A 55,453-nucleotide genomic window follows, 5' to 3' on the forward strand; every position below is an offset into this window, starting at 1 on the left:
ACCTCGCCGAACCGGCTCGACGTGCCGCCACCGACCGCGCCCGACCTGCGCCTGCCGCTGGCCCTGGCCGGCCTGCTGCTGGCTGCGCTGCTCGTGCTCGCCCGCCGCTGGTGGCCGACCGGCTACGCCCTGCTCGGTACTGTCTACCTGCTGGCAGCCGGTCTGGTCGGCCTGCTGTTGCTGACGCTGTGGACGCTGACCACCCACCACTCGGCCTGGGCCAACGCGAACCTGTTGCTGTTCAACCCGCTGGCCTTCGCGCTGCTGCCGACGCTATGGCGCTCGCGCCGCGGCCTCGCCGCCTCGCGCTTCATTGACGGTGTGATCGCGCTGCAGCTGCTCGCCTGCATGGCTGCCGTGCTGCTGCACCTGCTGCCCGGCACCGTGCAGCAGAACCAGCCGTGGCTGCTGTTCGCCCTGCCGTGCTGGCTGGTGCTGGCGTGGAGCCTGCGCCGCCACCGCCGGTAATCCAATTGCCCCGCCATCGGGCGCGGGGCATGATGCGGGCATGAATCCGATCACGCCGCCGAATGCACCGTCGACCAGCAGCCAGCCCATGGTGGTCAACTGCATCGCCTACCGCAAGGACGGCAGCCGCATCGGCGACGTTACCCTCGACGCAATCAGCGACGTGCTGGCCGAACCGGATACCTTCGTCTGGGTCGGCCTGTACGAGCCGGACGAGGCGCTGCTGGAAAAGATCCAGGACGAATTCGGCCTGCACGACCTGGCGATCGAGGACGCGCACGCCGCGCACCAGCGCACCAAGCTGGAAACCTACGGCGACTCGCTGTTCCTGGTGGTGCAGACCGCGCAGCTGATCAACGGCGAACTGGCGTTCGGCGAAACGCACATCTTCTTCGGCCCGCGCTACCTGGTCACCGTGCGCCACGGCGCCTCGCAGTCCTACGCGCCGGCACGGCGCACCTGCGAACACGCGCCGGAACTGCTGGCGAACGGCCCCAGTTACGGGCTGTACGGCGTGCTCGACTTCATCGTCGACAACCTGCTGCCGATCGTGCGCGACTTCCGCGAGGAAGTGCAGCAGCTCGAGCACGACATCTTCGGCGAGACGTTCAAGAGCAGCACGATACGCCGCCTGTACGACATGCAGCGCGACCTGATGACGCTGCGCCTGGCGGTGGCGCCGCTGCAGGACATCATCAACCAGCTGATCCGGCTGCACCCGAACCTGATCCCCGAGGTGCTGCACGCGTACTTCCGCGACGTCTACGACCACGCCTTCCGCGTCAATGAGGCGATCGGCGCGATGCGCGAGATGCTCACCGCCGCGATCAACGTCAACCTGTCGCTGGTCAGCCTGCGCCAGAACGAGGTGATGAAAAAGCTCGCCGGCTGGGCCGCCATGCTCGCCGCGCCGACCCTGCTGACCAGCTGGTACGGCATGAACTTCACCCACATGCCCGAGCTCAGCCGCCCCTGGGCCTACCCCGCCATCATTGTGGTGGTGGCCGGCGTGGTCAGCGGCATCTACCTGGGGCTCAAGCGCGCAAAGTGGCTGTAGCGCGCCGGACGGTTGTCGCTGCACCATGGACCGTTCAAGATGCCGACTGACCCTGGCTCCGCACGCGATGACCCATGAACGACTCCACCAGCCACATCCCCGCCGATGCCGACGCTCCGGTGGAAACCCTGCATGAAGGCCGCTGGCTGAGCCTGCGCAAGCGCGGTCGCTGGGAGTACGCCGAGCGCAACAACCCCGGCGGCGCGGTGATCATCCTGGCGGTGACGCCCGCGGACAAGGTGCTGTTCGTCGAGCAGTACCGCGTGTCGATCCTGCAGAACACCATCGAGATGCCGGCCGGCCTGGTCGGCGACCTGGCCGGCCAGGCCGACGAAACCGCCCAGCTGGCGGCCCGGCGCGAACTGGAGGAAGAAACCGGCTGGCGCTGCCAGCGGGTGGAGTTCATCCATCGCGGACCGTCCTCATCCGGCATGAGCACCGAGATGATCACCTTCGTACGCGCATGGGATCTGCAAAAGGTCGGCCCCGGCGGCGGCGACGACACCGAGAACATCGTGGTGCACGAGGTGCCGCGCCGCGAAGCAGGCGCCTGGCTGTTCGCGCGCGCCGCCGAAGGCTACTCGATCGACCCGAAACTGTTCGCCGGGCTGTGGTTCATCGAACACGCCGGCGGCTGAGCGCGCGGCAGGGTTCCGGGCCCAGCCTGCCGTACCGCGGCAGCGGGCTGCTCACCAAGTGCGCACGTCGACCACGCTGACCGTGTAGCTGTCTATTTCCGACTGGTAGCGGAACATGCGGCCCAGGTCGAAGTGCACGGTATCGCCCGGAGCGATGTTGGCGGTACCAGCCGGCCAGCCCTGCTTGCTCTGCAGCACCTTGCCGCCGGCGTCCTTCACCTCGATGCGGATCTGTGCCGCCGAGGCCGCCGCGCAGTTGTTGACCAGCTCGCCACGCAGGCTCATGCGGGCGACCGTTCCCGTGTTGTTGATTGCGGGCTTGAAATCCTTGATGGCGAAGTCCTTCGGATTGCAGTCGGCCTGGGCGGCCAGCGGGGCGAACAGGAGTACGGCGGAAATGATCAGCGTCTTCATGAGGTTTGGGCCATCCCGAGGCATGCCTTCGATGCGGGCATGGAAAATCATCGGCATGCCTGTGGAATTCTTTAGTCGGTCGCACCCGGCGCGACGGCCGCAGAGAGCCAGCCACCCGTAGTTAAAGTTCTTCGCACTGGCGTCGATAGAGGGTGGTCCCGTCCCCCGCATTGCGGTCCCCCACTGTTCGATGGAGTTTCCCCATGAAGGCTCTCGTTGTTTCCGCCGTGTTGCTGTTCGCTCCGCTGGCCGCCCAGGCTGCCTGCGCGCCTGGCGATTTCGCGGTCAAGGATTTCAAGCCCGGCGTCGCGGCGTCGCGCCTCAGCCTGCGCGGCGAGCTGGTCAACAACTGCGCGGCGGCCTCGGCCGCGCAGGTCCGCATCGAGGTGAAGGACGCCGCCGGCAAGGTGCTGCAGAGCAAGCAGGGCTGGCCGGCTGGCACCGCCAACATCGCTCCGGGCGACACCGTGCACTTCGACCTGGGCCGCATGTTCCGCTACCAGTCGGAAATAGACAGCTACACGGTCAGCGTGGTCGACGTGCGCACCTGGTGAGGCATCCGGCAGCGTGATACGACGAAGGCTCCGCAAGGAGCCTTCGTCGTATCTGGCGCCACGGCTCGCATGTCCGCGCCGGCAGGCAGTCAGTGCAGCACGAACAGCTTGTCGAAACCGGCCACGCGCAACGTACCGCGCAGCTCGCCGGAGGCATTGACGATACGGATGTCGGAGCGGTCGGTGCCGGCGTGCTCACGCAGCAGCAGCAGCATGCCGAGCGCCGAGCTGTCCATCCCGGTGACCTCGCCCAGGTCGATCACGTAGCTGCGCGCAGGCTTGCCGCTGCCCAGGCAGGCATCGTGGAAATCGCGGTGGATGCTGAAGTCGAAGCGTTCGCCCAGTTGCAGGGTGAGGCAATCCAGTTCGCTGTCGTGGTGGACGATCATGGGGCAATCCTCAGAAAAGTTCGATTTCGCCGGCGTCCATCGAGCTCTGCAGCGCCGGGCCGCGCGACCGCAGGCGTGCCTTCTCGCGCTGGATCGCCAGCCGGCTGCGCACCCGCTGGGCGTGCGCCGCCAGCGTGTCGGCGTCGACCGGGCCACAGGCCAGCTCCTCGATGTCGCGCGTGCATTCGCCCACGACCTCCTGCAGCTCGACCAGCCGGGTACGGGTCTGCCGTAGCAGCTGGCCGAGAATGTCCTCGAACTGCAGCGAACGGATGGTGGTGGAGACGTCGCTGCCGAGGCCGCGATTGATCTCGACCGCCTGGTCGGCCACCACGCTGGTGCGCGCATCGGTCTCGGTGACGTGGGCCGTCATCGCGTCGATGCCGCCCTTGGCCGACAGCGCCACGTTGAGATCCTGCGAGGCCATCGCGCCGATCAGTCCGCGCAGCTGCTCCATCGCGGCGCGAGCACGCTCGACGTGGCCCCCGATCTGCTCGTTGAGCTGGTTGGAGTTGCTGGCCAGGTTGCGGATCTCACCGGCCACCACCGCGAAGCCGCGGCCGGACTCGCCCGCGCGCGCCGCCTCGATCGCGGCGTTCAGCGCCAGCAGGTTGGTTTCCTCGGCGATGGTGTTGACGTTCCTGAGCAGGCCGAACACCGCGTCCATTTCCTTCGCCATGCCGTCGATGCGGTAGACGATGCGCAGGCTCTCGCGCGACATCTGCACGATCATGCCGACAAAGTGCTCCAGCAGGTCGCCGGTGCGCGCGGCGAAATCCTGCACCGACACGCCACCGTCCTGCACCTCGATGATCTGCTTGAGCAGCGACTGCTGCAGCGCGGTCTTGCTGGACAGGCCGTCAAAGCCGCCGCCCAGCTCGGACACCGCGTCGCGCAGCAGGTCCAGGCCCTGGTGCAGCTCGCGGGTGGCATGGCCGAGCTCGTCGACCAGCGCGCCGCGCACATCCTCCAGCGCCTCGCGCACCGGTTCGGCGCGGGCGCCGGCAAGGGCCTGCGCGGCTGGCGTCGCGGCGGGTCGTTCCAGCATGGCCCAGGTCGCGGTCAGGGCAACCACCAGCAGTGGCGCCAGCCAGGCCGGGTGCCAGGCCAGCGCCAGCAGCAGGGCGACGGCACTGGCGACCCAGCCGGCCGGTTGGCGTCGGAACCACAGAGCGGGAGTGAATGACATGATCCTGTATCCGCGAGTCAGGCGCTGGCAGCGCCGGTATGGGGGTGACGGGCCAGCGCCAGCAGGCGCGCCGCCATGTGTTCGATCGACTGCATTTCGCCCGCGGCGTCGAGCTTCCAGGCGGCGCCGGGCATGCCCCACACCACCGAACTGGCCTCGTCCTGTACCACCGTGGCAGCGCCAGCCTGGCGCAGTTCAAGCAGGCCGCGCGCGCCATCGCCGCCCATGCCGGTAAGCAGCGTGGCGATGGTGGCGGCGCCGGCGCTGGCCGCCAGCGAGCGGAACAGCACGTCGACGCTGGGGCGGTGCCGGTTCACCGGCGGACCGTCGTGCAGGCGGCACACGTATTTGGCGCCATCCCACATCACCAGCAGGTGGTGGCTGCCGGGCGCGATGTAGGCATGGCCGGACTGGATCGGCTGGCCGTCCTGCGCCTCGCACACGCGCATCGCCGAGCAGCGATCCATACGCGCGGCGAACGGGCCGCTGAAGGCGGCAGGAATGTGCTGGGTCACCAGGATCGGTGGCGCGTCCGGCGGCATTGCCTCCAGTACCACGCGCACCGCCTCGGTGCCGCCGGTGGAGGCGCCGATCGCGATGATCGGGCTGCCGCCGCGCGTACCTGCGGTCTGCGCGCGCGGCAGCACCGCATCGGCCGACAGCCGCGGCGCCACGTCCAGTTTGCGCACCGTGGTGCGCGCGCGCGGCTTCGCCAGCGCCGCCTGCTTGACCTTGGCGCAGATCTCCAGCGTGTGTTCGCCGAAACTGCTGGCCAAGTCGCTGCTCGGCTTGGCCAGGAAATCCACCGCGCCCAGTTCCAGCGCGCGCAGCGTCACTTCGGCACCCTGGGTGGTCAGCGACGACACCATCACCACCGGCATCGGCCGCAGCCGCATCAGGTTTTCCAGGAAGGTCAGCCCGTCCATGCGCGGCATCTCGACGTCCAGGGTCAGCACGTCGGGGTTGAGCTGCTTGATCTTCTCGCGGGCGATCAGCGGGTCCGCCGCCGTGCCGACGACCTCGATGTCCGGATCGCAGGCAAGCATGGTCGACATCAGCTTGCGCACCAATGCGGAATCGTCGACTACCAGAACACGCACTCTATCCATTGCCCACCTTGCCATGCAGCCACGGCCCCGTCGCCCGCGACGGTGGCCCGATCGATTGCCACGCCGGAACCACGGCGCTAGAACAGCTCGACCTCACCCTTTATCGGATCGTTTGCCAAACGCTTGAGGTAGCCGCGCTCGTCGGCCACCAGCGCCACGTCGTCGCTGCGGCGTAGCTGGCGCACGCGGACCCGGCCGCTGTGCGGAAAGAACTGCACCTGGCGCGGGTAGACGTCGCCCAGGTCCTCGGCCGCCAACTGCAATCGCTCGGCCTCGATGTAGCGATGCACGAAGTCGATGTTGCGTTGGCCCACGTCGCTCAGCTGGGCCAGCACGCGGCCACCGCCGAATACCTTGACGCGCAGGTTCGCGCGCTGGCCGCCGGCCTTCAGGATCGCGTTGATCAGCTGCTCCATCGCGTCGCTGCCGTAGCGCGCGGCGCGCCCGATGGCCGGCGACCAGCTGTCGCGCTCGCCCATCGGCTCGGGCAGCATGAAGTGGTTCATGCCGCCAACGCCGCGTTCGGCGTCGTGGATGCAGGCCGACACGCACGAACCGAGCACGGTGCTGACCAGCTCGTCGCTGCCGCTCACGTAGAACTCGCCCGGCAGCACCCGCACCACCATGCGACCCTGGGCCGGGTCCCAGAACCGGCGCAGGTGCTCGAAGCCGGGCATGGCCTCGGGCAGCGTGGTGCTGCGACGCTCGGCCGTCACTACCGGCATCATCCGAGCTTCCGGTAGACGGTGCGGCCGATCAGCTCGAAATCGTCGTTGATGCCGTGCAGCGACTCGGAGTGGCCGAGGAACAGGTGGCCGCCGGCCGGCAGCAGCGCGGCGTAGCGGCGGAACAGCCGCTGCTTGGTCGGCTGGTCGAAGTAGATCACCACGTTGCGGCAGAAGATCGCGTCGAACGGACCGCGCATGGGCCACTCGTGCAGCAGGTTCAGCGGCTGCACGGTCACCAGCTCGCGCAGGCGCGGATGCACGCAGGCGTAGCCCGCGTACTCGCCGTCGCCGCGCAACAGCCAGCGGCGCCGGCGTTCCTCGCTGATGCCCTCAAGCTTGTCCAGCGGATACACACCGTTGCGCGCGGTTTCCAGCGCCTGCGGCGACAGGTCGGTGGCGAGGATCTTCGCGTCGATGCCGGTGGCGCCGTGCTTCTCCAGCGCCTCGGCCAGCACCATCGCCAGCGCGTACGGCTCCTCGCCGGTGGAACAGCCGGCCGACCAGATCCGCAGACGGTCGCCGCCGCGGCGCTTCTGCTGCAGCCACTGCGGCAGCAGCTCGTCGACCAGCAGGTCGTAATGGTGCGACTCGCGGAAGAACGAAGTGACGTTGGTGCTGATCGCGCTGGCGAGGTTGTCCAGCTCGCTCTGCGGGTCGCGCCGCAACAGCTCGCAGTAGGCGCCGAAGTGGCGCAGGCGCAGCGCGCGCAGCCGTCGCGCCAGGCGCCCCTGCACCAGCTGGCGCTTGTGTTCGCCCAGCGCGATGCCGCAATGCTCGTAAACGAAGTCGCGCAGGAAGCGGAACTCGGCATCGCCAAGAGTGGCCCCGCCACCGTCCGCCGGCACGGCATCGCCTTGAACCATGCCGGCCGCGGTGCTCACGCTCAGAACTCCTTCCAGGCACCGGCATCCGCTGCCTCGACGGCGGCGGCGCGCGGCGGCGCCTTGCGCACCGCGGCGAACACCGCCTCGGTGGCACGGACCACATCCTTCGCGCGCTCCGGCGGTGCCGCCTGGGATACCGCGTCGTCGTCGGCCAGGCGGAAGAAGCCCACCTGGCTGGACAGGTCGCCAGCCTGCTCCTGCATGGCGCGGGCGGCGGCCGAGGCCTCTTCCACCAGCGCGGCATTCTGCTGGGTCATCTCGTCCATCTGCATCACGGCGTTGTTGACCTGGTCGATGCCGGCGGACTGCTCCTGGCTGGCCGCGGCGATCTCGGCCACGATGTCGGTGACCTTCTTCACGCTCTCGACGATCTCGGCCAGCGCCTTGCCGGACTGGTTGACCAGTTCCGAGCCGCAGCGCACCTTCTCCTCGCTCTCGGCGATCAGGCCCTTGATCTCCTTCGCCGCGCCGGCGCTGCGCTGCGCCAGGCTGCGCACCTCGCTGGCCACCACCGCGAAACCACGGCCCTGTTCGCCGGCGCGCGCCGCTTCCACCGCCGCGTTCAGCGCCAGCAGGTTGGTCTGGAACGCGATCTCCTGGATCAGCCCCACGATGTCGCCGATCTTGCGGCTGGAGGCGTCGATCTCGCCCATCGCGACAATCGCCTTGCCCGCCACTTCGCCGCCGCGCTCGGCCTGCTCGCGGGCGCCGCGGGCCAGCTGGTTGGCGTGGCTGGCGTTCTCCGCGTTCTGCTTCACGGTGGAGGTCATCTCCTCCATCGACGAGGCGGTTTCCTCCAGGCTGGAAGCCTGTTCCTGCGTGCGCTGGCTCAAGTCGTCGTTGCCGCGCGCGATCTGCTGCGCCGCGCTCGACACCGCATCGGAGCCCTGACGCACCTCGCCCACGATCGCGCCGAGGCGCTCGTCCATGCTGCGGAAGGCGTCCAGCAGCCGGCCCAGCTCGTCGTGCCGCTTGACCTTGATGTCGTGGCCCAGCCGGCCCTCGGCGATGGCATGCGCCACCTTCACCAGATGCGCCAGCGTGCCGCTGATCGAGCGCACCAGCAGGGTCGACACCAGCAGCGCGAACAGCAGGCCGCCAAGCAACGCAAACAGCACCAGGTTGCGCACCAGCTTGTAGCGGCTGACCTGCGCCTGATAGATCTGCCTCACCTCGTCGCTCTGCGCCTGCATCAGCTTGTTGATGGTGTCCACGCGCAGCATCAGCTCCGGACGCACCTGCATTTCCAGCAGGTCACCGGTGCCTCCGTCGTTTTGCGCCAGCGCGTCGTAGATGTCCTTGAGGTCGCCCTGGTATTCCTCGTCGGTGGCGCGATAGGCCTTGTACTTCGCGGTGATGTCCGCGCTCATCGGCATCGCCGACAGCGTCTTGTTGGCCTCGGCGATTTCCTTCTGCAGGCGCTCGGACTCGGCGACCTTCTGCTTCACCTGGTCGGGCTTGCCGATCGCCCCGGCCGCTTCGCCGAGCACGATGAAGTTGGTCAGCGACTTGGCGCGCAGGCTGCCGATCAGCTGCGCCGGCACCATCGCCTCCTCGTAGCTGCGCCGCATTCCCTCGTTCTGCCAGGACATCATGCCAAGGCCGACCGCCGCACCGGCCGCCAGCATCAGCCCGAGCAGCGTGAACACGCCGATCAGGCGCGCCTTGACGGACAGGGTCGGCAACCTGGTGAAACGTGTCATGAATTTCTTGATGTTCATCGTGATTCCCGGATCGGATCAGGCGGCAACTTCGACATTCCGGACGTCCGTCAGCGCGGCATCCAGCGTTTCAACATCTTCCGGACGCATCAGCTTCTCCACGTCCAGCAGCATCACCATGCGCTCGACGTGGGTGGCCAGGCCCTTCAGGTAGCGTGTGTCGACGATCGCGCCCATGTCGGGCACCGGCTTGATCGCCGCCGGCTCGATGTCGACCACGTCGGACACCGCATCCACCACGATGCCGAACAATCGCTCGGCAACCGCCACGATGATCACCACCGTGCTGTCGCCGTAGCTTTCGCGTGCCAGGCCGAAGCGCAGGCGCAGGTCCATGATCGGCACGATCGCGCCACGCAGGTTGAGCACGCCCAGCAGGTAGTCGGGGGTCTGCGGGATACGGGTGACCCGCGACCAGCCGCGGATCTCGCGCACCGACAGGATGTCGACGCCGTATTCCTCGCCGGCCAGGCCGAACGTCAGCTGCTGGACGGTGGGCGCCGTGGCCGCGTTGTCTTCGTACATGAATCATCTACCTCGTGATGGGCGCCTGCGGACGCCCGGCCTCGATGCCTGTATCGGCCTTGCCGGAAAGGACTTGAGTACGCCACCGCCGCCGGGCGGAGCTGCCGCGGGCGCCTCACCGCAAAGAAGCGCTCTCAGAACTCGGTCCAGCCGCCGGCCGCCACGACCGCCCGGGTCGGTTCAGCCGTGCGGGTTGCCGACTTGCGCGACAATGCCACCACGCGCGCCGGGGCCGGCGCCGGTGCTGCCGCGGGCTCTGCCGTCGCGCCGTCAAGCCGGAAGAACTTCATTTGCCGCTGCAGTTCGCCAGCCTGCTCCTGCATCGCGCGCGCCGCCGCCGCGGCCTCTTCCACCAGTGCCGCGTTTTGCTGGGTCACTTCGTCCATCTGCATCACCGCGCGGTTCACCTGGTCGATGCCGGCGGACTGCTCCTGGCTGGCCGCGGCGATCTCGGCGACGATGTCGGTGACTTTCTTGACGCTCTCGACGATACCGGTCAGCGCCACACCGGACTGATCGACCAGCGCGCTGCCGGCCTGCACCCGCTGCACGCTCTCGTTGATCAACCCCTTGATCTCCTTCGCCGCCGCCGCGCTGCGCTGGGACAGGCTGCGCACCTCGCTGGCCACCACGGCGAAACCGCGGCCCTGCTCGCCCGCACGCGCCGCCTCCACCGCCGCATTGAGCGACAGCAGGTTGGTCTGGAACGCGATCTCGTCGATCAGCCCCACGATGTCGGCGATCTTGCGGCTGGAGGCGTTGATCTCGCTCATCGCCGCCACCGCCTGCGCCGCCACTTCGCCGCCGCGCTCGGCCTGCTCGCGCGCACCGCTGGCGAGCTGGTTGGCGTAGCCGGCGTTCTCCGCGTTCTGCTTCACGGTGGAGGTCATCTCCTCCATCGAGGCGGCGGTTTCCTCCAGGCTCGACGCCTGTTCCTGCGTGCGCTGGCTGAGGTCGTCATTGCCCTTGGCGATCTGCTGCGCGGCGCTGCTCACCGCCTGCGAACCGTGCTGCACTTCGCCCACGATGCCGGTCAGCTTGTCGCGCATGCGCACCAGCTCGGCCAGCAGACTGCCGACGGCGAAGCGCCTGCCGCCGTCGTCGTCATCGTTGCCGAGGTCGCCGTCGGCGATGCGTGTGGCCATCGCCACCGCGAAAGCCGGCTCGCCGCCGATGCTGCGGCGGATGCTGCGCATCGATACCCATACCAGAGCGATCACCAGCAGGCCCAGCAGGCCGGCCTTGGCCAGGTTCGCCGTCAACGTGTGGCGGAACTGCGCATCGATGTCGTCGAAGTAGGCGCCGGCGCCGAAGTGCATGCCCCATGGCTGGTAGCGCTCGCTGTAGGTGACCTTGCCCACGACCTTCTTGCTGCCTGGCTTGAGCCAGTCGTAGTAGGTGACGCCGCGGCCGTCTTTCATGTCGACGTCGTGCATCGCCTGGAAGATCGGCTTGCCGTTCTGGTCGGTCATGTCGCGCACGCTGGTGCCCAGCTTGTCCAGCATCACCGGGTGCTCGGTCAGCACGTAGCTGTCATCGAACGCGAACACGTAGCCGGCGCCCTTGTCCCACTGCATGTCGTGGATTTGCGCCAGGGCCCGCTTCTGCGCCTCGGCCTCGCCGAACTCGCCCCTGGCCGCACGCTCGTGGAAGCCGCTGGCCACCGAAACTGCCGACTCGATCTCGCTGCGCAGCAGGCGTTCGAGACCTTCCATCTGGCTGGCGCGGCTCTGCAATGCATTCACCACGGTCAGGCCGAACAGCCCCAGCACGACCACCGTCACCACCATGACAAGCCGCGCATTGAGGCTGAGCCGATCGAAGAACCCACGTATCACGGACAACATGTCGCAAACCTCGACTTCGGAAAAGAAACCCGCCGGCCACGACAGCCATGCGGGGTGGCGTGCAAAGACGCCGAAACCCATCGCCAGCGGAAGCACCCGCTCCGTTCGCGCCCTTCATTGCGCCGCCGCCGCGGCAACGACGTGCCTCAGGCTGCCTTGCTGCGCTGTCCCAGCCGCACCACGCCGCCCACGTCGACGATCAGCGCCACCGAACCGTCACTGAGGATGGTCGCGCCAGACACGCCCTGCACCCGCTGGTAGTGCTTCTCCAGCGACTTGATCACCGCTTGCTGCTGGCCCAGCAGGTCGTCCACCAGCAGGCCCACGCGGCGGCTGTCGTCCTCGATCACCACCACGATGCCGCGCTCGACCTCGGTGATCGCGTCGGCGCAGTCGAAGGCGCGGTGCAGCCGCATCAGCGGCAGGTATTCGCCGCGGAACTGGAACACCTCGCCGCCGCCGGCGATCCGCCGCACCGCCGCGGCTTCGAGCCGCAGCGACTCGACGATCGAGGTCAGCGGCACGATGTAGCGCTCGTGGCCCACGGCCGTGACCAGGCCGTCGATGATCGCCAGGGTCAGCGGCAAGGTGATGGTGAACGTGCTGCCCTTGCCGGACACGCTGCGCACGCCGACGCTGCCGCCCAGATCGCGCACGTTGCGCCGCACGACGTCCATGCCCACGCCACGGCCGGACAGGTCGGTGGCCTGCGCGGCGGTGGAGAAGCCCGGCTGGAAGATCAGCTCGGCCACCTCGGCGTCGCCGAGTTCCTGCCCCGCAGCGATCAGGCCGCGCTGCTGCGCCTTGGCCACGATCGCGGCATGATTGAGCCCGGCGCCGTCGTCGCTGATCCGTACCACGATGTTGCCGCCTTCGTGGTGGGCATCGAGCCTGAGCAGGCCGGTCTCCGGCTTGCCGGCGGCTTTGCGCAGAGCGGGCATTTCCAGGCCGTGGTCGATCGCGTTGCGCACCAGGTGCACCAGCGGGTCGCCGATTTTCTCCAGCACCGTCTTGTCCAGCTCGGTATGTTCGCCGTGCAGCTCGAGCCTGACCTGCTTGCCGAGCTTGCGCTCCAGATCGCGGACCAGCCGCGGGAAGCGGTTGAACACTGAACCGATCGGCAGCATGCGGATGCGCATCACGCTCTCCTGCAGCTCGCGCGTGGCGCGTTCGAGCTGCAGCAGGCCTTCGCGCAGGCGCTCCAGCTGCGAGGGCTGGAAGTTCTCGCCGATGTCGCTGAGCATCGACTGGGTGATCACCAGCTCACCCATCATGTTGATCAGCGCGTCGACCTTGTCGATACCCACGCGGATCGAGCTGCCCTCGGCGGAGGCGACCGCCTCGCGCGGTGGCGCGGCGGCCGGCATGGGCGCAGGAGTGGGGGCGGCAACCACCGCTGGTGCAGCCGCAGCCGCCGGCGTTTCCTCGGCCAGCGCCGCGATGGCCAGCTCGCAGTCGCCGTCTAGCCAGTCGAACACGGCGTCGACGTCACCGCGCGCCACCGCACCGTGCAGGCGCAGCTCCCAGCCGAGATGGCATTCGCCGGGATCGAGATCGGCCAGCCGTGCCGGCGCCCGATCGACGACGAAGGCACGCCGCACCTCCAGCCGGCCCAACTGCTGCAGTTCGCGGAACAGCCGCAGCGGATCGTTGCCGGTCTGCAGCAGGTGCGGCAGTGCGACGAAACGAATGTCCCAGCCACTCGCCGCAGCGGCATTCAATGCGGGCGCAGCCGGCGCCGGCGCCGCCTCGCCGCTGACCAGGCGCACCAGCTCGCCGCGCAGCGCCTCGCTGTCGGCATCGGCCACCGGCTGGCTGTCGGCGGAACGCGCCAGCATGGCGCGCAGGCAGTCGACCGAGCGCAGCAGCAGGTCGATCAATTCCGCATCCACCGCGCGGCGTTCGCTGCGCACTTCCTCCAGCAGCGACTCGGCCACGTGGGTGAACGCGGCGACGTCCGCAAAGCCGAAGGTCGCCGCGCCGCCCTTGATCGAGTGCGCGGCGCGGAAGATCGTGTGCACCAGCTCGTGATCGGTCGAACCCGAGTCCAGCGCCAGCAACGCGGCCTCCATCGCATCCAGCCCTTCCAGGCTTTCCTCGAAGAAGGTCTTGTGGAATTGAGTCAGGTCGACGGCGCCCATGGATCTTCCTTCAGCCCAGCACGCGCTTGACGGTGGCCAGCAGCTGTTCCGGGTCGAACGGCTTGACCAGCCAGCCGGTGGCGCCGGCCGCCTTGCCTTCCATCTTTTTCTCGGTATGCGACTCGGTGGTCAGCATCAGGATCGGCACGCCCTTGTAGGCGTCCATCGTGCGCAGCTCGCGCACCATCGCGATGCCGTCCATCACCGGCATGTTGACGTCGGCCAGCACCAGATCGAACGCGCTGCCACGCGCCACGTCCAGCGCCAGCTGCCCGTTTTCGGCCTCGGCCACCTCGTGCCCGGCGCCGCGCAGGGTGAACGCCACCATGCCGCGCATCGAGACCGAATCGTCTACCGCAAGAATCTTTGCCATGCTGCCACCTCGTTCAGGCCGGCCCTGCGGCCGGCAGTTCCAGAATCCGCGCCAGGCCGAGCAGGCCAGCCGCCTCGTTGAACGTCTCGCTCGCGCCGCGCCAGTCCAGCGCACCGCCGCGCGTCTGCAGCTCACGCCGCAACAGCACCAGCAGCTGCAGCGCCGCCGTATCGACACGCTCCACCTGGCTGGCATCCAGCACCACGCTGGCACCATGTTCCAGCGCACCCAGCAGTTCCGCCTTCAGCACGGCCTGGGCGGCAATGCGGCAATCAGCCGGAAGCACCACCGCGGCCGCGCCGTCCGGCGCCGCCTGCCGCTCGTCCTGTTGCTGCTTCACCGCCCGTTTGCCGGCCATGCCGCCACTCCACGCGCGCTCGTTGGCGCTGACGAGTTGCTTATCGGCCGTCGCCACGATCGCTTTAGGGATCGCCGGCCATGCCCGGGGTCGAACGCGGCTCAAGTTCGCCCGTGCGCGGCCGATGTCCTGCTGGACGAACCCGATCGCACACGGCCCGCGTGCAGGAACCGACTTGATCATCCAACCGACCAGCCTGGCCGCCCTCACCTGGGCCGGTGCCGCTTCCGGCACCAGCGCACAAAGCTGGCGCATCGGCACGGTGCTGTCGGCGCGGCCGCTGGGGGTGAACCCGCAGGGGCTGCTGGTGCTGCAGGTCGGCGCGCTGGCGGTGGAGACGGAACTGCCCGGCAGCCAGTTGCCGGCGCAGTTCCAGGTGCGCGTGCTGAGCCTGGGTGCGCAGCCGCAGCTGGAGGTGCTGGCGCATCCGGTCGACCCGACCTTCCAGCGCGTGCTGCGCGAGCGCCTGCCCCAGCAAAATGGCTATGCCCCCCTGCTGGCCACGCTGGGTACGCTGGCCCAGCGGCCGGTATTGCGCCAGTTGCCGCCGGACCTGCGCACGGCGCTGGCCCTGCTCGAACAATCGCTGCGCACGCCCGCCGAGGTCACCCGCGGCGAAGGCCTGCGCGAGGCGATCAGCCGCAGCGGCCTGTTCTTCGAATCCCGGCTGGCCAGCCCGCACGGCAACCTGGCGGCGCTGGCCGAGGATGACTGGAAAGGTGCCCTGCTGCGCCTGGCCGGACTGCTCGACCGGCGTGCGCCGGCGCCGGCGGCGCCCAACCGCAGCGATGCCGCACCGCCGATGCTGCAGCGTGGCATGCAGGCGCAGCCGCGCGTGCCGCTGCCGCTGGTAGCCGCCGACGACGACGTGGCCCCGCTGCTGGATCGCCTGCACGGCGACGTCAAGGCGGCACTGGCGCGGGTGGAGGTGGCCCAGCTGGAAGCCAGCGCCAGCCCGCTGCCGGCGTGGATGATCGAGATTCCGTTGCAGGGCGAGGGCGGGCGCGACGTGCTGCAGTTGCAGCTGGAGTTCGCCACCGATCCCGCCGATGGCAGCCACGGCTGGACGCTCGGCTTCGCGCTGGACCTGCCTGCACTGGGCCCGGTGCAGGGCGAACTGCAACTGCGCGAACCACGGCTGGCGGTACGCCTGTGGGCCGAACAGGCACAGACCGCGCAGCAGCTGGAACGCCAGTTTGGCCCGCTGCGCCAGCGGCTGGCTGCCTGCGGCGTCCTGCTCGACCAGCTGAGCTGCCAGGTCGGCCTGCCGCAGCCGCCAGGCCGGCACAGCGCCGTACTGCTGCAGGCCACCGCATGAATACGCCGCCGCCCTCGCGCCGGGTCAGCCTGCGGCTGGCCAGCGGCAACCACACCGAGATCAAGCCGATGCCGCCGGAGTCGCTGGACGCCCTGCTGGCGCGCGCCCAGGTGCTGGGCCTGCCGCTGCATCACGATCCGCAGATCGCCGCCCTGCTGGCCTCGCTGCGACTGCGCGAGGATGTGCCGGTGCTGCTCTACGCAGCGGCGGCCTCGGTGCTGGCGGCCGTCTACGACGCAGCGGAAGAATGATCGACCCGACTCACGCCGCGCACCGCTTTCAGGAGCTGGCCGGATGCATCCGCAGGACCAGCTGCGCCTCGTCGCGCGACAGGCCGCAGCGGCTGATCAGTTGTTCCACGTCAGCGCCTTCGCGCGCCAGTTGCTGGGCCAGTTCGTAGGACCGCGGCACCGTCGGCGACGGTTGCCGCTCGATCCGGCCCAGCTGGCGTTCCAGCCGCCCCAGCGCCATCACCAGCATCGAGGTCGGCACGTCGGTGCGAGCATGGGCTGCGTCGTGCGACAGTTCGGCCATCCGCCGCTGCAGCTCGCGCAGTTGGCGCCAGCCGTGGAACAGCAGCGCCGATTGCGCCAGCGCCAGCAACAGCAGGACGCCCACGCCGGTTTCAAGCCACATGACCGTTCCCGTCGTCGGCCCGGCACAGCCGGCGCACGTCGAGCAAGGCCACGAAGCCGCCCTGCCAGGCCAGCACGCCGCTGACCGGATCGTCGTCGCGGCTGGCCCGCCCCGGCGGCGGCGGCGCGATGTCGATACCGTCGCTGCACAGCAGTTCGCCGACGGCATCCACGCGCAGGCCGACCCACTGCCCCGCCTGCGACAGCATCACCACGCGCACCGTGGCCGGCTCCGCCGCCGGCAGCACCGGCAGGCCCAGCCGCCGCCGGCCGTCCATCACCGGCACGATGCGCCCGCGCAGGTGGCGCACGCCGAGCAGGTCAGGGGCTGCGCCCGGCACCGGCGTCAGCTCGCCGTCGCGGATCACTTCACTGACCTCGTCCAGCGGCGCGGCATACAGTTGCGTGCCGATCCGGAACGACAGCCAGTGGCGGCCCTCCGCGGCGCGGTCAGCGGCAGTGACGTTCATGCGATGACTCCACGATCGTGCGGCCCGCTCATGGGACGGAGCGGGTCGGGGGGGCGCGTTCGGAGCGGCTGTCCGGAGGGGCGCCGGCGTTCGGCATCGCCGCCGCGACGGCAGCCGGTACGGCGGCGGGCGCGCTGTCTGCCGCGCCGGTGCCGGGCACCGCCGGCGTCAGCGGCACGATGGCGCGCACGGTAGGCAGCACGCTGGGAGCCGATGCCTCGGCCACGCCGGCATGCTGGCCGAGGTCGTCGGCGTCGCTGTGCTCGCGCGGCGGCAGCGAGCTGTTGCCCATCACCACCACCAGTACGCGGCGATTCTGGTTGCGCCCTTCCGCGGTGGTGTTGTCGGCCAGCGGATGCATCTCGCCCCAGCCGATGATGCCGAGCCGATCCTGGGCCACCCCGTTGACGGCGAACAGGCGCGCCACGCTGCCCGCGCGCGCGGCCGAGAGTTCCCAGTTCGATGGATACAGCGCGGTGTTGATCGGCATGTCGTCGGTGAAGCCCTCGATGCGCACCGGGTTGGTGAACTCCCCCAGCACCCCGGCGAGGCTGTGCAGGATGCCCTGCGCCGATGTCGACAACTGGGCCACGCCGCTGGGGAACAGGATGTCGGTACGGATCTCGATTTCCAGCCAGTCCACCTTGTTGCGCACGTTGACCAGCTTGCGGTCGATCAGCGGCTGCAGCGCCTTGCGCACCTCGCTCTCGATGCGCCCCAGGTTCTGCTGTGACGACGTGGCGCGATGGGCCACGTCGCGCCCGTTGCCACCGCGCATCGCTATCGGGTGCGGCGGGATCGGCACCGCGATCGGCACCACCGACGCCCCCGACTGGCCCGCCGGCGCGGCGATCGCCGGGTCGATATTGTGCGGCCGGATCCGCGTCGGCGGCAGCGGCGCAATGGCGTGGCTGGAGCCGTTGAACGCCTCGATCAGCGACTCGGACATCACCCGGAACTTGCCCTCGTTGACCACCGAGACTGCATACATCACCACGAAGAACGCAAGCAGCAGGGTCATCAGGTCGGCATAGGGGATCGCCCAGGCTTCGTGGTTCTGGTGTTCCTCGTGCTTGTGCCTTCTCATGCCACGTAACCCTGCAGGCGCGCCTCGATCTGCCGCGGGTTGTCGCCTTGCGCGATCGACACCAGGCCCTCGATCAGGATCTCGCGCATCTGCGTCTGCTTGCTGATCAGGCCCTTCAGCCGCGCCGCCATCGGCAGCATGAACATGTTGGCCAGCGCCACGCCATAGATGGTGGCCACGAAGGCGGCGGCGATGCCATGGCCTAGCTTGCTCGGATCGGCCAGGTTCTGCATCACCGCCATCAACCCCATCACTGCGCCGATGATGCCCAGCGTGGGCGAATAGATGCCGGCCATTTCGAACACCTTGGCGCCGGCCAGTTCGATCGATTCGCGGGTTTCCAGGTCCACTTCCAATACGCTGCGGATCGCCTCCGGCTCGCCGCCGTCGACCAGCAATTGCAGGCCCTTGCTGACGAACGGGTCGGCCTCCGCCTCGATCTGCGGCTCCAGCCCGAGCAAGCCCTGCCGGCGCGAGATTTCGCTCCAGCCGACGATCCGGCTGATCAGGTCGCTCGGCTGGTGCCGGGGTGGCCGGTAGACCATCGAGAGCATCCTGAACGCCTGCTTGAGCACCTTGCCCTGGTTCTGCACCAGCAGGGCGGCGGCCGTGCCGGCGAAGACGATCACGAACGCCGCGGGATTCCACAGCGCACCCACGGTGGAACCCTTGAGGATGGTGCCGACGATGATGACCACGAAGGCCAGAATGGTGCCGATGATGCTTACCAGATCCATGCTGATCAGCCAGTCAGTTGCAGTGAGGTGGAAAGTTGCCCGGTATCACTGGCCAGGCCGGCCAGGTCCATCACCAGCGCCAGCCGGCCGTCGCCGGTGACGGTGGCCCCGGCGACGCCCGGCACGCCGTCGAACAGCGGCCCGAGCGGCTTGACGATGACGTCCTCGCGGCCGAGCACCTCGTGCGCCAGGCAGCCGAGGCGCTGGTGGCCGATGTGCAGTACCACCACATGCCGGCCCGTGGTCGCGGTCGTCGCCGCCCCGGCCCAGCCGACCAGGTTGACCAGCGGCAGGGCACGGCCGCGGTGGCGTGCGACCAGGCGGCCGTCCAGCAGGCAATCCTGGCCGTCGTCGAGTTCGAAAACCTCCTCCACGTTGCCCATCGGCAACGCCAGCAGGCGTGTGTCCACGCGCACCATCAGCACGCGCAGCACCGCCAGGGTCAGCGGTACGGCGAGTTCCAGCTCGCTGCCGTGACCCAGGTTCGAGCGCACCTGCAAGGTGCCGCCGAGTTCGGCCACGCGCGTCTTCACCACGTCCATGCCGACCCCGCGGCCGGAGATGTCGGACACCACCGCCGCAGTGCTGAAGCCGGGACGGAAGATCAATTCGTAGCACTCGCCTTCACTCAGCCGTGCGGCCTGCACGGCATCGATCACGCCCTTCTCCACCGCCTTGCGGCGCAGGATGTCGGGGTCCATGCCGCGGCCGTCGTCGCGCACCGCGATCATGATGCGCTCGCCGCGCTGGCTGGCCGACAGGCATACCCGCCCCTTGCGCGGCTTGCCGGCCTGCTCGCGTTCGCCCGGCAGCTCCACGCCGTGGTCGAGCGCGTTGCGCAGCAGGTGGATCAGCGGGTCGGCCAGCGCCTCGACCAGGCTGCGGTCGAGGTCGGTGCCCTCGCCTTCCAGCACCAGTTCCACGTCCTTGCCGAGCTGGCGCGCCAGGTCGCGCACGATCCGCGGGAAGCGCTGGAACAGCCGCCCCACCGGCTGCATGCGCATGCCCATCACCGCGTTCTGCAATTCGTCGGTGACCCGGTCCAGCTCGCTGGCCGCAGCGGCCAGGGCCTCGCCGTCATGGCGCGCGGCCAGGCTGAGCAGGCGGTTGCGCACCAGCACCAGTTCGCCGGCATGGTTGACCAGCGCATCCAGCCGCGCGGTGTCGACCCGCACGCTGTTTTCCGCCGGCGCCGCATGGTGCGCCACTGTGGCCGCGGCGGCTTTCGGCGCCATCGTTTCGGCCACCGCCGCCGGCGCCACCGCGGCTGCCGCGGCCGGCTGCCCGGCCTTGCCATGCAAGGCGTCCAGCAACGCTTCGAACTCGTCGTCGTCGATCGACGCGGACGCGATCGGCGCGATCGGTAACGCGGCCGGCGCGATGGTACCCGGCGCGGCGGTGCCGTACATGCTGTCCAGCAGGGCCTCGAACTCGCTGTCGTCGATCGCGCCGCCGTCCGCCGACGGAGCCGGCGCAGCCGCCGGCACCACGACCGCAGCCGGCCGGGCTCCCGGCAACAGCGATTCCAGCAACGCCGGCGGCGGCATCGCCAGCGGTGCCCCGGCGCCCACCGCCGCCATCATGCCGTTGAGCAGGTCGAGCGCTTCGAGCAGCGCATCCATGTGGACGGCGCCGAGCACCACCTTGCCGTTGCGGGCCTCGTTGAGCAGGTCCTCGGCGTGGTGGCACAGCACCACCATCGGCTCGAACGCGAGGAACCCGGCACCGCCCTTGACGGTGTGGAAGGCGCGGAACACGGCATTCAGCAGCTCGCCGTCACCCGGCGCCGCTTCCAGGCCGACCAGTTGCTCGTCGAGCCGCTGCAGCAGTTCGCCGGCCTCGACCAGGAAATCCTGGCGCAGCTCGCTGTCGAATTCGGCATTCATGGCCGGCGGCTCGTCAAAACCCGAATTCGCTGAGCAGGCGGTCGGCATCTTCCTGGCTGGACACCTTGGCCGCCTTGGCCGGTGCCTCGCTGCCGGCCAGGGCGCCGGTCAGGCGCACCAGCTCCAGCAGCGACGATTCGACCGTGCCGATGAAGCTGGCGACCTTCTTGATGCGCTGTCCGGTGAGGTCCTGCCACGACTGCGCCAGCACCATGTCGGCGAGGCCGTCGCGGCAGCTGCCGGCGAACGCCACCGCCTCGCGCGCCAGCACCGCGGCGGCGTCGTTGCCGTTGGTCCACTCCAGCACCTGGCCGGCATTGCGCGTCAGCGACTCGGCCTGCGGCCGCATGCGTTCGGCGAAGTCGAGGCTGCGATGCGCGGCCTGCGCGCTCATCTCCAGTGCGTCCTGCAGGTGCTGGCGCGCGTCGGCGATGGCCGGTACGCCGTCCTGGGCCAGATCGCCACCGAGCCGGCGCACCGCGTCGTGCAGGTCGCGGGCCAGCTGGCCGAGCGCGCGGAACAGGTGCTGCTCGCGCTGGCGCACCATCACGTCCAGCGCCTGCTCGAACGCCGGGCCGTCGGGGCTGTTCAACAGGTCGCGCAGTTCGGGCGGCAGCGTCTCGTCGATGGCGAGGGGGGAAGAGACGTTCATGCGCTGACTCCGCTGGCGGCGATCCGTTCGAAGATCTTGGTGAGCTTTTCCTTGAGCGTGACCGCGGTGAACGGCTTGACGATGTAGCCGTTCACGCCGGCCTGTGCGGCGGCGATGATCTGGTCGCGGTTGTTCTCGGCGGTGACCATCAGCACCGGCAGGCCTTTCAGCGAGTCCTCCGCGCGGATCGCGCGCAGCAGGTCGATGCCGGTCATGTTCGGCATGTTCCAGTCGGTCACCACCAGGTCGAACGGCTGGCTGCGCAGCATCGTCAGCGCGTTCTCGCCGTCGTCGGCTTCCTGGATCAGCGGGTTGCTGAAACCCAGCTCGACCAGCAGGTTGCGGACGATCCGCCGCATGGTGGAAAAGTCGTCCACCACCAGGATTTTCATGTTCTTGTCCAAACGCTTTCTCCACGTGCGGTACAGGCCGAGGTCCGGCCGCGGGGATTCATGGGGTTCACTGGATCAATTGCGCCAGCCGGTGAGCCTTGCGCGAAGCCGGATGACCGCCTGCCCATGGATCTGGCAGACGCGCGACTCGCTCACGCCGAGTACGGCGCCGATTTCCTTGAGGTTCAATTCCTGTTCGTAGTACAGCGACATCACCAGCTGCTCGCGCTCGGGCAGGCTGCCGATCGCCTCGGCCAGTGCCTCGCGCATGCCGTCGCGTTCGATGTTCTCCGACGGCCCCAGGCTGCCTTCGTCAGCCACGTCGAGCACCGTGCCTTCCTCGCCGTCGTCCGAGGCGGTGAGGCTGAGCAGGCGCACGCAGGCCGCATCGGCGAGCACCTGGTGGTACTCCTCGGCGCTGATGCCGAGCCGGCGGATCACCTCGGCATCGTCGGCCTCGGCGCCGGTCTCGGTCTCGATCTGGCGGATCGTCTCGGCCACTTCGCGGGTCTTGCGGTGCACCGAGCGCGGGGTCCAGTCGGTGCGGCGCAATTCGTCCAGCATCGCGCCACGAATGCGGATGCCCGCATACGTCTCGAAGCTGGCCCCCTTGTCGTGGGCAAAATGGCGCGCCGCCTCCAGCAAACCGATCATTCCTGCCTGGATCAGGTCGCCCACGTCGACGCTGGCCGGCAACCGCCCCATCAGGTGATAGGCGATCCGTCGGACCAGCGGCGCGTGCCGACGCACCAGTTCGTCGGCACTCTCGCGGGAAAGTTGCAGATATTCCGAAGCCACGCTCATCTCGGCACCCCACCTACCGGTGTTGTCCGGCCACCAAAAAAAGCAATCCGGTCGAGACCCGCGCGGTCGGGTTCCACCCACTTATCGACCGCACCCGCCAGATTCTTGAATGCCAGCGCGGAATGACTCGATGGCCACAGGTCGACGACCGCGCACTGCCGGCGAATGGCCTGGCGCAGGCGCTCGTCATGCGGCACCCAGCCGCCGAATTCGATCACCACGTCGAGGAAGCGGTCGCTGACCCGCGCCAGCTTCTGGTGCAGCGCGCGCGCGTCGCCCTCGTTGCGCACCATGTTGGCGACCATGCGGATGCGGCGTACGCCGAAGTCGCGGCTGAGCACCTTGGTCAGGCCATAGGCGTCAGTCAGCGACGCCGGTTCGTCGCACGCCACCACGATCACCTCGGCGGCGGCGGCGGCGAACATCGTCACGTTGTCGGAAAGGCCGGCGGCGGTATCCACCAGCAGGTATTCGGGCGGCTGCGCCAGTTCGTCGAAGGCGCGGATGATCGCCGCGTGCTCGCCGTTGTCCAGTTGCGCCAGCCGGCGCGCGCCGGAGCCGGCCGGCACCACGCGCAGGCCGCGCGGCGCGCTCAGCATCAGTTCGTCCAGCGTGCACTCGCCGTCGAGCAGGTGGCCGATATGACGCGACGGCGTGAGGCCGAGCATCACGTCGACGTTGGCCAGGCCCATGTCGGCATCCAGCAGCACCACGTCGCGCCCGGCCACCGACAGCGCCATGCCCAGGTTCACCGCCACCGTGCTCTTGCCGACGCCGCCCTTGCCGCCGGCCACCGCGATGGTGCGGCAATGCCGGCGCGCGGCGGGCACAGCGGCCAGCAGGCTGCTGGCCTGGTGCGTGGACGGCAGCTCTGCCACAGGTCGGTCGCTCATGCCCGACAGCATCCGTTTCAGCCCGAAAGCCTGGTCCATTGCCAATACCCCGCTCATGCGCCGGCCACCGCGAAGCCGAAGCGTTCGGCCATCAGGCCGTCGTCGGGCGGCGGGCTCTTCAGTGACTGCGCGGCACGGCACACCAGCACGCGCGCATCCGCCGCGGCGATGTCCTCGGGCACGCGCTGGCCGTCGGTGATGTAGTCCAGCGGCAGCCGGTGGCGGATCAGCACCGACAGCGCGCCGCCCAGGGCCGGGGCTTCATCCAGCTTGGTCAGGATGCAGGCGTGTGGCTTCAACGGCAGGTAGGCGCGCACTGCCTCGTCCAGCGCCTGCGACTGTGCGTTCGCCGCCAATACCAGGCAGGCGCGCAGGTCGCGGGCATCGGCAAGGATTTCCAGTTGCTGGTTGAGCCGCGGGTCGCTGCCGGCAACGCCGGCGGTATCGATCAGCACGGTATGGCTGCCGTGCAGCATCTCCAGCACCTTGCGCAGGCTCGCCGCGTCGTAGGCCGGGTAGACCCGCGCGCCGAGCAGCCGGCCGTAGTGTTCCAGCTGCGCGGCGGCACCGATGCGATAGTGGTCGGTGCTGACCAGCGCCACCTGGTCGGCACCGTGGCGCATCACCGCGCGTGCCGCCAGCTTGGCGATGGTGGTGGTCTTGCCCACGCCGGTCGGCCCGACCAGCGCAACCACGCCGCCGGCGTCGCCGGACAGCTCGCGGCCGCTCACCATCAGGCTGCGGCTGAGCATGCCCAGCGGCAGGTAGCGCGCCTGCTCGGCGTTGATCGGCTCGGGCAGCTCGGCCACCAGGGCCCGCGCCACGTCGGGCTCGATGCCCAGCCGCGTCATCTCGCGCAGGATCCGCGCGCGCAGCGGCTGGCGCCGCTCCATGTCGTTCCAGGCCAGGCTGGACAGCTGCATTTCCAGCATCTCGCGCAGGTCGCCCAGTTCGCTGCGCATCTGCGCGGTGTCCTGCGCGGCGCGCTCCATCAGCGGGTGCATCGCCAGCGTGGCCTTCGCCGCACGCGCGGGCGGCGGTGCGTCCACGGTGGCCGGCGGGCGCAGCGCGGGTTCGATCGTTGCCACGCGGGGTTTCGGCGCCGCCGCGGACTCGGACTCGGCCGGCGGCGCTTCGGGCGCTGGCGCACCATGCCTGGCGGCTTCGCGCATCAGTGCCTCGTCGTAGTCGATCGCCGCAATCAGCTCGATGCCTTCGTCCAGCCGGCGCGTCGACAGGATCACCGCTTCCGGTCCCTGGTCTTCGCGCACTTCGCGCATGGCCTGGCGCATGTCGGGCGCCACGAAACGCTTGATCTTCATTGATGCTTGCTCCGCAAACGGGATTCGGGAGTGGGGAATGGGGAATGGGAAGAGCGGCTCACGGCGAAGTTGCGACGCCTTTGTTTTTTGTTCTGCCTATTCACCATGCCTGCTCCCGATTCCCGGCTTCTCATCGCCCCAAGGCCTGCACCAGTCGCACCCGACGGTTGTCGGGCACTTCGTTGTAAGCGAGTACGTGCAGGTTTTGTGCCACGTGGCGGGTGAAGCGTGCGAGCCACGGCCGCAACAGCGGCGCAACCAGCAAAACCGCGGGCTCACCGCTCAATTCCTGGCGCCGCGCGGCGTCGGCCACGCTCTGCTGCAGGCGGTCGGCCAGGCCCGGTTCCACCGCAGCTCCGGCCACGCCGCCACCGCCGGACAGCGAGCCGAGCAGGATCTGTTCGAGCTCCGGCGCCAGCGTGATCACCGGCACCTCGGTGCCCAGCCCGGTGATCTCCTGCACGATCTGCCGGCCCAGGGCCACGCGCACGGCGGCGGTCAGAACGCCGGGATCCTGACTCTGCCCCGCATGCTCCGCCAATGATTCGACGATGCTGCGCATGTTGCGGATCGGCACCCGCTCGGCCAGCAGGTTCTGCAGCACCTTGACCACCACGCCCAGCGCCATACGCTTGGGCACCAGGTCCTCGACCAGCTTCGGCGCGTTGGCGGCGAGGCGGTCCAGCAGCTGCTGCACGTCCTGGTGGCTGAGCAATTCGTGCGCGTGGCCCTGCAGGATGTGCGACAGGTGCGTGGCGATCACCGTGGCCGGGTCGACCACGGTGTAGCCGTAGCTCTGCGCCAGTTCGCGCTGGCCGCTCTCGATCCACACCGCTTCCAGGCCGAACGCCGGGTCCTGCGTGGCAATGCCCTGCAGCGTGCCGTGCACCTGGCCGGGATTGATCGCCATCAGGCGCTCGTTGTGCACCTCGGCCTCGCCCATCGGCACGCCCATCAGGGTGATCCGGTAGGTGTTCGGACCGAGGTCCAGGTTGTCGCGGATATGCACTGCCGGCACCAGGAAGCCGAGCTCCTGCGACAGCTTGCGGCGCACCGACTTGATCCGCCCCATCAGCTCGCCGCCCTGGTGCACGTCGACCAGCGGGATCAGCCGGTAGCCCACTTCCAGGCCTAGCGGATCGACGCTGGCCACGTCCTCCCAGCCCAGCTCCAGACGCTCGGCCGGCGCGGTGGCGACCGGTTTCTCGGCGACCGACTCGGCCAGCCTGGCGCGGGTCTCGCGCTCGCGCTTCAGGAGCAGCCACGCCACCCCACCGCAACTGGCACCGAGCAGCAGGAACGCCACGTTCGGCATGCCGGGGATCACGCCCATCACGATCAGCACTGCTGCCGCCACGCCGAGCGCACGCGGCTGGCCGAACACCTGGCCGATCACCTGCTTGCCCATGTCCTGCGATTTGGACACGCGGGTGACGATGATCGCCGCGGCGATCGACAGCATCAGTGCCGGCACCTGCGCCACCAGGCCATCGCCGATGGTCAGCAGGGTGTAGGTCTTGGCCGCCTCGCTGGCGGACAGGCCGTGCTGCATCACGCCGACGAAGAAGCCACCGACGATGTTGATGAACAGGATCAGGATGCCGGCGGTGGCGTCGCCACGCACGAATTTCGAGGCACCGTCCATCGAGCCGTAGAAGTCCGCCTCCTCGCGCACTTCCTGGCGACGCTCGCGGGCCTGCTCCTGGGTCAGCAGGCCGGCGTTGAGGTCGGCGTCGATCGCCATCTGCTTGCCCGGCATCGCATCCAGGGTGAAGCGCGCGGTCACTTCCGACACGCGGGTGGCGCCCTTGGTGATCACCACGAAGTTGATCACCACGATGATCGCGAACACCACCAGGCCCACCGCGAAGTTGCCGCCGATGACGAACTCGCCGAACGCCTCGATCACCTTGCCGGCGGCGCCGGGGCCGTCGTGCCCGTGCAGCAGCACCACGCGGGTCGAGGCGATGTTCAGCGCCAGCCGCAGCAGGGTCGCCATCAGTACCACGGTGGGGAACGCGGCGAACTCCAGCGGCCGCATCACGTAGACCACCGCTAAGAGGATCACCAGCGACAGCGCGATGTTGAAGCTGAACAACATGTCGAGCAAGAACGGCGGCAGCGGCAACATCAGCATCGCCAGCATCACCAGCATCATCACCGGCGCGCCAATACCCCGTCGCGCCAGGTGCTTGAAGTTGCCTAGTACATCTGCACCCGTCATGGATTTGACTCGTGGTTATTCGCGGTAAGGCCCCATCAGGTCGGGATCGACCTCGGGGGTTGGCGCTGCCGGTGGTGTCTCGCCCTGCGCCGCGGCTTGCTTCAGCTGGTACACGTAGGCCAGGACCTGGGCCACCGCCACGTACAGCGCGGCGGGGATTTCCCGACCCAGTTCAGTGGTTGCATACAAGGCGCGTGCCAACGGCGGCGCCTCCACCAGCGGGATGCGATGCGAGCCCGCCACCAGGCGGATCTGCGCGGCCAGCACGTCGACGCCCTTGGCAATCACCCGCGGTGCGCCCATGCGGCCGTCGTCGTAGCGCAGGGCCACGGCGAAGTGGGTCGGGTTGACCACCACCACGTCAGCCCGGGGCAGCTCTTCCATCATGCGGCGGCGCGCCTGTGCCTGCTGCACCTGGCGAATGCGCCCCTTCATCTCGGGGTTGCCCTCGCTCTCCTTCATCTCGTCCTTGATCTCCTGCCGGGTCATGCGCAGGTTTTTCGCGTGGTCGAACTTCTGGTAGAGGGCATCGATGCCGCCGATCAGCGCCAGCATCGAGCCGAACCACAGCGCGGCGCGGCCGAGCAGGCCGATCGACTGCACGATTCCGGCCATCACCGAGCCGCGCCCGGTGGCCTGCAACTCGCCCTGCCAGTGCCGCAGCAGCAGGGCCAGCACCGCGCCGATGAAGAGCAGCTTCAACAGCGCCTTGCCCAGCTCGACCAGGCCACGCATCGCGAAAATCTTGCCCAGTCCCTTGATAGGATCGAGTCGCTCGAACTTCGGCTGCAGCGCCTGTGCGCTGAAGTTCAGCCCGCCCAGCAGCAACGGCGCGGCCAGCGTGGCCAGCATCGTCGCCACCGCCACCGGTGCGAACAGGTCGAGCGCCTCGCGCAACGCCGCATGCAGCGTGCGTCCCGGCAAGGCGTCGGAAAACAGCGCCTCGCGCGAATACCCAAGGCCCAGCGAGAAGATTCGCCGCGCATGCAGGAACGCACTCTCGCCGCTGTTCAGCAGTGCCGCCACGCCGGCCAGCACCACCAGCGCGCCGGACAGGTCGCGCGATCGCGGAACCTCGCCTTTCTCGCGCGATTCGCGCAGCTTTTTTTCGGTAGGTTGTTCGGTTTTTTCCTGGTCGCTGTCGTCCGACATTGCCGTCAGCTCCCCAGCAGGTTGCGCATCAGCGACCAGGCGTCATCCTGCAGCGCCTCGAACGCACCCGGCAGGCTGCGCAGTGACAGCCACAAGGCGATGAATCCCAGCGACACCGTGATCGGGAAGCCCACCGCGAACAGGTTCATCGATGGTGCCGCGCGGCTGATCGCGGCAAAGCCGATGTTCACCACCAACAACGAGGTCATCGCCGGCAGGGCGACGCGCACGGCGCCGGAGAACAGCTCCGCCGCGAAGCCGACCACCGCGTGCAGGCCGTTGGTGTCGATCGCCGGCACGCCGGGCGGCAGGCTGCGGAAGCTGTCCGCAAGCAGCGCGATCAGGCGCAAATGGCCGTCCATCGCCAGGAACAGCAAGGTCACCAGCAGCAGGTAGAACTGGCTCAGCACGTTCGAACTGCCGCCGGCATGCGGATTGACCACCTCGGCGAAGCCCAGGCTCATGCTCTGCCCCACCAGTTCGCCGCCGAACGACACCGCCTCGAACACCAGCTTCAGCACGAAGCCCACCGCCGCGCCGATCAGCACCTGCCCGGCCATCGTCGCCACGCCGTCGCCGCTGAGCGGGTCGATCGTCACCGGCGCCAGCGGCGCCAGCACCAGCGACAGCACCACCACCACGCCGATGCGAATGCGTGCCGACACCACCGTCGCACTGAACACCGGCGCCACCAGGCACAGCCCGCTCACCCTGCCGACCGCCCAGAACAGGCTGCCCAGCCACAGCGGCAACTGCGCCAGGTCCAGCGCCGTCATCTGACCGCGCCCGGCAGGCTCTCGATCAGCTGCGCGGTGTACTGCACCAGCAGGCGCAACATCCACGGCCCGGCGATCAGCGCCACCAGCGCCATCGCGATCAGCTTGGGGATGAAGCTCAGGGTCATCTCGTTGATCTGCGTGGCGGCCTGGATCACGCCCACCAGCAGGCCCACTGCCAGCGCGGTGAGCAGCAACGGCGCGGCCACCAGCATCGCCACGTACAGCGCGTGCTGGCCGATTTCCATGATGGATTCGGGGGTCATGCGCGGGCTCCGGTGGCGTGCTTTGCCGCAGCAGTGGCGAAGGTCGTACGCGATGCTCTTGCTGCATTCAAAGCGAAGAGCTTTCGTCTGCCTTCGGCAGCCGAGTTACTTCTCTTTTGCTTGTCCAAAAGAGAAGTAACCAAGAGAAAACGACACCCCGCTTGGCGCTTGCCGGGCTCCTGCCCGGCAAGTCCGTGAGCCAGGGCCGGGCTTTTCGAGCGGGCATCCTGCCCGCGCGAAAAGGCGTTGCCATCCATGGCAGCGCCCGCTGCGCGGCCTGTCGTCCCCGTCTCACCGCCGCGCAAGGGACCCCGGGTAGAGCAGCGGGCCTTCCTGGCCCGCACTCGGTGATAAAGCTGTGAAGCGAAAGCATAAACGGCAAAGCGGAGTCCCACACTGCTGCTGCCTTGCTGCGGTTGTTGCCTTGGCTGCTGCTCTGGCTGTTGCTTTGGCCCTTCTGAAGAGTGCGGGCCACGATGGCCCGCTGCTCTACCCGGGGCCCCTCTGCAGCGGCGGGCGGGCGAAGGAAAGCCCGCAGGGTGGTCGGCAGGGATGCCGGCCAGTTTGGCGTCAGGGCAGGATGCCCTGTCGACAAACCCCGTAGCCCGCACGCGAACTTTCCGGGCAGGATGCCCGGAAAGCGCGTAAGCGGGGTGGCTTTTCTCTTTGGTTACTTTCTCTTTGGCCACGCAAAGAGAAAGTAACTCGGCTGCCGTAGGCAGACGAAAGCTCTTGCTCTGAAAGCTCTTCGCTCCGAATACGGGGAGAAGCGAGAGCATCGCCCGCAAGCAGGCTCCTACGGAGATGCGGGCATTCACGTGTAGAAGCTCCCGGCCAGGGTTCCCAGCAGCAGCGTCCAGCCGTCCACCAGCACGAACAGCATGATCTTGAACGGCAGCGAGATGATCATCGGCGAGACCATCATCATGCCCATCGACATCAGCACGCTGGCCACCACCAGGTCGATGATCAGGAACGGGATGAACAGCAGGAAGCCCATCTGGAACGCGGTCTTCAGCTCGCTGGTGAGGAACGCCGGCATCGCCACCTTGAACGGCACGTCGGCCTTGCTCGCATAGGGCTTTTCACCGGCCAGCCGGGTGAACAGCGCCAGGTCCGCTTCGCGCGTCTGGTCGAGCATGAAGTGCTTGAACGGCGCCGACGCCGCCGGCAGCGCCTGCTCGGCGGCAAGCTGGCCGTCCATGTACGGCTTCACGCCGTCGGCGTAGGACTTGTTCAGCACCGGCGACATCACGAACAGGGTGAGAAACAGCGCCAGCCCCAGCAGCACCTGGTTCGGCGGGGTCGATTGCGTGCCCAGCGCCTGGCGCAGGAAACCGAGCACGATGATGATGCGGGTGAACGAGGTCATCATCAGCGCGATCGCCGGCAGCAGCGTCAACGCCGTCATCAGCGCCAGCACCTGCAGCGACAGCGTCCAGCTCTGCCCGCCGCCGGGCACGTTCTGCACGTTGACCAGCGGAATACCCGGCGGTGGCGCCGCCAGCGCCGCCAGCGGCAACAGCAGCAGCGACGCGACGACGATCCAGCGCCACGCCCTCATGCGCTGCGCTTCCAGCGTGCCAGCAGCTCGCCGAACGCGGGCAGCGGCGGAGCGGCAGGTTGTTCGATCGCGACGGGCTCGGCCGCTGCACCATCGTAGACGTGCAGCGTGCGCATGCCGCCCGGCCCCATGCCGATCAGCAGACGCTTGCCGTCGGCATCGAGCAGCAGCAGCCGCTCGCGCGCGCCCACCGCGAACGTTTCCACGCAGCGGATGCGCCGCCCGGCCACGCCATGGCGACGCTGCATCCGCCGGGTCAGCCAGCCGGCGGCCAGGATCAGGCCGATGATGCCGAGCAGGCTCAGCACCACGCGCACCAGTTCGCCGGCCGCATTGAATTCCGGCGTGGCCGCCGGCGCAACGGCGAGCATGAGGGCCAGGGTGCCCATCAGCGCAGCTTGCGCACGCGTTCGGCCGGACTGATCACGTCGGTCAGGCGGATGCCGAACTTCTCGTTGATCACCACCACCTCGCCGTGCGCCACCAGGGTGCCGTTGACGAACACGTCCAGCGGCTCGCCGGCGGCGCGGTCCAGCTCCACCACCGAGCCCTGGTTCAGCTGCAGCAGGTTGCGGATGCTGATGCGGGTGCGCCCGACTTCCATCGCCAGGGTCACCGGCACATCCAGGATCATGTCGAGGTTGACGTCGCCGCTGCCGGCGGCGAGGCCGTGCAGCGAATCGAACTCGACGCGCTCGCCGGCGGTGGCGGACAAGGTTTCAGCGGACTGGTTCATGCGGGGGTCTTCTCTTTGAAGTTGTCGCCGGCCGCGCGCTTCTCGCGGCGCCCGGCCTGGGCATGGAAACGCACGGCGTTGCGGCCGCCGGACTGGCCGTAGTGGCCTCGGAACACCGGCACGTCCTCGGCGTAGACGGTGGCCAGCTCCGGCAACTGCACCGGGATCACGTCGCCCGGGCGCAGGTGCAGGAACTCGCCGAGGCTCAGCTGCAGGTCGAGCAGCAGCGAGCTGAGGCCCACCTCCGCGTCGAACACCTCCTCCTGCAGCATCTCCGCCCAGCGGTCATCGCGGTCGGCGCGGTCGCTCTGCACGCCGGCGTCGAGCAGGGTGCGGATCGGCTCGACCATCGCGTACGGCAGGCTCAGGTGGATCTCGCCGCCGCCGCCGTCGAGTTCGACATGGAAGCGCGACACCACCACCGTCTCGGTCGGGCTGACGATGTTGGCGAACTGCGGGTTGATCTCGGAGTTCTGGTACTCGAACTGCAGGCCCAGCACCGGCGCCCACGCCTCGGTCATCGCGCCGAACAGTTCCTCCAGCATGATCTGGATCACGCGGTTCTCGGTGGCGGTGAAGTCGCGCCCTTCGATGCGCGCGTGGAAGCGCCCGTCGCCGCCGAAGAAGTTGTCGATCACGGTGAACACCAGGCGCGGCTCGAACACCACCAGCGCAGTGCCGCGCAGCGGCTTGATGCGCACCAGGTTCAGGTTGCTCGGCACCGCCAGGCTGTGCACGTACTCGGCGAACTTGACCATCTTCACGCCCAGCACCGAGACCTCGCAGGTCTTGCGCAGCACGTTGAACACGCCCAGCCGGAAGAACCGCGCAAAGCGTTCGTTGACCATTTCCAGCGTGGGCAATCGCCCGCGCACGATGCGGTCCTGCTGGGTGAAGTCGTACGCGATCACCGCATCGACCGGCGGCGGCTCGTCGCCGCCGGTGGCTACCGCGCCGCCGCTGACGCCGTCCAGCAGCGCATCGATCTCGTCCTGGGAAAGCAGATCGCTCATGCCTGCGGCCTCTTCGTCACTGCATCACGAAACTGGTGAAGTACAGCGCGTCGACGCCGGGCCGGCCGAGCCGCGCCTTGACGATCTTGCGCACGGCGGTCAGCGCATCGGCCTGCAGCTTCTGGCGTCCGGCGGCATCGCCGATGATCGCGAAGTCCTGGTTGCTGAACAGCGCCACCAACGCGTCGCGGATCACCGGGTCGGCCGCCTTGGCCACCTCGATCGCCGCGGGGTCGTGCGACATCAGGGTAACCCCGACCTGCAGGTAGCGCAGCGATTCGGCGTCGCGGAAATTCACCACGAAGGCCGGGTCCAGCGGCAGGTAGAGTTCGGCCTGGGCCATCTTCGGCGTCGACTTGCCGGCCTTGCCCGGCACGGACTGGCGCGACTGCCATGCATAGCCGCCGATGCCCAGCGCCAGCAGCAACACCACCGACACCGCGATCACCAGCGGCTTGCGGCTCTTGCGCTCGGGCGTGGCATCGGCCACCTCGCCAGCTTGTTCCTCGTCGACCATGAAAACCTCGATCTGCAGATAGTTGAAAGGCATGTGCAGTGCACGTGCCTTGCATCAAAAGCAAACCACGTGCCATCAGCGGAAAGTGTTGCCCCAGCTGGTTCCGCGGCGGATGCGCCACGCACGCGGCGCTTTCTTGACGCCCGCCGGTGCATCGACGCGACGCGATCACGGCGGGCCGCTCCGCACGCGACAATCCGCTGGCCGGCGCCGCGGCGAAGCCACCGCGCGGGCGTCAGGCTGGTGCAGGGAACCGGGGCGAACGGACTCAGGCGAACGCGTCGAGCAGGCCGACCTTGCCCAGCGTCGACGGCATGCCGCCGTGGACGTCGGTGATCTCGTCCAGCGCGGCCGTGCCACCGCCTTCGGCATGGCCGCGGCGGTCGCCGCGATCATGCTGGCCGACCTCGGCATGGCCGAGCGAAAGACCGTGCCGCGCCAGCATCTGGTCCAGTTGCGGCAGGCTCTGCTGCACCGCCGGGATCGCTGCCGCGTGCTGCGCGCTGAACACCACGTCGACACGCCCGTGGTTCACGCTGACGCTGACGTCGAGCGAGCCCAGCTCCTCGGGGTGCAGGCGGATTCGCGCCTGCTTGATGCTCTGCCCGCCCAGCCAGGCCACCTGCTGGCCCAGGTCCTGGGCGAACGAGGGACTCCCCGGCGACGCCGGCAGTTGCAGCTGATGCGGTGCCGCCGGTGCCGTGGTGGCAGCGGGTGGGGCCGGCAGCGCCATCGCCATCAGCAAGCCGCGTCCCTCCGCTGAATCCTTGTCGGCGGCGGCCGAAGCCGGCAGGGCGGCGGCGGCCATCGCTGGCAGGCTGGCTGCCAGCGGCAGCGTGCCGGCAGGCGCGGCGCCCGGACTGCCGACGCTGTCGAGCTGAAACATGGTGACAGTCCCGACACCGCCGGCCACGGCCTTGCCGGCCGACCCCGACGAGCCGGCGCCCACACCGGCGTGGCCGGTAGCCGGTTGCAGCGCAGCCGCCACCGACGAGCCCAGCAAGGCGAGCATGGCGGCGGCCACGGCGGGCGCCGGCTGGCCGTCCGACTCGTTCCTGTCTGCCGGCGCGGTTGTCGTCGGCGCGACCGTCCCGGCCGCCGGCACGCTCACGGGTGTTGCTGGCGGCAATGCCGGCGACGTGCCCGGATCAGCCGGTCGGGCGGTAGCCGGCTGCCGATCCGTCGATGGCGATGTTGCCGGCATGCGCTTGCCGTCATCCTGGTTGCCCGGTGCATCGTCCGTGTTCCTGGCGTCATGCTGCTGTCGCGCGACGTGCAACTGGCTGTCGAACTCGTTCGCCGCGCCGTTGCCGGCACTGTCGCGCAGCTCGCCCGCGGTGGTGGATCGCGGCCCCGCGGTGGCGACGGGTCCGGTAGCGGTGGCGGTGACGGGAGCGCTCATGGCGGGGGCCATCCTTCTGTCATGGATGCACGTGCGGCCGGCCACGCAAGGTGCGGCAGGGTAGCGCAGGGGCGGGGCGGCAGCGGCGAGGCGAGCGGAGCTTTCATCGCAGTCGCCGGTATTGCATGCGTTCGTCGACCTCGGCCTGCTCGTGGCGGTCCGCAGCCCGGCGTTCTTCTTCGCGGTGCTGTGCGACCACGCTGACCAGCGCGCTTTCGCGGGCGTGCGCACGCCGCCAGTGATCGCGCACCTGCACCAGCTGGCGGTCCTGCCGGGCCACCTCGGCCTCCTGCTGCACGATCGCCCGGTCGATCCGTTCCACGAACTGCTGTCGGTTGAGCAGTGCCGTCACACTCTGTGCGCCATCGCCGGCAGCCGCGTACTCCAGCCGGTAGCGGTGCAGCTCGCTGAGCTGGTGCTCTGCCCGGGCCAGCGCCTGCTGCTGTACCGCCAGCTGCGTCAGCGCGTCTTCGCTGCGCTGCCTGGCCTGCTCCACCGCGGGCTCCAGCTGATGTGCGCGCGAGCTCATCCGGCCACCTGCCCGGCGAGGGCATCGAGTGTTTCGATCGCCATTTCCAGCGTCATCGGCTCGTCGACTTCCTGCTGCAGGAAGGCGCGCAGTTGCGGCCACAGCTCGATCGCCTGGTCGACCTGCGGGTCGGAGCCTTTCTGGTACGCGCCCACCGCGATCAGGTCGCGCTGCTGGCGGTAGGCGGAATAGACCTGGCGGAAGCGCTGCGCCGCGCGCAGGTGTTCGCGCGCCACCACCGCCGGCATCACGCGGCTGATCGATGCCTCGATGTCGATCGCCGGGTAGTGGCCGGCTTCGGCGAGGTCGCGCGACAGCACGATATGGCCGTCCAGGATCGCGCGTGCCGCGTCGGCAATCGGGTCGTGGCGATAATCGTCACCCTCGGTCAGCACGGTATAGAACGCGGTGATCGAGCCGCGCCCGTCGGCGTCGTTGCCGGCGCGCTCGACCAGCGCCGGCATCATCGCGAACACCGATGGCGGGTAACCCTTGGTCGCCGGCGGCTCGCCGATCGCCAGCGCGATCTCGCGCTGCGCCTGCGCGTAGCGGGTCAGCGAGTCCATCAACAACAGCACGCGCTGGCCGCGGTCGCGAAACCACTCGGCAATCGCCGTGGCGTACTGCGCGCCGCGCAGGCGCTTGAGCGGCGGCGCGTCGGCCGGCGCGGCGACGATCACCGCGCGCCGCCGCCCTTCCTCGCCCAGCGTGTGCTCGACGAATTCCTTCACCTCGCGGCCGCGCTCGCCGATCAGCCCGACCACCACCACGTCGGCGTTGGTGTAGCGGGTCATCATGCCGAGCAGGGTCGACTTGCCGACGCCGGAACCGGCGAACAGGCCCAGCCGCTGGCCGCGGCCGACGGTGAGCAGCGCGTTGATCGCGCGCACGCCGACGTCCAGCGGCGCGTCGATCGGCTTGCGCGCCATCGGGTTGATCGGTTCGCGCTTGAGCGCGGCGTGCTCGTCCGACTCCAGCGGACCGAAGCCGTCCAGCGGCACGCCATCGGCGCCAACCACCCGGCCGAGCAAGCCCATGCCGACCGGCAGGCCGCCGCTGCGCGCGTACGGGCGCACCCGCGCATTCGGCAGCACGCCGTGCATGTCGCCCACCGGCATCAGCAGCAGGCGCTCGTCGGCGAAGCCGACCACCTCGGTCTCCAGCGTGGCGCCGTCGGCCGTGTCGACCAGGCAGCGCGCGCCGAGCGCGGCCTCGCAGCCTTCCGCTTCCAGGGTCAGGCCGACCACCCGGCGCAGGCTGCCCTCCACCACCAGTGTGCGCTGCGCTTCGGCGCGCGCGCTGCGGCGCGCCAGCTGCCGTTGCCAGCGCGTCTGCCGGGCAGCGGCGACGGCGTCGATACTCATGCGCCGGCCACTCCGTCAGCGGCATCCTCGCCCAGTACGGCATCGATCATCGCCGCCAGGCGGGTTTCCACCCGCGCGTCCAGTCGCGAACGTTCGCTCTCCAGACGGCAATCGCCGCGGCTCAGCGCGGGATCGGCCAGCAGTTGCCAATGACTTTCGGCTGCGCCCGATTCGCGCAGCAAGGCCAGGTCGGCCGGATGCAGGTGCACGCGCAATTCGCGCGTGGCGGCCGGCAACGCGGCGGCAGCCTGGCGCACCGCCTGGATGACCAGCGCGGGCGACAACTGCAGCTCGTGCGCAATCACCCGCTGCGCCACGACCATGGCCAGCCGCGCCAGCTCCTGCCCGGTCTGCTCGTCGAGAACCTGCAGCGGGCGCGCCGCCGCGTCGTACAGCGCGTTGAGCTCGGCCATGCGCTGGCGCAGCTGCTGCTGCGCCGCCGCCGCGCCTTCGGCGTGGCCCGCCGCGTAACCTTCTTCGCGCGCCTGCTGCTCGAGCGCCGCCAGCTCGCGCACGGTCGGCTGTGGCATCGCATTGGCTGCCGGCGTCACAGTCGGCCGGGTGCCCACGTTCGGCAGCTCCCAGCGCTGGAACTCCGCCGCCACGTCGTGGATGCTGGCAGCCATCAGACGAATTCATCCCCACCGGAAGCGAGGCTGAGCTGGCCGGCGTCGGAAAGCTTGCGGGCGATGCCCAGCACTTCCTTCTGCGCCGCGTCCACTTCGCTCAGGCGCACCGGCCCCTTCACTTCGAGGTCGTCACGCATCATGTCGGCGGCGCGCTTGGACATGTTGGCGAAGATCTTCTCGCGCACCTCCGGCTCGGCACCCTTCAATGCGGTGATCAGGGTGCCCGACGGCACCTCGCGCAGCAGGGTCTGCATGCCGCGGTCGTCCAGCTCGGCGAGGTCCTCGAACACGAACATCAGGTCTTCGATGCGCCCGCCCAGGGCATCGTCCTGGCTGCGGATGGCGGTCATCAGCTCGGTTTCGCGGCTGGTTTCCATCGCGTTGAGGATGTCGGCGGCGGCCTTCAGCCCGCCCACGCTGGCGGACTTGAGTTTCTTGGTGTTGCCGGAGAACTGGCGCTCCATGATCTCGTCCAGCTCGTTCAGCGCATGCGGCTGCACGCCGTCGAGCGTGGCGATGCGCATCACCGCGTCGGAGCGCACGCGCGGCGGCAGGTAGCCGATCACCTCGGCGGCCTGGTCCGGCTCCAGGTGCGCCAGCACCAGCGCGATGATCTGCGGGTGCTCCTGGTTGATCATCTCGGCGATCGCGCGGCTCTCCATCCACTTCAGCGACTCCAGCCCCTTGCTGGAGCGCCCGAGCAGGATGCGGTCGATCAACCCGCCGGCCTTGGTCTCGCCCAGCGCGTTGGTGAGGATCTTGCGGATGTATTCCTCGGTGCCGACGCCCAGCGAGGTCTGCTGGCCCATGTCCTGGTTGAGCCGGGCCAGTGCGTGCTCGACATGCTCGCGCGAGACGCTGGTGAGCCCGGCCATCGCGGTGCCGACTGCCTGCACGTCGCGCGCACTCAAGTGCTTGAGCACCTCGGCGGCATCCTGCTCACCCAGCGTCAGCAGCAGGATTGCCGCGCGCTGTGCACCATTGACGGGCGCATCGGAACGATTAGTTGCCATCTTCGCTCACCCAGTTCCTCACGACTTGCGCCACTTGTTTGGAGTTTTCGCCGACCATCCGCCGGGCCTGGCCGACGCGCTGCTCGTAGGAAAGCGTCGGCATGGCACCGCCGAGCCGGGCCGGTTCGTTCGCGGCCGGCTCGTCGTCGACGCGCACCGAGATCTGCGGCATCGGCGAGGGCAGCGCGCGCGTCGCCGGCTCGCCGCGCAGCAGGCCCTTCAGCAGCGGGCGCAGCAGGCCGAACGCCACCAGCAGTGCGATCAGCACGCCGGCGCCCTGCTTGAACAGGTCAAGTACGCCGGGCCGGCCCCACAACGGGGTTTCCGGCAGCGCCTCCGGTGCCGCGCCGCGCTGGAACGCCTGGTTCACCACGCTGACGCTGTCGCCGCGGGCGGCATCGAAGCCGACCGCATTCTTGGTCAGCTCGGTCAGGTGCTGCAGTTCCTGCGTGCTGAACGGCACGCTCTTGGGCGCCGCCGCCGGTTCGTCGGCACTGGCGTCCGGGCTGGCGGGACTGGCCAGCTTGTCGTCCAGCACCACCGCCACGGTCAGCCGGGCCAGCCGCCCCGCCGGATCGCTGACGTGGCTGATGGTGCGGTCCAGTTCGTAGTTGCGGGTGGCGCTGCTGGAATTTTCGCCCGGGTTGCCGGCGGTTGCCGTGGCCGTCGCTGTGGCGGCCTTGCCGGCATCGGGCCTGGCCGCGGTGGGCTGCGCCACCGTGGCCGGCGGCTGGTTGCTGAGTGCGCCGGGCACGCCGCCGCCGGCGGCATCGGCGCCGTGTTGCTCGCTGCTGGTCTGCTCGCTGCGCAGCGCCGGGTGGTCGTGGCCGAACGTCTCGGTCGCTTTCTCGGTGCGGCTGAAATCCAGGTCGGCATGCACCTGCGCGTGCACCCGGCCGGGACCGACCAGCGGCATCAGCAATTCCTCGATGCGCTGGGCGTAGGTGTTCTCGATCCGCGTGGCGATGCGCAGGCGGTTGTCGCCCACCGCGCCCGGGCTTTCCGGGTCGGTGGTCAGCAACTGGCCCTGCTGGTCGATCACCGAAACCTGGCGCGCTTCCAGGTTCGGCACGCTGGCCGCCACCAGGTGCACGATCGCCGCCACCTGGCCGGCGTCGAGCTGGCGGCCCGGGTACAGCGTGACCAGCACCGAGGCGCTGGCTTCGCGATTGTCGCGGATGAAGGCGGAGGGTTTCGGCAGCGCCAGGTGCACGCGCGCGGCGCGCACCGACTGCAGTCCGCCGATGGTGGTGCCCAGGTCGGCTTCCAGCAGTTGCTGGTAGCGCGTGCGCTCGGCCAGGTCGCTCATGCCGAACGGCGAGTCAGTGGCTGGCAGCGCACTGCTGCTGGCGCTGCCCTGCGGCAGGCCCTTCGCGGCCAGCTTCAGTCGCAGCGCGGCCAGGTCAGCGGCCGGCGCCATGATCGACGAGCCGTCGCTGTTCAGCTGGTAGGGCGTGTTGCCCGCCTGCAGTTCCTGCGTGATCGCCGAGGCGTCCTTCTGCTCCAGCCCGGCGTACAGCAGCCCGTAGTTCGGGCCGCGCGACCACAACACCACGGCCACGCCCAGCGCCACCGCCGCGGCCACCGCCACCAGCAGCACGAGCTGCCGCGTCGCCGGGTTGCGGGCGAGCTGCTTGAAGGGGTCCAGGCGCGTACCGTTGTTGGCGGTTGTCGCGATGGCGTTGTCGGCCATGCTGCTGCTCTTTGGCTAGGGGGCGGAACCGGTTCGGCGCATGTGCGTCAGACCGGCATGTTCATGATTTCCTTGTAGGCGTCGACCAGCTTGTTGCGCACCTCGACCACGGTGCGCAGCGACAGATCGGCCTTCTGCACCGCGATCATCGTGCGGCCGAGGTCTGCGCCGGGATCGCCACGCTCGAAGCTCGCCGCCATGCGGCCAGCTTCCAGCTGGCTGCGGCCCACGGCGGACAGCGACTGCTTGAGCACGTCGGAAAAATCGGCCTGCCCGACGCTGGTCGCCGGCTTCACCGCCGCTTCCGGCGCACGCACCTGCGCGGTCATCTGGCGCATCTGGGACAGCAGGTTGTTGACGTCGATGGTGCTCATCGCGATGCGTCCTCATGACGGATTCCCGACGCGTGACGGGATTTCAAGTGAGTGGTTGCACGAGGCGTGCCATTGGGGAGCACCGTGGGTTGCCCCCTCCCTTGCGGACAAGCAGGGGAGGAGCCAATCCCGACACTCATGCCGCCAGGCTGTTCTGCAAGCCGTACTTGCGCAGTTTTTCCACCAGCGTGGTGCGTTGCATGTGCAGCAGGCGCGCGGCATGCGCCACCACGCCGCCGGTGACGTCGAGCGCCTGGCGGATCAGCCCCACTTCGATGTCGGCCAGGTGATCCTTCAGGTCCAGGCCCTGCTCCGGCAGCGTGCGCAGCGCCTCGGCCACCGGCTGCAGACCGGCTTCGCACGGCGGCAGCTCGTCGTCCATCAGCGCCAGCAGCGCAGCGCCATGCACTTCGTCGACGGCCTGCTGGCCGCGGTACTTCTTCGGCAGGTCGCTGCCGCGCACCTCGCCGTGCGGGAACAAAATCGCCATGCGCTCGACCAGGTTGGAAAGCTCGCGCACGTTGCCCGGCCAGGCATGCGTGCGCAGCGCCTGCATCGCGCCGGCGCTGAAACGCACCACGCCCAGTCCGCGGCGGGCGAGGCGCTGGTTGAACTCGGCCACCAGCACCGGCAGGTCGTCCAGCCGCTCGCGCAGCGACGGCAGTTCGAGCGGGAACACGCTGAGCCGGTAGAACAGGTCCTCGCGGAAGCGGTCGCTGGCGATCGATTCTTCCAGGTTGCGGTGGGTCGCAGCGATGATGCGCACGTCGCAGCGCATGGTCTTGCTGCCGCCGACCCGCTCGTAGGCGCGCTCCTGCAGCACGCGCAGCAGCTTCACCTGCATCGGCAGGCTCATGTCGCCGACCTCGTCGAGGAACAACGTGCCGCCTTCGGCCATTTCGAAACGGCCCTTGCGTGCGCTGATCGCGCCGGTGAAGGAACCCTTCTCGTGACCGAACAGTTCACTCTCCAGCAGTTCCGCCGGAATCGCCCCGCAGTTGATCGCCACGAAGGGCTTGTCGCGGCGCGGCGAATGCTCGTGGATCGCCCGCGCCACCATTTCCTTGCCGGTGCCCGACTCGCCCAGCACCAGCACGGTGGAGTCGAACGGCGCGACCTGACGGATCAGCGCGTTGACGCGCAGCATCGACGCCGCGTTGCCGACGAAGCGCAGCGCGCCGGACTGGCCGCCGAGCAGCCGCGCATAGATGTTGCGCATGGCCTCGGCCATCTTCTCGTAGCGCAGCGGGAATGCCAGCGTGGCCATCCGTGCGGCAAACGGCGATGCCGGCGCGCTGAAGCGCTCGAGCCAGGGTGAATCGCCGGCCAGCAACACCGGTACGTGCGACGCCGCGGCACCCAGCAGGGCGAACTGGCGCTCCGCCTCGGCGTCGTCGTCGATGCTGCCGATGTACACGGCGCGCCATGCGTGGGTGGATTCATCCGTCCCGCTGCAGGCGGCGCCGCGTTGCGGCCGGTAGCCCAGGAAGTGAAGTGCCGAAAGCACGGAGTCCACACGCGCCTCATCGGATTCGATGACCAGGAAGTCGAATTTCTGCACTGCTTTCTCCTTACCACACTGCTTATTTGGCGGCCCCATGCTTCCAGCGGGAACGCTTTTTCATCGATGCCGGGCTTCCGTTGCCGGCCTGATGAACCATGAGCAATTAGGAGGCCAATGTTTCCGGCCAGCGTGGTGACAAAATGTCACCTGTCGGAAAAACCACCACCACCGCATCGACAAATAGGCGCAACCATGTTCCCTAACTGCATGAAACATGGATGGTTTGCGCGGCGTTCGCGGCATGGCCTTGCGCACATGCCAAATGTGACCGACGTGGAGAGAAGCGCCGGCGGGGTTTCGCAATTGCGAACTGCATCACATCTGATGCATCGACCAGGTCGCCCCTCACACCACCGGCTGGCGTGCCCCTGCCACTTTGCGTCGGTGATGGCGGAAAACCAGACGCTCAATTGCGTCACTCAGTGCATCGCCCAATGGCGCAAAAATCACGAACACTCGACCATCGTCGAATTGACGCTGCACCTGTGCGGCGAGTTCGAGCGGCAGGCTGCGGCACAGGTCGAAACGGATGCGCAGCAGCAGGCCGCCGCCGGCCGGCGCCAGGCCCGCGGGCAGGATCGCGCCGATCGCATTGAAACGCAGCAGTTGCCGCGGTGGCAGCACGCTGCCGGGTACCAGCAGGTTGTTGACGATCTCCACCAGCACGGTGAGCTTGGCGTCCATCCGCAGCATTTCCTGCATCAGCGGGCTGTCGTCTTCGCCGCTGTCGGCGCGACGCTCTTCCAGCGCGGCGATCGCGGCCAGCACGTTCGCGTTGCGTTCGGCCAGCTGCTGCAGCAACGCCGGCGACGGCGGCCAGGCCAGCGGCTCGCAGTCGGCATGCAGGCTCTCCTCGCAGCTGACCCGATGCTCGAAATCGTCCCAGCCGGCCGCCGCGGCGCTATCCGATGGGGTACTGCCCGAGGGTGTGCTGTCTGAGGTCATGGCGTGGCTCCGCGACGCGGTGATGCCGAACCGCCACGCCGGCGGCTTTCGGCGATGGAACTCAGCAGCCGCGACCCGTCACGGCTGCGCGTAGGCGGCGATCGCGCGGGCGCGATCGGTTTCCCGCTGCCATTGCTCGGCCGCCGAGTTCCGCGCGCTGCCGACGATCGTCTGCAGCTGGCGATCGTACGCCAGAATCTCGTCCAGCCGGGCCAGGCTGTCCGGGTCGGACGCATGCCGGCGCAGCAGCAACGGCTCGCGCTCGGCCTCCAGCTCGATCAGCCGCGACCATTCCTGCGCATGCGCGGCGGTCAGCATGCTGCGGGTCAGCTGCAGCGCGAGTTCCAGCACGTCCGTGCTCACGCGCCAACCCCAGGCTGGACGACGACGGCGGGGGCGATCTTCACCCAGCTGTCGCGGATCGGCTGCAGCAGGTTGCTGACCTCGTCGATCAGGCTGGCGTCGTCGCGCAGGTTGGCCTGCAGCAGGCGGCGGCTCATGTAGTCGTAGAGCGAATCCAGCCGCTCGACCATTGCCGGATCAACCTTGGCATCGAGGCTGTCGCGCAAGCCGCCGAGGATCTCGATGCAGCGCGTTATCGCCTCGCCCTTCGCCGCAACCTCGCCGCGCAGCATGTGCGCACGCGCCTTCACCAGTCGCTCCAGCGCGCCGTCCATCAGCAGCGTGATCAACCCGTGCGGGTCCGCCGATTCCACGCCGCCGTGCGAACGGACCTGTTGATAGGCGCCTGCGCCGTAGCCGAATGCCATGATCGTCTCCCTTACTTCTTGTTGCTGTTGTTGAGCGCGTCGAACTGCTGCTGCAGGTAAGTGCTGGTGCTGTTGAGCTTGCTCATCAACGTATCCAGTGCGGTGAACTGCGCCTGGTAGCGTGCGGTGAGATCATCCATGCGGCTATTGAGTGTGGTCTGCTGGTTCGACAGGTCCTTCAACTGTTCGCTGAGGCTGGTGGTGCGCCCGGCCAGCAGGCCGGAATCACCGACCCAGGTGTTCAATGACGTGTTCAGCTTGGCGGCGAATCCGCCAGTGCCGGCAAACAGGTTGCCGACGGTCTTGCCGCCATCGGACAACGCCGTGGCCAGCTTGCTGCTGTCCAGCTTCAGGGTGCCGTCCACCTGCAGCGAGATGCCGATGGATGACAGCGTCGTGCCGTTCGCGGTGCCGCCGACAATGCTCGACAAGGTGCTGTTGATGCTGTTCAACGTGGCATCGCCGATCATCGCGCCAGCGGTTCCGCTGGTGGCGTCGTACCTGGTGAGGTTCTGGTAGATGCCCACGAAGCTGTTGTACGTACTGACCAGGTTGGTCAGCGCGCTGGTCGCCTTGGAGGAATCATTAGACACGCTGAGCGTGCTGCTGCCGACCTTGATGAGATTGAGCGTAAGCCCGTCGATAGCGGAGCTGACGGTATTGCTGGCACTGCTGGCGGACAGTCCGTCGATGGTGTAATTCGCGTCGCTGGCCGCATTGATCACGCTCAGCGCATTGCCACTTGTGGCAGCTGCGTCGTAGTTCAACGCGGCAAGGCCGCCATCGCCACCACTGCTGCTTACCGTGAAACTGTTCGCCGCACCGGTTTGCGTACCACTCAGCACCAGATGCGCACCATCGCTGCCGGTGACGATGGTCGCTGACACACCAGGGTTGTCACTGGCCTTGTTGATCGCATCGCGCACCGCGGCGAGCGAGTTGTTGGTGCTGTCGAGCGTGAGGCTCATCGACTTGCCCGCCACCGCGAGGGTGAGCGTACCGGTACCGACCGCGGTGCTGGCGCTGGCGAACGCTCCGGAAGACGCCTTCAACGAACTGGCCAGCCTGGTTACCGCGATGTTGTAGCTGCCGCTGACGGCGGTGCCGTCGCTGCCGGCGCCAAGGACCGTGGTGTCGCTGCTGGTCACGGTGCGACTGGCGAACGCACTGCCGTCGGTAAGCGAAGCCATCGCCGACTGCAGCGCGGAAAGCGCGGCGCCGACCTGGCCCAGCGCGGAAAGCTGGGTATTGGCAACCTGGGCCTGGTTGGTGATCTGGTCCTGCTGCGGCGCTTTTTTGGCGGCCACCAGCTTGTCGACCAGCGAGGCCACATCGAGTCCGGAACCCACGCCCAGTGAAGTCAGCAAACCCGTGGTCGGTGTGGTGGAGCCAACGGTGATTGCCATGAGCGGGTTTCCTCAAAATGGAGGAAACGGCCGCCATGCCTGGCGGCCGTTTCGGGTCAAGCTGTTAACCGAGCAGTTTCAGCACGCTCTGGGTGGAGGCGTTGGCCTGCGCCAGCACCGAGACACCGGCCTGCTGCAGGATGTTGGCGCTGGACATGTTCGCGGTTTCCGCGGCGAAGTCGGCATCCTGGATCTGGCTGCGCGACGCGCTCAGGTTCTGCGAAATGGTCTGCAGGTTGGCGATGGTGGAGCTGAAGCGGTTCTGCACCGCGCCGAGGTTGCTGCGCATCCCGCTGACTGTCGCCAGCGCCGCGTCGATGCGGTTGATGGTGGAGTTGGCGCCGTCCACGGTCAGCACGTTCGCCGATGCCAGAGTCTTCGTGGTGTCGAGCGCGATATTCGCCGAGAAGCCGATGTCGGCCGACTGCGAACCCGAGAACGTGATGGCGGATGCAGCGCTCAGCGTGAGCTTCCCGTAGGTATCCGTGACCATGCCTGCTGCCAGGCCACCCGTGGCGCCGCCGCCTACCGTCTGAGTGACGTTGATATCACGGCCATCGACAGTCGACAGGGTCATGTTGCCACCAGCGTCCACACTGGCGGTCACTCCGGTCTGGGTGGAGTAGGCGTTGATCTGCGCGACCACCTTGTCGCCCGTCAACGCACCGCCCGAGGTATCCGTACCTGCGGCATAGATATCCTGACCGTTGATGTTCAACGCGTAGGTATTGCCGGCAGCGCCACCGGTACTGGTGAAGGCGCCGCTGACCGAGTTGCTGGCCGTGGCGGTCAAACCGGAAACATTGGACGCGTTGATCGCTGCGGCTTTCGCGTACGCACTTCCGGCGCCTTGCCCGGCCGAGGGGCCGGCCACCGAGGCCGCGATATTGGTGACTGCACCGGTGCCCACCTGGATTTTCAGGTTGCTAGCCACGAGCGCGCTGGTCGTTACGGCGCCGCCGGTTCCGGTGGCAAGCGAACCCATCTGATCGGCACGCGCGCCCTGGCTCAGGTTCACCGAAATCGTTTCACCGACGTTGGCACCGACCTGGAACGCGGCATTGCCGAAGCTGCCGTCCAGCACATGGCGGCCGTTGAAGCTGGTCTGGGTGGAGATACGGGTGATTTCCGCCAGACGCTGCTGCACTTCGGCGTCGAGCGCGGCGCGGTCGCTGTCGGAGTTGGTGGCGTTGGCCGACTGCACCGCCAGGGTGCGGATGCGCTGCATGTTGTTGGTCACCTCGTTCAGCGCCGACTCGGTGGTCTGCGCCAGCGAGATGCCGTCGTTGGCATTGCTGACCGCCTGGTTCAGGCCGTTGATCTGGGTGGTGAAGCGGGTCGAGATGGCGAGACCGGCGGCGTCGTCCTTCGCGCTGTTGATGCGCATGCCGGAGGACAGACGCTCGATCGCGGTGGCGAGCTTGCTCTGCGAGGTGGCCAGGTTTTTCTGGGCATTCAGCGAGCTGATGTTGGTGATGACGCTCATGACCATGGGAATTCTCCGAATCGGGGTGGTGTGCCGATGTGAGTCGGCTCAGACAATCCGGCGGGGATTCACCATTGAATGCATCCGCCTTGTGAACTGTTTCGACCCACCACACCGAAACTTGAGTCTTGTCAACGCAAATAATCGAACAATTTCGAACCCTGGATTTTCGTGAACGTCTGCTGCGCCGCCTGCAGCGCCGTGGTCTGCGCGCCAAGCTGGCTGATCGCGTCGTAGTAGTTCAGATCCTGCACGTTCGACAGCGCGCTCTTGTACTGCAGGGTCAGGTCGTCGTTGAGTCCACTCTGCTGGTCGAGCGCATTCATGCGCGCACCGACCATGCCGCGGGTACGTGTGATCGTGTCGATCGCCTGGTCGAGATTCGCGAACTGCGTGTTGATGCTGTTCTGCATGTCGGCGCCGCCGCCGGGCTGGCGCAGCGTATTGATGATGTTGTCCAGCGTGGTGAATACGTCCTGTTTGGCGGACGCGCCCAGCGAGAAGGTGTCGCCTGCGCCGGGCTCGCCGCTGAATGCCACCTGCGCGCCATGGAAGGTGATGTTGCCGCCGCCGGTTGCGTCATAGCTGCCGCTGTCCAGCACCGTGCCGGCGCCGTCGCGTACTTCATACGCATCGGCGGCGGTGAACACGATGCTGTAGCTGCCACCGTCCCACGCCGAGGGATTCGCATTGGGATCGCTGACGCTGCTGGCGCCGGCTACCGCGCTGCCCGTATTCGCCGCGCTGGCGCTGATCGCGAACTTGCCGTTGCCGGTGGGAATATCGGCGAACACCGCACTGCCCGGATCGCCGGTAGCCACCTGCAGGCCGGGGCCGGCGGCGACCATGCGCTGACCGTCGTCGCCCAGGTAGCTCACGCCGTCCTGCGAAGCGAACGGCGCAGTGCCGGTGCGGTTGCCGGCAAACAGGTAGTCGCCCTGGCCGTCCTTGCTGTTGGCCTGGCCGAGCAACTGCTGGCGCAACTGCACCATCTCCGCGGCGATGTCGCCGCGCGTCTCGTCGGTCTGCGAGCCGTTGGCAGCCTGCAGCAGCAGTGTGCGCACGCGGCCCAGCACGCCGCTGACGTTGGACAGGGTCTGGTCTTCCAGCCCCAGCCGCGCGTTCGCCGTGGTGATGTTGCGCTGGTACTGCGCACTGTCGGCGCCGAGATGGGTCAGCTCCAGCGCACGCGCTGCGCCTACCGGATCGTCGGATGGCTGATTGATGCGCTTGCCGGTGCTCAACTGGATGTTGAGGTCGGACAGGTCGCCCTGCCGCTCCAGCATGCTGCCGACGGATTGCTGCTGCATCCAGCTGGTAGAGACGCGCATGGCTTACCCCTTCACGGCGCTGAGCAGCGCGCCGAAGATGTTGTTGGCGGTACTGATGACTTGCGCGGAAGCCTGGTAGGCCTGCTGGTAGCGCAACAGGTTGGCGGCCTCCTCGTCCAGGTTCACGCCGGAGACGCTCTGCTGCGAACTCATCGCCTGGTGGTACACCGCGGTCTGCGTGCTCAGGTCGTCGTTGGCCAGCGCGCCGGCGCTACCGACCTGGCTGACCAGCTGGCTGTAGGCGCGGCCGGTGCTGGTGACGCCGCCGTCGAGCACGCCCAGATTGGCGACCTTGCCCAGCATCAGCGCGTTGCTGTTGTCGCCCTGCGCATTGCTGTTGGCCTGCACGCCGAAGCTGTCGCCGGCCTGCGGTGCGCCGCTGAGCTGCATGCTCCAGCCGTTGTGGGTGATCGGCTGGCCCGGGGTGAAGGCCTGCGCCGGGCCGCCATCGATGCTGTAGCTGGTGGTCGAGGCGAATACCACGGAGCTGGCGTTGAACAGGTTGGCGTCGCTGCCATTGCTGATGCTGACGCCGGGTGCCGCCGTGCCGGTGTTGCCTGCCGCGGCGGTGGCCTTGAGCGGTGCGGCAGCGGCGATCTTGTCGGGATCGTCGATCGCCACCGAGAAACTCGCGGCGGCGTCGCGGCTGGGCTGCACGCGAAAACTGTCGCCGGCACTAGCGCTGCCACCCACCACCAGGCTCAGCCCGGCAGCGATGAACGGATCGGCGCCGGTGCCGCTGCCGGCCAGCGCGACGCTGTTGCCGTTGGTGTCGCGCATGCTCCAGTTGCTGCCGTCGTAGCTCAGCACATAGTCCTTGCCGGTCAACGCGCCAATGTTGCCGATGGCGGCATCCAGCGTGCCGCTGCCGCTGTTGCTGCTGGCCGCCTGCACGGTCGGACCGGCGACATCGAAGAACGCACCGCCAAGCTTGCCCTGCAGGTCTGCACCCTGCGCATGCTGCGCATTGAACGCGCTGGCCAACGCCTGCGCGCTTCGACCCAGCTGGTTCTGCGCGGGATCCAGCACGTTGCCGCGAAAATCCAGCAACGCACCCAGGGTCCCGCCGCCGATGCGTCCGCTCAGCACCGCACCCGAGTCCGCGCCCACCACTTCCTTGCGGGTGGCGTCGTAGGCGTTGGCTGCGGTGCCCAGCGCATGCGCCTCGGTGCCAGTGACCAGCGCCTGGCCGTTGCCCACGAACACGCTGATGGTGTTGTCGTTCTGCGGCACCACGCTGATGCCGACCTGGCCAGCCAGCTTCTTCACCAGCGCATCGCGCTGATCGAGCAGGTCGGCCGGCGGGGTGCCATCGGTGGCCTGCGAGGAGCGGATCAGCCCGTTCAATTTGGCGATCGAGCGGCTGTCGCTGTTGATCGCGTCGACGGCGTCGCCGATCTGTTGTTGTACTTGGCCGGAGAGCTGGTTGAACTGGCCGGACAGCGCGCGGAAGGTGCTGGCCAGCCCGCCCGCGCGGGCCAGCAGCACCTGCCGCGAGGCCGCGTCCGACGGCGCGTTGGCCATGTCCTGCACCGCGCCGAAGAAGCTGTCCAGCGAGGTCTGCAGGTTGCTGCTGCCGGAAAGCTGGTCGTTGAGCTGGCCGGTGAGGCTGGCCATGCTGCTGGCGCGCCCCTGCGCGGACGTGGCCGACCACAGCGAGCTGTTCAGGAACTGGCTGTAGGCACGCTGCACCGCCACGGTATTGACGCCGGTGCCAACGTAGTAATTGGCCTGTCCTTCGGGCAGCCGGGCGCCGAACGACACCAGCTGGCGGCTATAGCCATCGGTGTTCGCATTGGCCACGTTGTGGCTTACCGTACTGAGCCCGATCTGCGCGGCAAGCAGCCCGGACACGCCAGTCGAAAGCATGTCAGCCATGAATCATCCTCGACACCTGGATCGCCGCCGGAACGGCACGGTATGTGGTCACGGTAACGGCCGCACGGGCGTTCACTTGAATTCACCCGACGAGCGGAGTGTCGCCAGCGCCTCGCGCATCTGCGGGCTGTTGGCGATCGCGGTGATCTTGGCCGCGTACGACGGGTCGGTCGCGTAGCCGCCGTGTACCAGCGCCCGCGCGAAGCCGGCGATGTTCTCGCCCTGGCCCAGCGCCTGCGCGTAGCGCGGACTGTCGGCCAGCAGGCGGGCGTAATCGGCGAACGAATCGGCCGGCGAGTCGTAGGCGCGGAACTGGTCGCGTCGACGCACCGCCACGCCGTTCTCGTATTCCAGCGTGGGCACGCTGACCTTGTCGCCGTCCCAGCTGCTGCCGGCCTTGATGCCGAACAGGTTGAAGCTGCTGCTGCCGTCGCCGTGGCTGGGCAGGTGAGCGCCCCAGCCGGTTTCCAGCGCCGCCTGCGCCAACAGCGCGCGCACCGACACGCCGAGCTTCTTCGCGGCCAGCTCGGCATGCGGCGCCAGCGCGCGGACGAAACCCACCGGGTCACCGCCCGGCAGCAGCTTCGCCGCGGTGTCGGCCACGTCGAGCGCGCCTTGCGCCATGCGGTCGAGCGCCTGGCGCCACGCCGAGCCGGCATCGGCGGTCGAGGGCCTCGCCATGATGCCGCTGCTGCCAGCCGTGCCGTCGGCGCCGTCCGCAGCAGCATCGTCGGCACCCAGCTGCAGCAGGGCGCGCACGTTGGCGTTGGTCACGTCGGCGACGGGTGCCGGCAACGGGCCATGGACATTGCCGGCGGCCACATGCGGCTTGCCGCCGAGCTGGCGCACCAGCATCTTCGCGATGCCGAGGCCGTTGCGGCCATTGGCCAGGCTCAGCGACAGCTGCTGGTCGAACATGTCGCGATACGAATCGACCTGCTCGCTGCCGGCGATGTCGCTGCCCATGCTGGCATTGGCGTCGCGCATCGACTTCAGCATCATCTGGGTGAAGATCGCCTCGAACTGCTTGGCCACCGCCGGCAGCGCACTCTTGCCGCCGTCGCTGCGCGCCTGCGCACGCAACTGCTGGAAGCCGGACAGTTCGGTCCAGGTATCGAGCGCGCGCGATGGGCTGTTGATCGGCGTCATGGTCCCGTCACTCAGGTCAGATCACCACGAGGTCGGCATGCAGCGCGCCAGCCTGCTTCAGCGCCTGCAGGATCGAGATCAGGTCGCTCGGCGTGGCGCCGACCTGGTTCACCGCGCGCACGATGGTATCCAGGCTCACGCCGGGGCCGAACTTGAACATATGCGCGCCTTCTTCGCTGACCTGCACGCTGCTGCTGGGCACGATCGCGGTCTGCCCACCACGGCTGAACGGCGCGGGCTGGCTGACCTGCGCCTGCTCGCTGATGGTGACCTGGATCGCGCCATGCGCCACCGCGGCGGCGCTGACCCGCACGTCCGAACCGATCACCACGGTGCCGGTACGCGAATTCACCACGATCCGCGCCGGTGCGTCGCCCGGCTGCACGTCGAGGTTCTGGATCGCGCCCAGCCACGCCACTTTCTGCGCCGGGTCCTGCGGGCCGCGTACCGACACGGTCCCACCATCCACCGGCTGCGCGGTGCCAGCCCCGTAGGCATGGTTGATCGCGGTGGCGATGCGCGCGGCGGTGGTGAAGTCGGCGGTGTTGAGGTTCAGCATCAGGTCACCGCCGCCGGCGAACGAGGAGGCCACCACGCGTTCCACCGAGGCGCCGTTGGGGATGCGCCCGCTGGCGGAGATGTTCACCTGCACGCTGGAGCCGCTCTTGCCCTGCGCGCTGATTCCGCCTACCACCACGCTGCCCTGCGCCACCGCGTAGACGTTGCCGTCCGCGCCGCGCAACGGCGCCATCAGCAACTGGCCGCCGCGAATGCTCTTGGCGTTGCCGATCGAGGCCACGGTGACGTCGATGGTCTGGCCGGGCTTGGCGAACGGCGGCAGGTCCGCCGTGACCATCACCGCCGCGGCGTTCTTCAGCTGCGGCCGCGCGCTGGCCGGCACGGTGATGCCGAACTGCTGCAGCATGTTCTCCAGGCTTTGCGTGGTGAACGGTGCCTGCGTGGTCTGGTCGCCCGAACCGTCCAGGCCCACCACCAGACCGTAGCCGATCAGCTGGTTGCTGCGCACGCCGGCGACCTGCACCAGGTCGCGGATCTTGTCCGCGTGGGCGGGGGCAACAACGCCGAGCAGCAACACCAGCAGTGCGGCGACGATGCCCCTCCCCCTGCTTGCAGGGCGAGGCTGGCGACCGAAGGGGAGTCCTTCAGGTGAGGGGGTAGCGCCTTTGACGTCAAGATGAAGAGCACCCCACCCCAACCCTCCCCTGCGAGCAGGGGAGGGAGCAGAAACATGCGACGTGGCGTTCATGGTGCTCATCAGAACGGCATCCACTTGGAATTGAAGAAGCGCGACAGCCAGCCGCGCGAGTTCGCGTCGGCCAGCGTGCCGCGGCCGGTGTAGCTGATCCGCGCATCGGCGACGCGGGTGGATGGCACCACGTTGTCCTGGCCGATGTCCTGCGGGCGCACGATGCCGGAGATGCGCACCAGTTCCTGGCCCTGGTTGATGGTCAGCCACTTCTCGCCGCGCACCAGCAGGTTGCCGTTGCTGAGGCGCTGCGCCACGGTAACGGTGATCTGCCCGGTGAGCTGGTTGCTCTGCGTGCTGGAGCCGGCGCCGTCGAAGCTGCGCTCGCCGTCCAGCCCGATGTTCGCCAGCTTGCCGCCGATCGACAGGTTCTGGCCGAGCACGGTGGGCGAGGCGATCTTGGCCTTGTCGGTCTTGCTGGTGCTGGTGGTGGCCTTCTTGCTGGCCTGGGTGCTCTCGACCAGCGCCACGGTGAGGATGTCGCCCACGCGGTGCGCGCGCGGGTCGGTGAACAGCTCCATGTTCTGCTGGTCGTGATAGATCGAGCCGTCGGCCTGCGCCGGCGCGACCTGCGGCGCGGGCGGCGGCGTCGGCGCCCACTCGGCATCGTCGTGCGCGCGCGGGCCGCTGGCGCAGCCTGCCAGCACGGCCAGCACGGCCAGCACGAACAACACTAAGGGATAGCGACGAACGGACATCATGGCGCGCCTCAGGTCTTGTTGGTGAGGAACTGCAGCATCGAATCGGCGGCGGACACCGCCTTGGAATTCATCTCGTAGGTGCGCTGGGTTTCGATCATGTCGACCATCTGCTCCACCACGTTGACGTTGGAGCTTTCCAGCGCGCCCTGCGCCAACGTGCCCAGGCCGTTGAGACCCGGCTGGCCGATTTGTGGCGAACCGCTGGAGGCGGTTTCCAGATAGAGGTTGTCGCCGTTCGGCTGCAAGCCGGCGGGGTTGATGAAGTCGGCCAGCTGCACGGTGCCGATCTGCTGCGTGGCGGCCTGGCCCGGCACGCTCACGCTGATGGTGCCGTCGCTGCCGATGGTGATGCTCTGCGCATTGGCCGGCACGCTCACGGCCGGGTCCACCGCGTAGCCGTTGGCAGTGACGATCTGTCCGTTCTGGTCCAGGTGCAGCGAACCGTCGCGGGTATAGGCGATGCTGCCGTCAGGCATCGTCACCTGCAGGAAGCCGCGGCCCTGCACGGCCACGTCCAGCGAGTTGCCGGTCTGCTCGATGTTGCCCTGGGTGAACAGCTTTTCGCTGCCGACCACGCGCACGCCGGTGCCCAGCATCAGCCCGGCCGGCGCCTGGGTCTGCTCGGTGGTCTGCCCACCGGGCTGGCGCAGGTTCTGGTAGACCAGGTCCTGGAACGAGGCGCGCGCGCTCTTGTAGCCGGTGGTGTTGGCGTTGGCGAGGTTGTTCGAGATCACGTCCATGCGCGTCTGCTGCGCATCGAGGCCGGTCTTGGCTACCCACAGGGATGAGAACATGTCGATGGACTCCGTCTGGACGTCTGGATGTCTTTATGAAATACGTATGGATCAGGTCATCTGCAGCAGGCGCGAAGCCGACTGCGCGTTTTCGTCGGCGCTGTGGATGGCGCGGATCTGCAATTCGTACTGGCGCGACAGCTGGATCATCTGCACCAGGGTCTGCGACGGGTTGACGTTGCTGGATTCGAGCACGCCGGACTTCAGGGTGACCGCCGGGTCGACATCTGCCGTGCCGCCGCCGCTCAGATGCATCAGCCCGTCGCTGCCCAGCGCGAGCTGGTCGGTTGCCGGGTTGACCAGCTTGATGCGGCCGACAGCGGCGATCGTCTCCGGTCCCTGCCCCATCGGCACCACCGACACGGTGCCATCGGCGCCGATGTTCATCTGCGCGCTCTGCGGCACGCTGATCGGGCCGCCCTCGCCAAGCACCAGGTTGCCGCGGGCGTCGGTGAGCAGGCCGTCGGGAGTCAGCCGCAGCTCGCCGGCGCGGGTATAGCCCTCGCTGCCGTCAGCACCCTGCACCGCGATCCAGCCCTGCCCTTGCACCGACACGTCGAGTTCGCGGCCGGTCTCGACCTGACCGCCCTCGCGCATGTCCACGCCCAGGCCCTGCGCCACGCCGTTGATCCGCGTGGGCATGCCCGGGCCCTGCACCGACAACGGCTGGAACGCCGACAGCTGCGCCTTGAAGCCGACCGTGTCGGCGTTGGCCAGGTTGTGCGCCACCTCGGACTGCGCCCGCATCATCTGCGTGGCGCCGGTCATGGCTACGTAAAGCGATCTGTCCATGTGGATTCCCGGGCGTGGTCAGTGGAGAACGAGAAACAGGCAGGGTGCGGCGATCCGCTTCTCCTGTTTCCCATTTCCTATTCCCATCCCCTCAATTGCGAATGTTGATGATGGTCTGGGTCAGCTGGTTGTCGGTGGAGATCACCTGCGCATTGGCCTGGTAGTTGCGCTGTGCCTTGATCATGTTGACCAGCTGCGCGGTGAGGTCGGCGGTGTTGGAGGCCTCCAGCGCGCCGGCCTGCACGCTGCCGAAGGTGCCGTTGCCGGCGGCACCCATCACCGGCGTGCCGGAATCGTAGGAAGCGGCCCAGTTGGTGTTGTCCAGCTGGCGCAGGCCCTGCTCGTTGGAGAACTGCGCCATGGCCAGCTGTCCCAGTGCGGTGGTCTGGCCATTGGAATACTTCGCCTGCACCACGCCCTCGCGCGACACATCGATGCTGGCCAGCACGCCGGTCGGATAGCCGTCCGTATTGATTGCACTGGCAGCGTAGGTATTGCCGAACTGGGTTGCCTTGCTCATGTCCAGGGTCAGCTGCATGGGATTGGAGCCCGGGCTGACCGTCACTGCCGGGAAACTCAGCTTGCCGTTGGCGGGCGCAACCAGCGCGCCGCTGCTGTTGAACGTGATGGACTGGGATGCGCCGGTCGAGGCACCGTCGATGTACAGGTTCGCGTTCCACACGTTGGCGGCCGGATCCTTGACGAAGTACACGGTGCCGCTGTGGGTGGCGCCGAGCGAATCGTAGGCAGTGAACGGCGTGGCCTGGTTGTAGCTGGTCGGATCGTTGCGCGGATCGAACGGCGTGGCGGGCGCCACGGCATCGGAGGGCAGGTTCAGCGACATCTGCACGGTGCTGGTGGCCTTGGCGGCATTCTGCGAGGTGAGCAACTGCAGGTCCGTCAGCGTGCTGGTGTCGAAGGTGCCATTGGACAGCGCCGGAAACACCTGCAGTCGCTGACCGTTGGCGTTTGTCACGAACCCGGCCTGGTCCTTCTGGAATGCACCGGCGCGGGTATAGGAGTAACCCTTGCCGTCATGCAACGTGAAAAAGCCTTCGCCGCTGATGGCGAAATCGAGGCTGTTGTTGGTCGTCTCCACGCTGCCACCGGTGAATTGCTGGGCCACGTTGGTCAAGCGCACGCCGCTGCCGATCTGGGTGGCGCTGAGGTTGGGGCCGGCGGCATTGAACAGCTCGGCGAATTGCGCGCGCGAACCCTTGAAGCCGGTGGTGGCGGTGTTGGCGATGTTGTTGGCGGTGACCTCGAGATCCGAGGAGGCCGCGTTGAGACCGCTCAATGCAATGTTGAAAGGCATCCGAGTAATTCCTCTGTGTTGAAGCCCCGCGGGGCCATCAGTTGATCTGCGCGACCTGACTCAGCAGGGCCCCACCAAAACCATCCACATCCAGATAGACGCCGTCGCTGCCGGTCATGCCCACGCCGTTGACCCTGCCGGCCACGTAAGTCGCCACGGCGGTGCTGCCGGCCTGTGCCTTGAGTCCGTAGGCACCGACGGGAAGCGTCGTG

The 55,453-nt window shown here is 68.4% G+C and carries 59 protein-coding genes (2 of these 59 running past the window's edge); 6 read left to right on the forward strand and 53 right to left on the reverse strand.

Annotated elements, in window-relative coordinates:
* The 3 genes from QQA13_RS11535 to QQA13_RS11545 all read left to right on the forward strand — a co-directional run.
* A protein-coding gene (locus QQA13_RS11535) for a DUF4105 domain-containing protein (RefSeq protein ID WP_108470695.1) crosses the window boundary here: on the forward strand, window positions 1-468 show its 3' end. It extends 738 nt beyond the left edge of the window; the window shows 468 of its 1,206 coding nt (coding positions 739-1,206); the start codon falls outside the window, past its left edge; the stop codon is at window positions 466-468.
* A 40-nt stretch (window positions 469-508) separates the two neighbouring features.
* Window positions 509-1,525 carry a magnesium and cobalt transport protein CorA gene (locus QQA13_RS11540; protein ID WP_108470696.1) on the forward strand — a complete coding sequence of 339 codons (1,017 nt, stop codon included), beginning with the start codon at window positions 509-511 and terminating at the stop codon, window positions 1,523-1,525.
* A gap of 74 nt (window positions 1,526-1,599) precedes the next feature.
* On the forward strand, window positions 1,600-2,163 hold the full coding sequence (locus tag QQA13_RS11545; protein ID WP_108470697.1) for an NUDIX hydrolase: 564 nt from the start codon (window positions 1,600-1,602) through the stop codon (window positions 2,161-2,163).
* A gap of 51 nt (window positions 2,164-2,214) precedes the next feature.
* On the opposite strand, the gene QQA13_RS11550 is transcribed toward QQA13_RS11545, so the two are convergent.
* Complete coding sequence (locus tag QQA13_RS11550) at window positions 2,215-2,577, reverse strand: hypothetical protein (protein ID WP_108470698.1); 363 nt, start codon at window positions 2,575-2,577, stop codon at window positions 2,215-2,217.
* A 203-nt stretch (window positions 2,578-2,780) separates the two neighbouring features.
* Here QQA13_RS11550 and QQA13_RS11555 point away from each other — a divergent pair, with 203 nt between their 5' ends.
* On the forward strand, window positions 2,781-3,131 hold the full coding sequence (locus QQA13_RS11555) for a hypothetical protein (RefSeq protein ID WP_108470699.1): 351 nt from the start codon (window positions 2,781-2,783) through the stop codon (window positions 3,129-3,131).
* 89 nt (window positions 3,132-3,220) lie between these two features.
* Here the strand turns inward: QQA13_RS11555 and QQA13_RS11560 are convergent, their stop codons facing one another.
* The 11 genes from QQA13_RS11560 to QQA13_RS11610 form a co-directional block, all read right to left on the reverse strand.
* Complete coding sequence (locus QQA13_RS11560; RefSeq protein ID WP_108470700.1) at window positions 3,221-3,520, reverse strand: STAS domain-containing protein; 300 nt, start codon at window positions 3,518-3,520, stop codon at window positions 3,221-3,223.
* Between the two features lie 10 nt (window positions 3,521-3,530).
* On the reverse strand, window positions 3,531-4,709 hold the full coding sequence (locus QQA13_RS11565) for a methyl-accepting chemotaxis protein (protein WP_108470701.1): 1,179 nt from the start codon (window positions 4,707-4,709) through the stop codon (window positions 3,531-3,533).
* Between the two features lie 17 nt (window positions 4,710-4,726).
* Complete coding sequence (locus QQA13_RS11570) at window positions 4,727-5,818, reverse strand: protein-glutamate methylesterase/protein-glutamine glutaminase (protein ID WP_108470702.1); 1,092 nt, start codon at window positions 5,816-5,818, stop codon at window positions 4,727-4,729.
* 77 nt (window positions 5,819-5,895) lie between these two features.
* Entirely contained in the window at window positions 5,896-6,546 is a 651-nt protein-coding gene (gene cheD, locus QQA13_RS11575; protein WP_108470703.1) for a chemoreceptor glutamine deamidase CheD, read from the reverse strand.
* Window positions 6,543-7,427: a CheR family methyltransferase gene (locus tag QQA13_RS11580; RefSeq protein WP_108470704.1), complete on the reverse strand. Its 885-nt coding sequence runs from the start codon at window positions 7,425-7,427 to the stop codon at window positions 6,543-6,545. The genes cheD and QQA13_RS11580 overlap by 4 nt, the downstream gene beginning before the upstream one ends.
* Before the next feature lie 2 nt (window positions 7,428-7,429).
* The gene (locus tag QQA13_RS11585) at window positions 7,430-9,151 is read right to left on the reverse strand and encodes a methyl-accepting chemotaxis protein (protein ID WP_108470705.1); all 1,722 of its coding nucleotides are present in this window, start codon (window positions 9,149-9,151) and stop codon (window positions 7,430-7,432) included.
* An 18-nt stretch (window positions 9,152-9,169) separates the two neighbouring features.
* Window positions 9,170-9,676 (reverse strand): chemotaxis protein CheW, encoded by a 507-nt coding sequence (locus QQA13_RS11590; protein WP_108470706.1) that lies wholly within the window; start codon window positions 9,674-9,676, stop codon window positions 9,170-9,172.
* 134 nt (window positions 9,677-9,810) lie between these two features.
* A complete protein-coding gene (locus QQA13_RS11595) occupies window positions 9,811-11,523 on the reverse strand; it encodes a methyl-accepting chemotaxis protein (protein ID WP_108470954.1) in 1,713 nt (570 codons plus the stop codon).
* Window positions 11,524-11,669: 146 nt separating this feature from the next.
* Entirely contained in the window at window positions 11,670-13,664 is a 1,995-nt protein-coding gene (locus tag QQA13_RS11600; RefSeq protein WP_108470707.1) for a chemotaxis protein CheA, read from the reverse strand.
* A gap of 10 nt (window positions 13,665-13,674) precedes the next feature.
* Window positions 13,675-14,037, reverse strand: coding sequence for a response regulator (locus QQA13_RS11605; RefSeq protein ID WP_015448487.1), 363 nt, complete (start codon window positions 14,035-14,037; stop codon window positions 13,675-13,677).
* Window positions 14,038-14,050: 13 nt separating this feature from the next.
* Window positions 14,051-14,452, reverse strand: a complete 402-nt coding sequence (locus tag QQA13_RS11610; protein WP_234411261.1) for an STAS domain-containing protein — start codon at window positions 14,450-14,452, stop codon at window positions 14,051-14,053.
* A 118-nt stretch (window positions 14,453-14,570) separates the two neighbouring features.
* Between QQA13_RS11610 and QQA13_RS11615 the strand changes: the two genes are divergently transcribed.
* Window positions 14,571-15,713 carry a flagellar hook-length control protein FliK gene (locus tag QQA13_RS11615; protein ID WP_108470708.1) on the forward strand — a complete coding sequence of 381 codons (1,143 nt, stop codon included), beginning with the start codon at window positions 14,571-14,573 and terminating at the stop codon, window positions 15,711-15,713.
* Entirely contained in the window at window positions 15,710-15,964 is a 255-nt protein-coding gene (locus QQA13_RS11620) for a flagellar biosynthesis protein (protein ID WP_108470709.1), read from the forward strand. The genes QQA13_RS11615 and QQA13_RS11620 overlap by 4 nt, the downstream gene beginning before the upstream one ends.
* A gap of 28 nt (window positions 15,965-15,992) precedes the next feature.
* Here QQA13_RS11620 and QQA13_RS11625 read toward each other — a convergent pair whose 3' ends face one another.
* From QQA13_RS11625 to QQA13_RS11825, 41 genes are all read right to left on the reverse strand, one after another.
* Window positions 15,993-16,349, reverse strand: coding sequence for a DUF2802 domain-containing protein (locus tag QQA13_RS11625; RefSeq protein ID WP_108470710.1), 357 nt, complete (start codon window positions 16,347-16,349; stop codon window positions 15,993-15,995).
* A complete protein-coding gene (locus tag QQA13_RS11630) occupies window positions 16,339-16,818 on the reverse strand; it encodes a chemotaxis protein CheW (protein WP_108470711.1) in 480 nt (159 codons plus the stop codon). The genes QQA13_RS11625 and QQA13_RS11630 overlap by 11 nt, the downstream gene beginning before the upstream one ends.
* A 28-nt stretch (window positions 16,819-16,846) precedes the next feature.
* Window positions 16,847-17,905 carry a flagellar motor protein MotD gene (motD, locus tag QQA13_RS11635; protein WP_108470712.1) on the reverse strand — a complete coding sequence of 353 codons (1,059 nt, stop codon included), beginning with the start codon at window positions 17,903-17,905 and terminating at the stop codon, window positions 16,847-16,849.
* Window positions 17,902-18,642, reverse strand: a complete 741-nt coding sequence (locus tag QQA13_RS11640) for a flagellar motor protein (protein WP_108470713.1) — start codon at window positions 18,640-18,642, stop codon at window positions 17,902-17,904. The genes motD and QQA13_RS11640 overlap by 4 nt, the downstream gene beginning before the upstream one ends.
* A gap of 5 nt (window positions 18,643-18,647) precedes the next feature.
* Complete coding sequence (locus QQA13_RS11645; RefSeq protein ID WP_108470714.1) at window positions 18,648-20,528, reverse strand: chemotaxis protein CheA; 1,881 nt, start codon at window positions 20,526-20,528, stop codon at window positions 18,648-18,650.
* Between the two features lie 13 nt (window positions 20,529-20,541).
* On the reverse strand, window positions 20,542-21,180 hold the full coding sequence (locus QQA13_RS11650; RefSeq protein WP_108470715.1) for a protein phosphatase CheZ: 639 nt from the start codon (window positions 21,178-21,180) through the stop codon (window positions 20,542-20,544).
* Entirely contained in the window at window positions 21,177-21,584 is a 408-nt protein-coding gene (gene cheY / locus QQA13_RS11655) for a chemotaxis response regulator CheY (protein ID WP_108470716.1), read from the reverse strand. The genes QQA13_RS11650 and cheY overlap by 4 nt, the downstream gene beginning before the upstream one ends.
* 63 nt (window positions 21,585-21,647) lie before the next feature.
* Window positions 21,648-22,376: an RNA polymerase sigma factor FliA gene (locus tag QQA13_RS11660; RefSeq protein ID WP_108470717.1), complete on the reverse strand. Its 729-nt coding sequence runs from the start codon at window positions 22,374-22,376 to the stop codon at window positions 21,648-21,650.
* Window positions 22,373-23,308, reverse strand: a complete 936-nt coding sequence (locus QQA13_RS11665; protein WP_108470718.1) for a P-loop NTPase — start codon at window positions 23,306-23,308, stop codon at window positions 22,373-22,375. Before QQA13_RS11665 ends, QQA13_RS11660 begins: the two co-directional genes overlap by 4 nt.
* A 14-nt stretch (window positions 23,309-23,322) precedes the next feature.
* Window positions 23,323-24,591 carry a flagellar biosynthesis protein FlhF gene (gene flhF, locus QQA13_RS11670; protein WP_108470719.1) on the reverse strand — a complete coding sequence of 423 codons (1,269 nt, stop codon included), beginning with the start codon at window positions 24,589-24,591 and terminating at the stop codon, window positions 23,323-23,325.
* 130 nt (window positions 24,592-24,721) lie between these two features.
* Window positions 24,722-26,815, reverse strand: a complete 2,094-nt coding sequence (flhA, locus tag QQA13_RS11675) for a flagellar biosynthesis protein FlhA (RefSeq protein ID WP_108470720.1) — start codon at window positions 26,813-26,815, stop codon at window positions 24,722-24,724.
* A gap of 15 nt (window positions 26,816-26,830) precedes the next feature.
* Window positions 26,831-27,967 (reverse strand): flagellar biosynthesis protein FlhB, encoded by a 1,137-nt coding sequence (flhB, locus tag QQA13_RS11680; RefSeq protein ID WP_108470721.1) that lies wholly within the window; start codon window positions 27,965-27,967, stop codon window positions 26,831-26,833.
* Between the two features lie 5 nt (window positions 27,968-27,972).
* On the reverse strand, window positions 27,973-28,743 hold the full coding sequence (fliR, locus tag QQA13_RS11685; protein WP_108470722.1) for a flagellar biosynthetic protein FliR: 771 nt from the start codon (window positions 28,741-28,743) through the stop codon (window positions 27,973-27,975).
* Window positions 28,740-29,009 (reverse strand): flagellar biosynthesis protein FliQ, encoded by a 270-nt coding sequence (gene fliQ, locus QQA13_RS11690; RefSeq protein WP_108470723.1) that lies wholly within the window; start codon window positions 29,007-29,009, stop codon window positions 28,740-28,742. The genes fliR and fliQ overlap by 4 nt, the downstream gene beginning before the upstream one ends.
* Window positions 29,010-29,823: 814 nt before the next feature.
* Window positions 29,824-30,573, reverse strand: a complete 750-nt coding sequence (gene fliP / locus QQA13_RS11695) for a flagellar type III secretion system pore protein FliP (protein ID WP_108470724.1) — start codon at window positions 30,571-30,573, stop codon at window positions 29,824-29,826.
* Entirely contained in the window at window positions 30,570-30,962 is a 393-nt protein-coding gene (locus QQA13_RS11700; RefSeq protein WP_108470725.1) for a FliO/MopB family protein, read from the reverse strand. The genes fliP and QQA13_RS11700 overlap by 4 nt, the downstream gene beginning before the upstream one ends.
* Complete coding sequence (gene fliN / locus QQA13_RS11705) at window positions 30,962-31,309, reverse strand: flagellar motor switch protein FliN (RefSeq protein ID WP_108470726.1); 348 nt, start codon at window positions 31,307-31,309, stop codon at window positions 30,962-30,964. The genes QQA13_RS11700 and fliN overlap by 1 nt, the downstream gene beginning before the upstream one ends.
* The gene (fliM, locus tag QQA13_RS11710; RefSeq protein WP_108470727.1) at window positions 31,306-32,322 is read right to left on the reverse strand and encodes a flagellar motor switch protein FliM; all 1,017 of its coding nucleotides are present in this window, start codon (window positions 32,320-32,322) and stop codon (window positions 31,306-31,308) included. The genes fliN and fliM overlap by 4 nt, the downstream gene beginning before the upstream one ends.
* Window positions 32,323-32,338: 16 nt before the next feature.
* Entirely contained in the window at window positions 32,339-32,839 is a 501-nt protein-coding gene (locus QQA13_RS11715; RefSeq protein WP_108470956.1) for a flagellar basal body-associated FliL family protein, read from the reverse strand.
* A 268-nt stretch (window positions 32,840-33,107) separates the two neighbouring features.
* A complete protein-coding gene (locus QQA13_RS11720) occupies window positions 33,108-34,241 on the reverse strand; it encodes a flagellar hook-length control protein FliK (RefSeq protein WP_159082158.1) in 1,134 nt (377 codons plus the stop codon).
* A 103-nt stretch (window positions 34,242-34,344) separates the two neighbouring features.
* Complete coding sequence (gene fliJ / locus QQA13_RS11725) at window positions 34,345-34,770, reverse strand: flagellar export protein FliJ (RefSeq protein ID WP_108470729.1); 426 nt, start codon at window positions 34,768-34,770, stop codon at window positions 34,345-34,347.
* Window positions 34,767-36,134: a flagellar protein export ATPase FliI gene (gene fliI / locus QQA13_RS11730; protein WP_108470730.1), complete on the reverse strand. Its 1,368-nt coding sequence runs from the start codon at window positions 36,132-36,134 to the stop codon at window positions 34,767-34,769. The genes fliJ and fliI overlap by 4 nt, the downstream gene beginning before the upstream one ends.
* Window positions 36,131-36,760, reverse strand: a complete 630-nt coding sequence (locus tag QQA13_RS11735) for a flagellar assembly protein FliH (protein WP_108470731.1) — start codon at window positions 36,758-36,760, stop codon at window positions 36,131-36,133. Before QQA13_RS11735 ends, fliI begins: the two co-directional genes overlap by 4 nt.
* Window positions 36,760-37,776, reverse strand: coding sequence for a flagellar motor switch protein FliG (gene fliG, locus QQA13_RS11740; protein ID WP_108470732.1), 1,017 nt, complete (start codon window positions 37,774-37,776; stop codon window positions 36,760-36,762). The genes QQA13_RS11735 and fliG overlap by 1 nt, the downstream gene beginning before the upstream one ends.
* On the reverse strand, window positions 37,766-39,469 hold the full coding sequence (gene fliF / locus QQA13_RS11745; protein ID WP_108470733.1) for a flagellar basal-body MS-ring/collar protein FliF: 1,704 nt from the start codon (window positions 39,467-39,469) through the stop codon (window positions 37,766-37,768). The genes fliG and fliF overlap by 11 nt, the downstream gene beginning before the upstream one ends.
* 47 nt (window positions 39,470-39,516) lie before the next feature.
* Window positions 39,517-39,843, reverse strand: a complete 327-nt coding sequence (gene fliE, locus QQA13_RS11750) for a flagellar hook-basal body complex protein FliE (protein WP_108470734.1) — start codon at window positions 39,841-39,843, stop codon at window positions 39,517-39,519.
* A gap of 136 nt (window positions 39,844-39,979) precedes the next feature.
* Window positions 39,980-41,404 carry a sigma-54 dependent transcriptional regulator gene (locus QQA13_RS11755; RefSeq protein WP_108470735.1) on the reverse strand — a complete coding sequence of 475 codons (1,425 nt, stop codon included), beginning with the start codon at window positions 41,402-41,404 and terminating at the stop codon, window positions 39,980-39,982.
* Window positions 41,405-41,752: 348 nt separating this feature from the next.
* Complete coding sequence (locus QQA13_RS11760; protein ID WP_108470736.1) at window positions 41,753-42,352, reverse strand: PilZ domain-containing protein; 600 nt, start codon at window positions 42,350-42,352, stop codon at window positions 41,753-41,755.
* A 78-nt stretch (window positions 42,353-42,430) separates the two neighbouring features.
* Window positions 42,431-42,715: a flagellar protein FliT gene (locus tag QQA13_RS11765; RefSeq protein ID WP_234411263.1), complete on the reverse strand. Its 285-nt coding sequence runs from the start codon at window positions 42,713-42,715 to the stop codon at window positions 42,431-42,433.
* A complete protein-coding gene (fliS, locus tag QQA13_RS11770) occupies window positions 42,712-43,122 on the reverse strand; it encodes a flagellar export chaperone FliS (protein ID WP_108470737.1) in 411 nt (136 codons plus the stop codon). The genes QQA13_RS11765 and fliS overlap by 4 nt, the downstream gene beginning before the upstream one ends.
* Before the next feature lie 11 nt (window positions 43,123-43,133).
* Window positions 43,134-44,528, reverse strand: coding sequence for a flagellar filament capping protein FliD (fliD, locus tag QQA13_RS11775; RefSeq protein WP_108470738.1), 1,395 nt, complete (start codon window positions 44,526-44,528; stop codon window positions 43,134-43,136).
* Between the two features lie 64 nt (window positions 44,529-44,592).
* Window positions 44,593-46,020, reverse strand: a complete 1,428-nt coding sequence (locus QQA13_RS11780; protein WP_108470739.1) for a flagellin — start codon at window positions 46,018-46,020, stop codon at window positions 44,593-44,595.
* 125 nt (window positions 46,021-46,145) lie between these two features.
* Window positions 46,146-47,345 carry a flagellar hook-associated protein FlgL gene (gene flgL, locus QQA13_RS11785; protein ID WP_108470740.1) on the reverse strand — a complete coding sequence of 400 codons (1,200 nt, stop codon included), beginning with the start codon at window positions 47,343-47,345 and terminating at the stop codon, window positions 46,146-46,148.
* A gap of 3 nt (window positions 47,346-47,348) precedes the next feature.
* Complete coding sequence (flgK, locus tag QQA13_RS11790) at window positions 47,349-49,223, reverse strand: flagellar hook-associated protein FlgK (RefSeq protein ID WP_108470741.1); 1,875 nt, start codon at window positions 49,221-49,223, stop codon at window positions 47,349-47,351.
* Window positions 49,224-49,295: 72 nt separating this feature from the next.
* On the reverse strand, window positions 49,296-50,372 hold the full coding sequence (gene flgJ, locus QQA13_RS11795; protein WP_108470742.1) for a flagellar assembly peptidoglycan hydrolase FlgJ: 1,077 nt from the start codon (window positions 50,370-50,372) through the stop codon (window positions 49,296-49,298).
* A gap of 16 nt (window positions 50,373-50,388) precedes the next feature.
* Window positions 50,389-51,465 carry a flagellar basal body P-ring protein FlgI gene (locus tag QQA13_RS11800; protein ID WP_234411283.1) on the reverse strand — a complete coding sequence of 359 codons (1,077 nt, stop codon included), beginning with the start codon at window positions 51,463-51,465 and terminating at the stop codon, window positions 50,389-50,391.
* A gap of 182 nt (window positions 51,466-51,647) precedes the next feature.
* The gene (gene flgH / locus QQA13_RS11805; RefSeq protein ID WP_108470959.1) at window positions 51,648-52,337 is read right to left on the reverse strand and encodes a flagellar basal body L-ring protein FlgH; all 690 of its coding nucleotides are present in this window, start codon (window positions 52,335-52,337) and stop codon (window positions 51,648-51,650) included.
* 11 nt (window positions 52,338-52,348) lie between these two features.
* Window positions 52,349-53,134, reverse strand: a complete 786-nt coding sequence (gene flgG / locus QQA13_RS11810; protein WP_108470743.1) for a flagellar basal-body rod protein FlgG — start codon at window positions 53,132-53,134, stop codon at window positions 52,349-52,351.
* A gap of 51 nt (window positions 53,135-53,185) precedes the next feature.
* Entirely contained in the window at window positions 53,186-53,926 is a 741-nt protein-coding gene (flgF, locus tag QQA13_RS11815; protein WP_108470744.1) for a flagellar basal-body rod protein FlgF, read from the reverse strand.
* Between the two features lie 91 nt (window positions 53,927-54,017).
* Window positions 54,018-55,241: a flagellar hook protein FlgE gene (flgE, locus tag QQA13_RS11820; RefSeq protein ID WP_108470745.1), complete on the reverse strand. Its 1,224-nt coding sequence runs from the start codon at window positions 55,239-55,241 to the stop codon at window positions 54,018-54,020.
* Between the two features lie 37 nt (window positions 55,242-55,278).
* Window positions 55,279-55,453, reverse strand: the final stretch of a protein-coding gene (locus QQA13_RS11825) for a flagellar hook assembly protein FlgD (RefSeq protein ID WP_108470746.1). 473 nt of this gene lie beyond the right edge of the window; the window shows 175 of its 648 coding nt (coding positions 474-648); its start codon lies beyond the right edge, outside the window; the stop codon is at window positions 55,279-55,281.

This window comes from Rhodanobacter thiooxydans, assembly GCF_030291135.1.
Classification (GTDB): Bacteria; Pseudomonadota; Gammaproteobacteria; order Xanthomonadales; family Rhodanobacteraceae; genus Rhodanobacter; species Rhodanobacter thiooxydans_A.

Coding starts and splice junctions, on each gene's coding strand:
- QQA13_RS11540 (WP_108470696.1), top strand. CDS start 509: ATGAATCCGATCACGCCGCCGAATGCACCGTCGACCAGCAGCCAGCCC.
- QQA13_RS11545 (WP_108470697.1), top strand. CDS start 1,600: ATGAACGACTCCACCAGCCACATCCCCGCCGATGCCGACGCTCCGGTG.
- QQA13_RS11550 (WP_108470698.1), bottom strand. CDS start 2,577: ATGAAGACGCTGATCATTTCCGCCGTACTCCTGTTCGCCCCGCTGGCC.
- QQA13_RS11555 (WP_108470699.1), top strand. CDS start 2,781: ATGAAGGCTCTCGTTGTTTCCGCCGTGTTGCTGTTCGCTCCGCTGGCC.
- QQA13_RS11560 (WP_108470700.1), bottom strand. CDS start 3,520: ATGATCGTCCACCACGACAGCGAACTGGATTGCCTCACCCTGCAACTG.
- QQA13_RS11565 (WP_108470701.1), bottom strand. CDS start 4,709: ATGTCATTCACTCCCGCTCTGTGGTTCCGACGCCAACCGGCCGGCTGG.
- QQA13_RS11570 (WP_108470702.1), bottom strand. CDS start 5,818: ATGGATAGAGTGCGTGTTCTGGTAGTCGACGATTCCGCATTGGTGCGC.
- cheD (WP_108470703.1), bottom strand. CDS start 6,546: ATGATGCCGGTAGTGACGGCCGAGCGTCGCAGCACCACGCTGCCCGAG.
- QQA13_RS11585 (WP_108470705.1), bottom strand. CDS start 9,151: ATGAACATCAAGAAATTCATGACACGTTTCACCAGGTTGCCGACCCTG.
- QQA13_RS11590 (WP_108470706.1), bottom strand. CDS start 9,676: ATGTACGAAGACAACGCGGCCACGGCGCCCACCGTCCAGCAGCTGACG.
- QQA13_RS11595 (WP_108470954.1), bottom strand. CDS start 11,523: ATGTTGTCCGTGATACGTGGGTTCTTCGATCGGCTCAGCCTCAATGCG.
- QQA13_RS11600 (WP_108470707.1), bottom strand. CDS start 13,664: ATGGGCGCCGTCGACCTGACTCAATTCCACAAGACCTTCTTCGAGGAA.
- QQA13_RS11605 (WP_015448487.1), bottom strand. CDS start 14,037: ATGGCAAAGATTCTTGCGGTAGACGATTCGGTCTCGATGCGCGGCATG.
- QQA13_RS11620 (WP_108470709.1), top strand. CDS start 15,710: ATGAATACGCCGCCGCCCTCGCGCCGGGTCAGCCTGCGGCTGGCCAGC.
- QQA13_RS11625 (WP_108470710.1), bottom strand. CDS start 16,349: ATGTGGCTTGAAACCGGCGTGGGCGTCCTGCTGTTGCTGGCGCTGGCG.
- QQA13_RS11630 (WP_108470711.1), bottom strand. CDS start 16,818: ATGAACGTCACTGCCGCTGACCGCGCCGCGGAGGGCCGCCACTGGCTG.
- motD (WP_108470712.1), bottom strand. CDS start 17,905: ATGAGAAGGCACAAGCACGAGGAACACCAGAACCACGAAGCCTGGGCG.
- QQA13_RS11640 (WP_108470713.1), bottom strand. CDS start 18,642: ATGGATCTGGTAAGCATCATCGGCACCATTCTGGCCTTCGTGGTCATC.
- QQA13_RS11645 (WP_108470714.1), bottom strand. CDS start 20,528: ATGAATGCCGAATTCGACAGCGAGCTGCGCCAGGATTTCCTGGTCGAG.
- QQA13_RS11650 (WP_108470715.1), bottom strand. CDS start 21,180: ATGAACGTCTCTTCCCCCCTCGCCATCGACGAGACGCTGCCGCCCGAA.
- QQA13_RS11660 (WP_108470717.1), bottom strand. CDS start 22,376: ATGAGCGTGGCTTCGGAATATCTGCAACTTTCCCGCGAGAGTGCCGAC.
- QQA13_RS11665 (WP_108470718.1), bottom strand. CDS start 23,308: ATGGACCAGGCTTTCGGGCTGAAACGGATGCTGTCGGGCATGAGCGAC.
- flhF (WP_108470719.1), bottom strand. CDS start 24,591: ATGAAGATCAAGCGTTTCGTGGCGCCCGACATGCGCCAGGCCATGCGC.
- flhA (WP_108470720.1), bottom strand. CDS start 26,815: ATGACGGGTGCAGATGTACTAGGCAACTTCAAGCACCTGGCGCGACGG.
- flhB (WP_108470721.1), bottom strand. CDS start 27,967: ATGTCGGACGACAGCGACCAGGAAAAAACCGAACAACCTACCGAAAAA.
- fliR (WP_108470722.1), bottom strand. CDS start 28,743: ATGACGGCGCTGGACCTGGCGCAGTTGCCGCTGTGGCTGGGCAGCCTG.
- fliQ (WP_108470723.1), bottom strand. CDS start 29,009: ATGACCCCCGAATCCATCATGGAAATCGGCCAGCACGCGCTGTACGTG.
- fliP (WP_108470724.1), bottom strand. CDS start 30,573: ATGAGGGCGTGGCGCTGGATCGTCGTCGCGTCGCTGCTGCTGTTGCCG.
- QQA13_RS11700 (WP_108470725.1), bottom strand. CDS start 30,962: ATGGGCACCCTGGCCCTCATGCTCGCCGTTGCGCCGGCGGCCACGCCG.
- fliN (WP_108470726.1), bottom strand. CDS start 31,309: ATGAACCAGTCCGCTGAAACCTTGTCCGCCACCGCCGGCGAGCGCGTC.
- fliM (WP_108470727.1), bottom strand. CDS start 32,322: ATGAGCGATCTGCTTTCCCAGGACGAGATCGATGCGCTGCTGGACGGC.
- QQA13_RS11715 (WP_108470956.1), bottom strand. CDS start 32,839: ATGGTCGACGAGGAACAAGCTGGCGAGGTGGCCGATGCCACGCCCGAG.
- QQA13_RS11720 (WP_159082158.1), bottom strand. CDS start 34,241: ATGAGCGCTCCCGTCACCGCCACCGCTACCGGACCCGTCGCCACCGCG.
- fliJ (WP_108470729.1), bottom strand. CDS start 34,770: ATGAGCTCGCGCGCACATCAGCTGGAGCCCGCGGTGGAGCAGGCCAGG.
- fliI (WP_108470730.1), bottom strand. CDS start 36,134: ATGAGTATCGACGCCGTCGCCGCTGCCCGGCAGACGCGCTGGCAACGG.
- QQA13_RS11735 (WP_108470731.1), bottom strand. CDS start 36,760: ATGGCTGCCAGCATCCACGACGTGGCGGCGGAGTTCCAGCGCTGGGAG.
- fliG (WP_108470732.1), bottom strand. CDS start 37,776: ATGGCAACTAATCGTTCCGATGCGCCCGTCAATGGTGCACAGCGCGCG.
- fliF (WP_108470733.1), bottom strand. CDS start 39,469: ATGGCCGACAACGCCATCGCGACAACCGCCAACAACGGTACGCGCCTG.
- fliE (WP_108470734.1), bottom strand. CDS start 39,843: ATGAGCACCATCGACGTCAACAACCTGCTGTCCCAGATGCGCCAGATG.
- QQA13_RS11760 (WP_108470736.1), bottom strand. CDS start 42,352: ATGACCTCAGACAGCACACCCTCGGGCAGTACCCCATCGGATAGCGCC.
- fliS (WP_108470737.1), bottom strand. CDS start 43,122: ATGGCATTCGGCTACGGCGCAGGCGCCTATCAACAGGTCCGTTCGCAC.
- fliD (WP_108470738.1), bottom strand. CDS start 44,528: ATGGCAATCACCGTTGGCTCCACCACACCGACCACGGGTTTGCTGACT.
- QQA13_RS11780 (WP_108470739.1), bottom strand. CDS start 46,020: ATGGTCATGAGCGTCATCACCAACATCAGCTCGCTGAATGCCCAGAAA.
- flgL (WP_108470740.1), bottom strand. CDS start 47,345: ATGCGCGTCTCTACCAGCTGGATGCAGCAGCAATCCGTCGGCAGCATG.
- flgK (WP_108470741.1), bottom strand. CDS start 49,223: ATGGCTGACATGCTTTCGACTGGCGTGTCCGGGCTGCTTGCCGCGCAG.
- flgJ (WP_108470742.1), bottom strand. CDS start 50,372: ATGACGCCGATCAACAGCCCATCGCGCGCGCTCGATACCTGGACCGAA.
- flgH (WP_108470959.1), bottom strand. CDS start 52,337: ATGTCCGTTCGTCGCTATCCCTTAGTGTTGTTCGTGCTGGCCGTGCTG.
- flgG (WP_108470743.1), bottom strand. CDS start 53,134: ATGTTCTCATCCCTGTGGGTAGCCAAGACCGGCCTCGATGCGCAGCAG.
- flgF (WP_108470744.1), bottom strand. CDS start 53,926: ATGGACAGATCGCTTTACGTAGCCATGACCGGCGCCACGCAGATGATG.
- flgE (WP_108470745.1), bottom strand. CDS start 55,241: ATGCCTTTCAACATTGCATTGAGCGGTCTCAACGCGGCCTCCTCGGAT.